This window comes from Streptomyces sp. R35 (assembly GCF_041053035.1).
Taxonomy (GTDB): Bacteria; Actinomycetota; Actinomycetes; order Streptomycetales; family Streptomycetaceae; genus Streptomyces; species Streptomyces lutosisoli.
This window is the reverse complement of the sequence record NZ_CP163440.1, coordinates 3,586,298-3,641,464: the sequence shown is the minus strand read 5'-3', so window position 1 is coordinate 3,641,464 and position 55,167 is coordinate 3,586,298. Positions and strand designations below refer to the sequence as shown.

58 protein-coding genes and 2 pseudogenes (2 of these 60 only partly in view) are annotated in these 55,167 nt (G+C 68.3%); 42 read left to right on the top strand and 18 right to left on the bottom strand.

From position 1 onward, the window contains the following. From AB5J50_RS16760 to AB5J50_RS16685, 16 genes are all read left to right on the top strand, one after another. A protein-coding gene (locus AB5J50_RS16760; protein WP_369258869.1) for a hypothetical protein crosses the window boundary here: on the top strand, nucleotides 1-279 show its 3' portion. 9 nt of this gene lie to the left of the window's left edge; the window shows 279 of its 288 coding nt (coding positions 10-288); its start codon lies beyond the left edge, outside the window; its stop codon occupies nucleotides 277-279. Between the two features lie 89 nt (nucleotides 280-368). Then, nucleotides 369-998: a hypothetical protein gene (locus AB5J50_RS16755; protein WP_369258867.1), complete on the top strand. Its 630-nt coding sequence runs from the start codon at nucleotides 369-371 to the stop codon at nucleotides 996-998. Next, nucleotides 995-1,387 (top strand): hypothetical protein, encoded by a 393-nt coding sequence (locus tag AB5J50_RS16750; RefSeq protein ID WP_369258865.1) that lies wholly within the window; start codon nucleotides 995-997, stop codon nucleotides 1,385-1,387. Before AB5J50_RS16755 ends, AB5J50_RS16750 begins: the two co-directional genes overlap by 4 nt. Nucleotides 1,388-1,562: 175 nt before the next feature. Continuing rightward, nucleotides 1,563-3,065 (top strand): DNA cytosine methyltransferase, encoded by a 1,503-nt coding sequence (locus AB5J50_RS16745; RefSeq protein ID WP_369258863.1) that lies wholly within the window; start codon nucleotides 1,563-1,565, stop codon nucleotides 3,063-3,065. Nucleotides 3,066-3,095: 30 nt separating this feature from the next. Then, nucleotides 3,096-3,830: a hypothetical protein gene (locus AB5J50_RS16740; protein ID WP_369258861.1), complete on the top strand. Its 735-nt coding sequence runs from the start codon at nucleotides 3,096-3,098 to the stop codon at nucleotides 3,828-3,830. Between the two features lie 19 nt (nucleotides 3,831-3,849). Then, nucleotides 3,850-4,305: a hypothetical protein gene (locus AB5J50_RS16735; protein WP_369258859.1), complete on the top strand. Its 456-nt coding sequence runs from the start codon at nucleotides 3,850-3,852 to the stop codon at nucleotides 4,303-4,305. Beyond that, the gene (locus AB5J50_RS16730) at nucleotides 4,274-4,453 is read left to right on the top strand and encodes a hypothetical protein (protein WP_369258857.1); all 180 of its coding nucleotides are present in this window, start codon (nucleotides 4,274-4,276) and stop codon (nucleotides 4,451-4,453) included. The genes AB5J50_RS16735 and AB5J50_RS16730 overlap by 32 nt, the downstream gene beginning before the upstream one ends. After that, nucleotides 4,450-4,806, top strand: a complete 357-nt coding sequence (locus tag AB5J50_RS16725; protein ID WP_369258855.1) for an HU family DNA-binding protein — start codon at nucleotides 4,450-4,452, stop codon at nucleotides 4,804-4,806. Before AB5J50_RS16730 ends, AB5J50_RS16725 begins: the two co-directional genes overlap by 4 nt. Before the next feature lie 64 nt (nucleotides 4,807-4,870). After that, a complete protein-coding gene (locus AB5J50_RS16720; protein ID WP_369258853.1) occupies nucleotides 4,871-5,464 on the top strand; it encodes a hypothetical protein in 594 nt (197 codons plus the stop codon). Nucleotides 5,465-6,351: 887 nt separating this feature from the next. After that, nucleotides 6,352-6,978, top strand: a complete 627-nt coding sequence (locus AB5J50_RS16715) for a hypothetical protein (protein ID WP_369258851.1) — start codon at nucleotides 6,352-6,354, stop codon at nucleotides 6,976-6,978. A 30-nt stretch (nucleotides 6,979-7,008) separates the two neighbouring features. Further along, nucleotides 7,009-7,344, top strand: a complete 336-nt coding sequence (locus AB5J50_RS16710; RefSeq protein ID WP_369258849.1) for a hypothetical protein — start codon at nucleotides 7,009-7,011, stop codon at nucleotides 7,342-7,344. Nucleotides 7,345-7,429: 85 nt separating this feature from the next. Continuing rightward, nucleotides 7,430-8,464: an N-6 DNA methylase gene (locus tag AB5J50_RS16705; protein WP_369258847.1), complete on the top strand. Its 1,035-nt coding sequence runs from the start codon at nucleotides 7,430-7,432 to the stop codon at nucleotides 8,462-8,464. Beyond that, on the top strand, nucleotides 8,461-9,003 hold the full coding sequence (locus AB5J50_RS16700; RefSeq protein WP_369258845.1) for a hypothetical protein: 543 nt from the start codon (nucleotides 8,461-8,463) through the stop codon (nucleotides 9,001-9,003). The genes AB5J50_RS16705 and AB5J50_RS16700 overlap by 4 nt, the downstream gene beginning before the upstream one ends. After that, nucleotides 9,000-10,106 carry a DUF4192 domain-containing protein gene (locus AB5J50_RS16695; protein WP_369258843.1) on the top strand — a complete coding sequence of 369 codons (1,107 nt, stop codon included), beginning with the start codon at nucleotides 9,000-9,002 and terminating at the stop codon, nucleotides 10,104-10,106. Before AB5J50_RS16700 ends, AB5J50_RS16695 begins: the two co-directional genes overlap by 4 nt. A gap of 411 nt (nucleotides 10,107-10,517) precedes the next feature. Continuing rightward, complete coding sequence (locus AB5J50_RS16690) at nucleotides 10,518-10,868, top strand: CU044_2847 family protein (protein WP_369258841.1); 351 nt, start codon at nucleotides 10,518-10,520, stop codon at nucleotides 10,866-10,868. Between the two features lie 39 nt (nucleotides 10,869-10,907). Then, the gene (locus tag AB5J50_RS16685) at nucleotides 10,908-15,023 is read left to right on the top strand and encodes a trypsin-like peptidase domain-containing protein (protein WP_369258839.1); all 4,116 of its coding nucleotides are present in this window, start codon (nucleotides 10,908-10,910) and stop codon (nucleotides 15,021-15,023) included. Nucleotides 15,024-15,198: 175 nt separating this feature from the next. On the opposite strand, the gene AB5J50_RS16680 is transcribed toward AB5J50_RS16685, so the two are convergent. Further along, nucleotides 15,199-15,321 carry a hypothetical protein gene (locus AB5J50_RS16680; protein WP_369258837.1) on the bottom strand — a complete coding sequence of 41 codons (123 nt, stop codon included), beginning with the start codon at nucleotides 15,319-15,321 and terminating at the stop codon, nucleotides 15,199-15,201. A gap of 194 nt (nucleotides 15,322-15,515) precedes the next feature. Between AB5J50_RS16680 and AB5J50_RS16675 the strand changes: the two genes are divergently transcribed. After that, nucleotides 15,516-19,256 carry a hypothetical protein gene (locus tag AB5J50_RS16675; RefSeq protein ID WP_369258835.1) on the top strand — a complete coding sequence of 1,247 codons (3,741 nt, stop codon included), beginning with the start codon at nucleotides 15,516-15,518 and terminating at the stop codon, nucleotides 19,254-19,256. An 89-nt stretch (nucleotides 19,257-19,345) separates the two neighbouring features. Here AB5J50_RS16675 and AB5J50_RS16670 read toward each other — a convergent pair whose 3' ends face one another. Next, the gene (locus AB5J50_RS16670) at nucleotides 19,346-20,644 is read right to left on the bottom strand and encodes a helix-turn-helix domain-containing protein (protein ID WP_369258833.1); all 1,299 of its coding nucleotides are present in this window, start codon (nucleotides 20,642-20,644) and stop codon (nucleotides 19,346-19,348) included. A gap of 411 nt (nucleotides 20,645-21,055) precedes the next feature. Between AB5J50_RS16670 and AB5J50_RS16665 the strand changes: the two genes are divergently transcribed. Then, the gene (locus AB5J50_RS16665) at nucleotides 21,056-21,457 is read left to right on the top strand and encodes a HEAT repeat domain-containing protein (protein ID WP_369258831.1); all 402 of its coding nucleotides are present in this window, start codon (nucleotides 21,056-21,058) and stop codon (nucleotides 21,455-21,457) included. An 85-nt stretch (nucleotides 21,458-21,542) separates the two neighbouring features. Here AB5J50_RS16665 and AB5J50_RS16660 read toward each other — a convergent pair whose 3' ends face one another. Continuing rightward, nucleotides 21,543-21,806 carry a hypothetical protein gene (locus tag AB5J50_RS16660; protein WP_369258829.1) on the bottom strand — a complete coding sequence of 88 codons (264 nt, stop codon included), beginning with the start codon at nucleotides 21,804-21,806 and terminating at the stop codon, nucleotides 21,543-21,545. A gap of 529 nt (nucleotides 21,807-22,335) precedes the next feature. On the opposite strand from AB5J50_RS16660, the gene AB5J50_RS16655 reads away from it, so the two are divergent. Beyond that, the gene (locus tag AB5J50_RS16655) at nucleotides 22,336-24,126 is read left to right on the top strand and encodes a tetratricopeptide repeat protein (protein WP_369258827.1); all 1,791 of its coding nucleotides are present in this window, start codon (nucleotides 22,336-22,338) and stop codon (nucleotides 24,124-24,126) included. A gap of 979 nt (nucleotides 24,127-25,105) precedes the next feature. Here AB5J50_RS16655 and AB5J50_RS16650 read toward each other — a convergent pair. The 3 genes from AB5J50_RS16650 to AB5J50_RS16640 form a co-directional block, all read right to left on the bottom strand. After that, nucleotides 25,106-25,333 carry a hypothetical protein gene (locus AB5J50_RS16650; protein WP_369258825.1) on the bottom strand — a complete coding sequence of 76 codons (228 nt, stop codon included), beginning with the start codon at nucleotides 25,331-25,333 and terminating at the stop codon, nucleotides 25,106-25,108. Nucleotides 25,334-25,893: 560 nt separating this feature from the next. Continuing rightward, nucleotides 25,894-26,517 (bottom strand): NADPH-dependent F420 reductase, encoded by a 624-nt coding sequence (locus AB5J50_RS16645; RefSeq protein ID WP_369258823.1) that lies wholly within the window; start codon nucleotides 26,515-26,517, stop codon nucleotides 25,894-25,896. A gap of 32 nt (nucleotides 26,518-26,549) precedes the next feature. Further along, nucleotides 26,550-27,284 (bottom strand): SDR family NAD(P)-dependent oxidoreductase, encoded by a 735-nt coding sequence (locus AB5J50_RS16640; RefSeq protein WP_369258821.1) that lies wholly within the window; start codon nucleotides 27,282-27,284, stop codon nucleotides 26,550-26,552. A 144-nt stretch (nucleotides 27,285-27,428) separates the two neighbouring features. On the opposite strand from AB5J50_RS16640, the gene AB5J50_RS16635 reads away from it, so the two are divergent. Beyond that, the gene (locus AB5J50_RS16635; RefSeq protein WP_369258819.1) at nucleotides 27,429-28,040 is read left to right on the top strand and encodes a TetR/AcrR family transcriptional regulator; all 612 of its coding nucleotides are present in this window, start codon (nucleotides 27,429-27,431) and stop codon (nucleotides 28,038-28,040) included. Between the two features lie 728 nt (nucleotides 28,041-28,768). Here the strand turns inward: AB5J50_RS16635 and AB5J50_RS16630 are convergent. Next, nucleotides 28,769-29,680: a LysR family transcriptional regulator gene (locus AB5J50_RS16630; protein ID WP_369265420.1), complete on the bottom strand. Its 912-nt coding sequence runs from the start codon at nucleotides 29,678-29,680 to the stop codon at nucleotides 28,769-28,771. A 188-nt stretch (nucleotides 29,681-29,868) separates the two neighbouring features. Between AB5J50_RS16630 and AB5J50_RS16625 the strand changes: the two genes are divergently transcribed. From AB5J50_RS16625 to AB5J50_RS16615, 3 genes are all read left to right on the top strand, one after another. Next, the gene (locus AB5J50_RS16625; protein WP_369258817.1) at nucleotides 29,869-30,501 is read left to right on the top strand and encodes an NADPH-dependent F420 reductase; all 633 of its coding nucleotides are present in this window, start codon (nucleotides 29,869-29,871) and stop codon (nucleotides 30,499-30,501) included. A 91-nt stretch (nucleotides 30,502-30,592) separates the two neighbouring features. Further along, entirely contained in the window at nucleotides 30,593-31,528 is a 936-nt protein-coding gene (locus tag AB5J50_RS16620; protein WP_369258815.1) for an SDR family oxidoreductase, read from the top strand. A gap of 78 nt (nucleotides 31,529-31,606) precedes the next feature. Next, on the top strand, nucleotides 31,607-32,266 hold the full coding sequence (locus AB5J50_RS16615; RefSeq protein WP_369265419.1) for an NADPH-dependent F420 reductase: 660 nt from the start codon (nucleotides 31,607-31,609) through the stop codon (nucleotides 32,264-32,266). Nucleotides 32,267-32,402: 136 nt separating this feature from the next. Here AB5J50_RS16615 and AB5J50_RS16610 read toward each other — a convergent pair whose 3' ends face one another. After that, nucleotides 32,403-32,612, bottom strand: coding sequence for a hypothetical protein (locus tag AB5J50_RS16610; protein WP_369258813.1), 210 nt, complete (start codon nucleotides 32,610-32,612; stop codon nucleotides 32,403-32,405). A gap of 720 nt (nucleotides 32,613-33,332) precedes the next feature. Between AB5J50_RS16610 and AB5J50_RS16605 the strand changes: the two genes are divergently transcribed. Then, a complete protein-coding gene (locus tag AB5J50_RS16605) occupies nucleotides 33,333-34,178 on the top strand; it encodes a YhjD/YihY/BrkB family envelope integrity protein (RefSeq protein WP_369258811.1) in 846 nt (281 codons plus the stop codon). Between the two features lie 203 nt (nucleotides 34,179-34,381). Here the strand turns inward: AB5J50_RS16605 and AB5J50_RS16600 are convergent, their stop codons facing one another. Then, complete coding sequence (locus AB5J50_RS16600; RefSeq protein WP_369258809.1) at nucleotides 34,382-35,755, bottom strand: diacylglycerol kinase family protein; 1,374 nt, start codon at nucleotides 35,753-35,755, stop codon at nucleotides 34,382-34,384. 205 nt (nucleotides 35,756-35,960) lie between these two features. Between AB5J50_RS16600 and AB5J50_RS16595 the strand changes: the two genes are divergently transcribed. The 4 genes from AB5J50_RS16595 (at nucleotide 35,961) to AB5J50_RS16580 (ending at nucleotide 41,026) form a co-directional block, all read left to right on the top strand. Next, complete coding sequence (locus AB5J50_RS16595; RefSeq protein WP_369258807.1) at nucleotides 35,961-36,458, top strand: sigma-70 family RNA polymerase sigma factor; 498 nt, start codon at nucleotides 35,961-35,963, stop codon at nucleotides 36,456-36,458. Beyond that, nucleotides 36,458-37,291 (top strand): DUF1206 domain-containing protein, encoded by an 834-nt coding sequence (locus AB5J50_RS16590; RefSeq protein ID WP_369258805.1) that lies wholly within the window; start codon nucleotides 36,458-36,460, stop codon nucleotides 37,289-37,291. The genes AB5J50_RS16595 and AB5J50_RS16590 overlap by 1 nt, the downstream gene beginning before the upstream one ends. Nucleotides 37,292-37,688: 397 nt before the next feature. Then, nucleotides 37,689-39,278: an FMN-binding glutamate synthase family protein gene (locus AB5J50_RS16585; RefSeq protein WP_369265418.1), complete on the top strand. Its 1,590-nt coding sequence runs from the start codon at nucleotides 37,689-37,691 to the stop codon at nucleotides 39,276-39,278. Between the two features lie 14 nt (nucleotides 39,279-39,292). Further along, nucleotides 39,293-41,026, top strand: a complete 1,734-nt coding sequence (locus AB5J50_RS16580; RefSeq protein ID WP_369258803.1) for a thiamine pyrophosphate-dependent enzyme — start codon at nucleotides 39,293-39,295, stop codon at nucleotides 41,024-41,026. 272 nt (nucleotides 41,027-41,298) lie between these two features. On the opposite strand, the gene AB5J50_RS16575 is transcribed toward AB5J50_RS16580, so the two are convergent. After that, on the bottom strand, nucleotides 41,299-42,168 hold the full coding sequence (locus AB5J50_RS16575; protein WP_369258801.1) for a UbiA family prenyltransferase: 870 nt from the start codon (nucleotides 42,166-42,168) through the stop codon (nucleotides 41,299-41,301). Between the two features lie 150 nt (nucleotides 42,169-42,318). Between AB5J50_RS16575 and AB5J50_RS16570 the strand changes: the two genes are divergently transcribed. The 4 genes from AB5J50_RS16570 (at nucleotide 42,319) to AB5J50_RS16555 (ending at nucleotide 45,204) form a co-directional block, all read left to right on the top strand. Beyond that, nucleotides 42,319-43,377, top strand: coding sequence for a type III polyketide synthase (locus tag AB5J50_RS16570; RefSeq protein ID WP_369258799.1), 1,059 nt, complete (start codon nucleotides 42,319-42,321; stop codon nucleotides 43,375-43,377). A gap of 27 nt (nucleotides 43,378-43,404) precedes the next feature. Then, a complete protein-coding gene (locus tag AB5J50_RS16565) occupies nucleotides 43,405-43,944 on the top strand; it encodes an isoprenylcysteine carboxyl methyltransferase family protein (protein WP_369258798.1) in 540 nt (179 codons plus the stop codon). Further along, nucleotides 43,941-44,954, top strand: coding sequence for an NAD(P)/FAD-dependent oxidoreductase (locus tag AB5J50_RS16560; protein WP_369258796.1), 1,014 nt, complete (start codon nucleotides 43,941-43,943; stop codon nucleotides 44,952-44,954). The genes AB5J50_RS16565 and AB5J50_RS16560 overlap by 4 nt, the downstream gene beginning before the upstream one ends. A gap of 85 nt (nucleotides 44,955-45,039) precedes the next feature. Then, complete coding sequence (locus AB5J50_RS16555; RefSeq protein ID WP_369258794.1) at nucleotides 45,040-45,204, top strand: hypothetical protein; 165 nt, start codon at nucleotides 45,040-45,042, stop codon at nucleotides 45,202-45,204. A gap of 154 nt (nucleotides 45,205-45,358) precedes the next feature. On the opposite strand, the gene AB5J50_RS16550 is transcribed toward AB5J50_RS16555, so the two are convergent. From AB5J50_RS16550 to AB5J50_RS16535, 4 genes are all read right to left on the bottom strand, one after another. Next, nucleotides 45,359-45,739: a hypothetical protein gene (locus tag AB5J50_RS16550; RefSeq protein ID WP_369258792.1), complete on the bottom strand. Its 381-nt coding sequence runs from the start codon at nucleotides 45,737-45,739 to the stop codon at nucleotides 45,359-45,361. Nucleotides 45,740-45,795: 56 nt separating this feature from the next. After that, on the bottom strand, nucleotides 45,796-46,422 hold the full coding sequence (locus tag AB5J50_RS16545; RefSeq protein WP_369258789.1) for a hypothetical protein: 627 nt from the start codon (nucleotides 46,420-46,422) through the stop codon (nucleotides 45,796-45,798). Nucleotides 46,423-46,556: 134 nt separating this feature from the next. Then, nucleotides 46,557-46,730 carry a CsbD family protein gene (locus AB5J50_RS16540; RefSeq protein ID WP_369258787.1) on the bottom strand — a complete coding sequence of 58 codons (174 nt, stop codon included), beginning with the start codon at nucleotides 46,728-46,730 and terminating at the stop codon, nucleotides 46,557-46,559. A 91-nt stretch (nucleotides 46,731-46,821) separates the two neighbouring features. Next, nucleotides 46,822-47,007, bottom strand: coding sequence for a hydrophobic protein (locus AB5J50_RS16535; protein WP_369258785.1), 186 nt, complete (start codon nucleotides 47,005-47,007; stop codon nucleotides 46,822-46,824). Between the two features lie 714 nt (nucleotides 47,008-47,721). Between AB5J50_RS16535 and AB5J50_RS16530 the strand changes: the two genes are divergently transcribed. The 6 genes and pseudogenes from AB5J50_RS16530 to AB5J50_RS16505 form a co-directional block, all read left to right on the top strand. After that, nucleotides 47,722-48,000 carry a hypothetical protein gene (locus AB5J50_RS16530; RefSeq protein WP_369258783.1) on the top strand — a complete coding sequence of 93 codons (279 nt, stop codon included), beginning with the start codon at nucleotides 47,722-47,724 and terminating at the stop codon, nucleotides 47,998-48,000. An 83-nt stretch (nucleotides 48,001-48,083) separates the two neighbouring features. Next, nucleotides 48,084-48,500, top strand: coding sequence for an ANTAR domain-containing protein (locus AB5J50_RS16525; RefSeq protein WP_369258781.1), 417 nt, complete (start codon nucleotides 48,084-48,086; stop codon nucleotides 48,498-48,500). Beyond that, entirely contained in the window at nucleotides 48,497-48,853 is a 357-nt protein-coding gene (locus AB5J50_RS16520) for a PRC-barrel domain-containing protein (protein WP_369258779.1), read from the top strand. The genes AB5J50_RS16525 and AB5J50_RS16520 overlap by 4 nt, the downstream gene beginning before the upstream one ends. A gap of 54 nt (nucleotides 48,854-48,907) precedes the next feature. Continuing rightward, nucleotides 48,908-49,267, top strand: coding sequence for an ANTAR domain-containing protein (locus AB5J50_RS16515; RefSeq protein WP_369258777.1), 360 nt, complete (start codon nucleotides 48,908-48,910; stop codon nucleotides 49,265-49,267). A gap of 269 nt (nucleotides 49,268-49,536) precedes the next feature. Then, the gene (locus AB5J50_RS16510; RefSeq protein WP_369258775.1) at nucleotides 49,537-49,884 is read left to right on the top strand and encodes a PRC-barrel domain-containing protein; all 348 of its coding nucleotides are present in this window, start codon (nucleotides 49,537-49,539) and stop codon (nucleotides 49,882-49,884) included. Nucleotides 49,885-50,021: 137 nt separating this feature from the next. Next, nucleotides 50,022-50,238: pseudogene (locus AB5J50_RS16505) on the top strand (hypothetical protein); the annotation flags it as partial. On the opposite strand, the pseudogene AB5J50_RS16500 reads toward AB5J50_RS16505, so the two are convergent. From AB5J50_RS16500 to AB5J50_RS16485, 4 genes and pseudogenes are all read right to left on the bottom strand, one after another. Then, a pseudogene (locus AB5J50_RS16500) lies at nucleotides 50,201-50,650 on the bottom strand (Asp23/Gls24 family envelope stress response protein). The pseudogenes AB5J50_RS16505 and AB5J50_RS16500 sit on opposite strands and share 38 nt — an antisense overlap. Next, the gene (locus AB5J50_RS16495) at nucleotides 50,650-50,841 is read right to left on the bottom strand and encodes a hypothetical protein (RefSeq protein ID WP_369258773.1); all 192 of its coding nucleotides are present in this window, start codon (nucleotides 50,839-50,841) and stop codon (nucleotides 50,650-50,652) included. The pseudogene AB5J50_RS16500 and the gene AB5J50_RS16495 overlap by 1 nt, the downstream one beginning before the upstream one ends. A gap of 29 nt (nucleotides 50,842-50,870) precedes the next feature. After that, nucleotides 50,871-51,359: an Asp23/Gls24 family envelope stress response protein gene (locus tag AB5J50_RS16490; protein WP_369258771.1), complete on the bottom strand. Its 489-nt coding sequence runs from the start codon at nucleotides 51,357-51,359 to the stop codon at nucleotides 50,871-50,873. 526 nt (nucleotides 51,360-51,885) lie between these two features. After that, nucleotides 51,886-52,860, bottom strand: coding sequence for a YihY/virulence factor BrkB family protein (locus tag AB5J50_RS16485; RefSeq protein ID WP_369258769.1), 975 nt, complete (start codon nucleotides 52,858-52,860; stop codon nucleotides 51,886-51,888). A 320-nt stretch (nucleotides 52,861-53,180) separates the two neighbouring features. Between AB5J50_RS16485 and AB5J50_RS16480 the strand changes: the two genes are divergently transcribed. The 4 genes from AB5J50_RS16480 to AB5J50_RS16465 all read left to right on the top strand — a co-directional run. Beyond that, the gene (locus AB5J50_RS16480; RefSeq protein WP_369258767.1) at nucleotides 53,181-53,732 is read left to right on the top strand and encodes a hypothetical protein; all 552 of its coding nucleotides are present in this window, start codon (nucleotides 53,181-53,183) and stop codon (nucleotides 53,730-53,732) included. 49 nt (nucleotides 53,733-53,781) lie between these two features. Further along, on the top strand, nucleotides 53,782-54,288 hold the full coding sequence (locus AB5J50_RS16475; RefSeq protein ID WP_369258765.1) for a hypothetical protein: 507 nt from the start codon (nucleotides 53,782-53,784) through the stop codon (nucleotides 54,286-54,288). A gap of 467 nt (nucleotides 54,289-54,755) precedes the next feature. Then, entirely contained in the window at nucleotides 54,756-54,965 is a 210-nt protein-coding gene (locus tag AB5J50_RS16470) for a DUF6381 family protein (RefSeq protein WP_369258763.1), read from the top strand. A 163-nt stretch (nucleotides 54,966-55,128) separates the two neighbouring features. Then, nucleotides 55,129-55,167 carry the 5' end (the start) of a PRC-barrel domain-containing protein gene (locus AB5J50_RS16465; protein WP_369258761.1) on the top strand. 306 nt of this gene lie beyond the right edge of the window, so 39 of the gene's 345 nt are visible here — the first part of the coding sequence; its start codon is at nucleotides 55,129-55,131; the stop codon falls past the right edge of the window.

Genomic DNA, 55,167 nt, shown 5'->3' with positions numbered 1-55,167 from the left:
GCCGCAGACCGCGAACCCGCAGAGACGGCTTACCTCGTCGTCGCCGAGACCATCCACGGACGACCTGCCGCCCCCATCCTCGGTGAGGGGCTGTTCTGCTCCGTCGAGTGCGCCGGAGTCGGCGTGTACCAGCTGACGCGCTCGATCAGTGCCAGCGAACAGGGTGCGGCCGTCGTCCTGCGACGCCACAACCGCCCCGTCGGCTACGTCGTCACGGGCGACGGCCGGATGTGGCGAGTGGAGTCCCTCCCCGCCTCGGAGCCGCCCGTAGTCGGGTGAATTCATTTCCCCAGAGATAGGTGACATATCTGCATCGACGGCTCCCCTTTCGAGGGTTCCGCCCGCAACAACCCCTCTTGGAGACCTGCATGACCACCATCGCGGCACTGCCCGACCACCACGACCAGCCTCACCCGCTCTGGGGCCAGCTCTTCCGCAGCTACTGGCACGTCATCACGCCACTGCGCTACCTCGGCTGGATCACCGACGTCGACGTCAGCGACGAGTCCTTCATCCGCGCGGACCTGACGGACGGCACCGAACTGATCATCGCCTCCGAACACGGACTGCCCCTCGATCCGGCCGAAGTCACCGGCTGGCGGGTCCTGCGCCGGGACATCGACAACCCCGCACGGCACACCGTCCTGTACGACTCCGCGCCGGGCGGCCCGCAGCGCCACTGCCACACGGGCCTGCTGCCGATGTTCGCCCGCATCGACGCACTCAACGCCCCCAAGCTGGCATCCCGCCTGACCGCATCGGCCACCTACTGCGCCCCCTACGGCCTCAACACCAGCCAGGGCGGAGCGAGCGAGACGCCCGGGATGGCCGTCGCCCGCTACTTCGAGTGGTGCCATCACCTCGCGGCCGTCGACGGCTACCAGCGTGTCTGGGTGCGGCCCGAGCCCGACGGCTACCCGCTCACGGTGCTGGAGAAGGACGGCTACATCGCCACCGTCCGCGTCACCCGCAGCACCGACCCGGAGGGCGCGCAATGACGCTCCACTACCTCAGCGCCGTCGAGACTCTGCGCCGGGCCGACGAGGCCAAGGCCCGTGCCCTGTACGCCGACGTCATCGGCGCCCTCGAACAGCACTGCACAGAGGTCGGCGTGGACTGGCCCGGCAACGAGCTGAACATCATCGTCCCGCTCACCGCCGACGGCGAGCAGTACATCGCCATCGCGGGCCGCACGTCGCTGCCCTGGCACGACGACCGCACTGAGCTCGGCGGCTGGACGGCCCAGCATGTCGACAACACGCACGGCACCTCGAAGGTCATCTACGACACCACGACCGGCGAGGGCGAACCGCCCGGCGACCTGTCCATCGAACCTCTCGCCGAGGAGGTCGGTGCCTACGTGAACGGCTGGCGCGATGCCCGCTGAGGAGCGCCGCCGGTGATCTGGCTGCTGATCCTCCTGCTCCTCGGCCTCACGGCGTTCATCGCCCTCGGCATCGAGGACAGCCGCCACCACCGCGCTCCGCGCTCCTGACCAGTCCTGACCAATGGCCGCCCGGCCCCGCCGGACCGGGCGGCCCCACCCCTGGAGATCCATCCCGTTGCCCCGTGCCATATCCCTGCTCTGCGGAGCAGGCGGAGACGCCCTCGGCCTGAAGGAGGCCGGCTTCGACATCCTCCTCGGCATCAACCACTGGCAAACCGCCATCGACACCTTCGAGCTCAACCTCCCCGGCGCCACCGGGCGGGTGGCCGACCTGCGCAACTACCCCATGCGCTGGCTGCCGAGGGCGGAGATCCTGTGGGCCTCCGTCATCTGCACCGAGATCAGCCCCGCAGGCGGCCGCCGCCGCCCGCCCGACCCCGCTCAGGAAGCCCTCTTCGAGGAAGAGGAGCAGTGGCGGCAACTGCCGCCGGAAGCCTTCGAGATGACCCGCGCCACCGCCTGGTGCGTGCTGGGCGCGGCGGCGGTCAAGAAGTTCCCCTGCGTCGTGGTCGAGAACGTCGTGGAGTTCGTCACCGACTGGCCCTTCTTCCCGGAATGGATCAGGTCCATGAGGAAGCTGGGCTACCGCGTCCAGATCGTCTCCGCCTCCTCCGCACACATCGGCTCCGACACCAACCCCTACGCACCCCAGTGGCGCGACCGGGTGTACATCGTGTTCACGCTCAAGAGCGTGCGCCGCCCGGATCTGGCCCCGCGACCGCGGGCACACTGCTTCGCGTGCGGGCGGGACGTCAAGGCCCGCCAGAGCTGGCGCAATCCGAAGGTCAAGGTCGGCAAGTACGGCCAGCAGTACGACTACCGCTGCCCGAACACCAGCTGCGGCCACGCCCTGGTCGAGCCCTACGTGCGCCCCGCCTCCGACATCATCCAGTGGGACAACATCGGCACCCGCATCGGCGACCGGGAGCGGCCGCTGGTGGAGAACACGATGCGGCGCATCGAAGCCGGACGGGCCAAGTACCCCTTCGAGCCCAGCGTCATCACCCTCACCCACGGCAAGGACGGCACCGACCGGGCCTTCGGCCCGCACGAACGCCCCCTGCCAGCGAGGACGGGCAAGATCGGCGAAGCCCTGTTCGTACCGGTCGGAGGCTCCTGGAACGACACCCCGTACCCGGTGGAAGGGCCGATGCGCACCCGCACCACGCGGGAGAGCGAAGCCCTGGTGACCCTGGATCCCGCCCCGTTCATCGTGGAGTTCCGCAACAACTGCGACGCCGCACCGGTGTCCAATCCCATCAGCACCCTGGCCGGCGCCCGCCATCACGGACTCGTCATGTCGGAGACGGCTGTGCGCGAGCGGGAACGCAACACGCTCGTCATCCCCTACCGCAAGGGCAGCGCGCCGAAGACCGTCGGCGAGCCCCTGCACACCATGACCACCCGCGACTCGGCGGCCGTGGTACGCAACGCGCCCGCCATCGAGGACTGCCACTTCCGCATGATCCAGCCGCCCGAGCAGCTGGCGGCACAGCGGTTCCCCGACACCTTCGAGCCCGTCGGCAACAAGGCCGAAGTGACCATGCAGGCCGGCCAGGCCGTGAGCGTCAACGTCGCCCGTTACTTCGGCGAACGCCTCATGCCGGTCCTGGCCTGACCCCCACCCCGAAGAAAGGACACCCCTGCCATGACACCTGACCAGATCGCTGAACTCGCCCGCTTCGCCGAGCAGCGGGGCGCACTGGAGGCCGAACGCCGCCGCATCGACAAGGCCTACTGCCTCGCGGTGCTCGACCACATCAGTGCGAAGATCCGTGCCGCCTGCCCGGAGGCCGTCTACGTGACCTACGCCTACTACGGCTCACGCACCCTCGACCTCCACGGAGTGCTGGGCGCCCAGACCAGCCCGGTGGGGACGTGCCCCGAACTGTGGTCCAACCTTGAGGGCGAGGGCGGCGCCGAGCACCCGCTCGACGCCATCGCGGACGCCATCGAGTCCGACGTGCAGACGGCGCTCGCCCCCTACAGCTCCCCGGCGTGGGCGTCGGTCCACCGCAACTCAGCATCCGAGGGCAACTCGTGGCTGCTGGAGCTGCCCCCGGCCGACCGGGCCGCCCGCGTGGCCGAGCTGGTGCGCGAGCACCACCCGGACGCGACCGCGGTCGTCGTCGACGCCCGCAGCGCCGGAGGCCGGATCATCGAGATCCTCGCAGGCGAAGCAGACGACGGCACTGCGGTCCGTACGCCGCCGGGATGGCTGGCCGACTGCGACACCGTCCTCACCCGGCTGCTCAGCCAGATGTTCGCCCTCCCGGCCCTGGCCGACCGGCACCTGATGCCCCTGCCCCGTGACTACGTCCACCCGTACGGCATCAGCCCCAGCAGCCAGATACGGCTGATGCCGCTGCCCCCGACCGCGTAGCCGCCCGGAGAACCACCAGATGAGCAGCCCTTGGTGGGTCCGCGAGGCACCATGCGGCGGGGACGGGCGCTTCACCCCCGACGACGTTTCCGAGGACACGCTCAGGGCAGCGCAGACACAGCAGCTGCTGCAGGTCTGCCAGCAGTGCCCGTTCCGCTCCGCGTGCATCAGCCTCGTCCTGCCGCGCCGCTCGAAGTTCGACGGGATCTGCGGCGGACGGCTCTGGCTCAACGGCGAGATCCGCGCCACCTGCGAGAACGCCGACCCCGCCGAACTCGCAGAACCTACCTCGCCCATCACCCACGGCACCGAGGCCGGCGCCCGCGCCCACAACCGGCGCGGAGAGACGGCCTGCTCCCTGTGCCGGGAGGCCGCACGACTCGCCCAAGCCGCCAGACGCGCGAAGCGACGGGCCCCACACACCCAAAAGATAGGAGACATCATTGCAACAGATATTGAAGATCGCGGGAAGTGAGTACGCCGTGGACCACGTCGTCGCCGCCGTCGATCCGGGCTTCGGCCTCCACGCCCTCCCCGCCAGGTGGCGTGCCCTCCCCGGTGATCCCTGCCCACCGCCCCAACTGCCCAGCTCCGTCTACGAAGTGAAGGAAGAAGACCAGTGAACAAGGCCCAGCTCATCCAGGCCGTCGCCGACAAGGGCGGAAGCCACCTCACACCGACCGAGGCCGTGGAGACAGTCCTCGACGTCATGGTGCGCGCCGTCGCCGCCGACGATGCAGTGTCGGTCACCGGTTTCGGCACTCTCCTCGCGCGCCGCCGCCCCAAGCGCCGCGCGCGTAACCCGCAGACCGGCGAGACGGTCGTCGTCGACGCCTCGCGCGTCGTGAAGTTCCGCCCCGGCGTGCGCTTCCAGGACCTGGTGGATGGCCGCGCAGACATGCCCGAGTCCGGCAACTCCATCAAGAAGGCCCCCAAGACGCCCCGCAACAACGCCCTCACGGAGCCCCGCCCGTAACCCCCCACACCACGCCGCCACCCCGGTGTGCGCCGGGGGCGGCGGCCGCCCGAAGGAACCCTTGATGAACCACCCTGTGGGAACCGAGATAGAAGCCACCGCCCAGTGGCTTGAAGCCCATTCCGCCGCCGGCGCCGCCACCGTCCTGCGCCGCGTAGCAGGGCAGCGTGACCGGTCGAGCGATCAACTCGCCGTCGCACTCAACCGCCTGCACCGTTACCGCTCGGCGTGGCTCTCGGCGCGACAACGCGCCCAGAGTCCCGCCGACCAGCAGGCCGAGCGGTTGGACGACGCGGCTCAGCTCAACCACCGATTCAGCCAACGACCGGCAACATCAGCCCAGCCCGAGCAGGACGCTCTCCGCGACCACGCCCTGATGCGCGTCGACCTGGCACGCTTCCAGAACCTGGTCGAACGCGCGGGATGGCTGCCCGACGCCGAACCACGGCGCCTGTGGCGCTGGCGCAACGGCTGGTGGGAGCTGGTCCACCACAAGAGGAACCCGAAGGACGGCTACCACGACACCGGCTGGTACCTGTGGGGGCCGGTCGAAGGCTGCTTCGGCGAATGGACCGCCAGGCAAAAGGACGCCGCCCTCCGGGACGCCGACCGGCTGATCACCCAGCACCTGGCCGCCCGGGCGGAGGACGAGCGGTGAACACACGGCATCCATGCTGGGTGACTCGGATGCCTCGCCGTGCAGTTCGGCCGGTAGGCCGGTCCTACAACGTCAGCTCACCCGGCTTCGGGCGGGGCTTGGGGGCGGGAGGAGCCGGGGACTCCAGCAGGTCCGCAGGCGCCGGACGCGCCTCAGGTTCGGGCGGTGCCGGATTCCGCCGAACGCGCCGCGTGCGACCGGCCAGCCGACGACGCGCATGGGGCTGTGCCGGCGGCCAGCAAACGGGGCAAGGATCGGATGCCTCACGCAGCTCAATGGTCAGCACTTCGAACGTCAAACAGTTCGGTGGGCGGTGCCCCGCCCGCTCCGGCGACTGCTCGGACTGCTCCGTCACGGCGGGGGTGTACCCGATTGCACGCCTGATCACTCGTCAGGCCAACATGCATGCTCCTCGCTCCCGCATTCTCCGCGCCTCTAGCCAGTGAACGACGTGGGGCGAACACAGTCGGGGCCGTGATGGGCCTCGAATGGCTCGGCTACCCCACCGTGCCGGTCCCCGACACCCACCGCCGCGCCCTCGAAGCCGTGTAGTGGCCAGACCTCATTCCGGCATCCGCCAATCAAGGAAATTGAATTGCGGAAAATAAATGCGAATTCGAATTGGTGGATATTGCTTCTGGGGTATTTGCCATTAAGATATAAGTAAGCAATTCGGAAATGGCCGAATTGGAAAGGGGATTGGAAATGCGGATTCAGAACAGCGGCTGTCCGTGCGCGTGCAACCGAGGCGGCTTCTGCGGAGGCTGCGGCCACGCCGGATGCGGCGGACGCCGCTAGCAACCACCAAACCCCCAGATCACCCTGCGCCCCCGGCCCCACGGCCGGGGGCGCACTCATACGCGCAAGCGCCCTCTTGGAGACCCCCCATGACCTACACCCGAGGGATCCAGACCCTCGCCCAACACATCGGCACAGAACCCGAATACGTCGCCCGCGCCCTGCGCACGGCATCCCGCACCCACGCGGTCATACGCGCCAACCAATTCCAGGACCTGACCGACGAGCAGCTCCGGCGCCTCATGGGCGGCGACCGCCACGTGGTCGCCGTCGTCGCCAACCTCGCCCTGCGCTACGCCGGACGCATCGAAGACGCCCTGCTCCTCATGGACATCTACCACGCCAGCCAGGGCACCAAGCCGCCCCGACAGGCCATCCGCAAGGGCGTCGGGACCCTCCCCGAGCACCACGAACACGCCCACATCCAGCAGGCCATCCGCGTCCTCGACGCCGCCGGCCTGCCGCCCATTGTCACCGACGGCATCCACGAACTGCGCCCCGGCTTCCAGGTCCTGCCCTCCTGCGACGAGCTGCCCGGCTGGGTCTTCATCGCACCCGACCCCGACTGCGAGGCCCGCACCGGCTTCGCCGGCGGCAGCCTCGGCTACCTCGCCGTCATGCGCTGGGCCGGATGGGGCGTCATCACCGAACCCATGCCCGCCGGGCTGTGGGCCGTCGTCCACCCCGACCACCGGAGCAACCCCTTCCCCTCCTGACCGCCTACGTCGCCCACCCGCACTAGGCGGGTGGGCGACGCCCTCCAGAAAGGCCCCAGCACCGTGAAGCTCCCGGTCGACGACGAAACCCTCAACGCCTGGTCCTCTCTCCTCAACCTCACCGAAGAACAGGCCGCCGACGTCCTCAAGGAGATCGAGAAGACCCTGCGCACCGGCTACGCCCACCGCCCCGCCTGCCTGCGCCATCGCAGCTTCGAGGAACTCACCGCCGACATGGGCGTCGACGAACTGGCCCTGATGTTCCTGGCCACCGGCCTGCGCCACACCGGTCACCCCGAGGCGGCCGCCGCCGTCGAGATACGCGGCCTCGCAGCCCAGCTCCAGGCCCAACACAAGGCCGACTGAACCCCGGCATCGCATCCCCCTCACGCCGCCCCGGCCGCGCCCCGCGCACCGGGGCGGCCCCATGCGCGCACCCCAAGGAGCCCCCGTGCCCGACGACGACATATTCCTGCTGCGGGCGGCAGCACCTGCCGCGGCCCGCCCCGCACCGAGCTGGGCAAAGAAGGCCCCTCCGAAATCCAAGGCAGCCGTACGCCCCGCGAAGACCACCTGGCGCAAGATCCTCGCGCCGCGCGATCCGCACGAGCACGCTCGCAAGATCGCCGAGAACGTCATCGACGCCTGGTATCAGAGCCACGGCGGCAGCAGCATCGACGTCCCCCTCTGCACCGTCGCCGCGCTAGCACTCCTGCGCCAGCCCGAGGAGACCGGCAACGGACTGGCCGACTGGATCATGGCGCGCGAGCCGCACGAACTGCCCCAGCTCTTCAAGGAGATCTACCTCGGCTACTGGCTCAAGCGCCCCGACCTGATCGACCGCGCCGTACGCCTGCACGACTGGGCCTGGAACCCCGACCCCGACCCCCACCAGCTCCAAGCCGTGCAGGCCGTCACCCACCGGGCCCTCAACCAGGGCCTGTTGGACCTCACCGGTCACGACGACCCGTACATGCGCGCCGAGACCGACGTCCTCAGCCCGCTGCTGACCGGCCTGCGCCACAAGAGCGACAAGAAGTGGCGCGGCGAGTACCACACGCCGCCCGGCGTCACTGACCTGCTGGCCAACATGCTCGTCGACAAGGACTTCGCCCAACCAGACCTGGCTATCCGTGAACCTACCGTCGGCTCCGGCACCATGCTCCGCTCCGTCGCCCAACGACTGCGCGACATCGGCCTCAACCCACACGACTACCACTGGTACGGCAACGACATCGACGCCCTCGCCGCAGCATGCGCCGCCGTCAACGCGATCATCTGGGACCTCCGCCCCAACTGCTTCATCGGCTGCGCCGACAGCCTCGCCCTCGAGGACGGCGGCCACGCCAAGACCCTCGCCGAAGCCAAGGACTCCTTCGAGCAACGCGACCGCTACGTCGACACCGCAAACACCATCGTCGCCTCCCGCCGCGCCTTCCGTCTCGTGGCCGACCTCATCTCCGGGAAGGGGGCGACCTCCGCATGAGCGACGAGAACGACCTCGCACGACCACGTGCCACCCCCGCCCCACGCAGGCGCCTCCCCGCATTCGCCCAGCCTCCACCCACCGGCCTCGCCCACCCGCTCAACCAACTCGCGCCCGACCTCGAACCGCCCTGGACCAAGGAGGACACCGACACACCCGACCGCACCGCCAGCTACACCCACCCCGAAGGCCACCGCATCGGCCTGCGCCTCCAAGGAGGCGACCTGATCATCCAGACCTGGATCGCCGCAGGCCCCCACCTGCCAACCGTCCCCGACGGTACGGCGGCAGAACAGGCCGAGGCCCAGGCCGCCAACGACGCACGCCTTCAGCCCGGCCGCACCTGGCACCGCACCATCCCCATCCGGCACACCGACGACATCGCTGCAGCCATCGATGCCGTCCTGCGCGACGGGCTCATCCGCTCCCTCACCACCAAGCCCAAACGCATCCGCGCAACCACGTACGGGCCCGCCCCAGAAACCAGCAACCGGCCCCAGCAAGCCCACGCCACCCAGAAGGAAGGCACCCCGAAGTGAAAACGCCAGACCCTCGCATCAAGGTCGACGGCCCCGCCGACTTCGCCCAGCTCCTGCCCTTCCTCGTCGGCCACCAGCCCGAGGACTGCATCGCCCTCCACGGCCGCATCGCCACCCAGTCCGGCACCGGGCCGACCATGACCCTCTCGCTCCCCGACGACCCCGCCACCTGGCAGGCAACCGCCGCAGCCTTCGCGGCCAAGTTCATCCACATCACACACGAGCACGGAGCCCACGACATCTTGGACATCGTTGTCTTCCTCTGCCGCACCCCACGCCTCGGCCAGAGCGCCGAGGAGACCGCCGAGACCCTGCGCCCCCTGGCCGACTACTTCGTCGACGCCTTCACCAACCTCGGCCGAGCCCCCGTCACGTCGACCGTCGCCCTCGTGGACAACCGCTGGTGGGCATACGAGTGCCACCTCCCCGGATGCTGCGAGGGTGACCCGCTCCCCGACCCTGACGACCCCACCAGCGTCGCTGCACAACTCGCCCGCCACGGCTGGATTCCCGGCCGCCGCACCAGCGAGATCACCCAAGAGTTCCAGCCCACAGAACCGGAGGACGCCGCAGACCTGCGCCGCACCCTCGACAACGAAGGCGCAGCCTGGGCCCAGTACTGCGCTAACCCCTCCGCCGGCGACACGTACCTGCAAGCCACCCACGCGCTCCTGGAGACCGCGATACGCGACTTCCGCGTCGGCGCCACCGAACTCGCCCACGACATCACCGCCCGACTCATCTTCGGCCTCAACGACGAATGGGCCCGAGACCACGGCCTCGAAAATATCGAGGACGACGACCTACCCCACGCCCGCCGCCTGTGGGCCTTCCTCGCCCGCCGCGCCATCCCCCCGCACGAGGGCGCAGTCGTCGCCGCCCTCACCCTCCTCGCCGCCGTCGTCTGGCGGCAGGACGACATCCCGACCGCCCGCTACGCCCTCAAACGCGCCCTGACCCTCGACCCCGACGATGACTTCGCTGAAGCCCTCCACGAAGCCATCAACTACGGAGTCGATTCCACGGCCCTCCTCCCCATTGCCCGCAAGGCGAAGGCCGAGCGATTGGACCGGTCGCAGATGAACGGCCCTCTCACGAACTGAGGGAAGCAGCGGCGGCCCTGGACTCCAATCGCGGCCACCGCTTTCCAGCGCCGCGGGTTCTGTCGGCATGCCCCTCTCGCCCCTACGACGATGACTCGTGCGTCGGCGGACGCGCGATGGTTCGCTGGTAGTTACAGGGGCGTGCTACCAGGTCGACGCGGACGTCGAAGTATCCGGCTCCCGATAGCCACCACGCACGAGCCATCAGCGACCAACGGCCTCCGGTAAATCACCCTCACCTACTGTGGGCTAGGTCAAACAGAGCTTCGCGTGAAGCATGCCCTCCGCGAGACCACTCGACGTTCTCATGCACACGGCTTATTCCGGGCTGCCACATGTGTCCCGTCGGGTAAAGCTGGTCGAGACGAGGGAGCAAGCCTGTCCACGTTCGTCAACGTCGAAGGAAGCGGTATGGCAACCCTGGCTCGAATACGGCTGGAAAACGGGGGCTGCATTCTGCTCGAGGAGTCGGCGTCTGCGGTGGAGGGGCCGGTGAAGGCCGGTCGCATTGGCGATGCCGTCCATGAGCTGCCGCGGACCTTGCAAGGGGCTCTGGAGCCGATCACGGAGGCGGCTCGTGCCACGCTCGACCAGCTGCGCAAGGCTCGCCCGGAAGAGATCTCGGTCGAGTTCGGTGTCGACCTCGCGGCCGAGGCTGGCGCGGTGATCACCAGGAGTCAGGCCAGCTGCCATCTGCGGGTGACCTTGGCGTGGAAGAAGAACGACACCGGTCATCCTCACGCAGAAGAAAATCCGGTCTGAGTCGTGAACAGCCCCGGTAAGCAGCCAGGCGGGGGCGCGGTGACGGAGCTGCCCGCTGCTGTCGCTCAAATCCTTGCATCGGACGGGAGCGTGGCCGGGGCGGGTTTCCTGGTCGCCAAGGGCCTCCTGGTCACCTGTGCTCACGTCGTGCAGGCGGCGATCGGTGGCCCGGGGCAGACGGTGCAGCTTGCCTTCCCTCATCTGCAGGGCGAGCACCAGGCCGAGGGACACGTCCTGAATGAACGCTGGAGTGGTCCTGAGCATGACGACCTTGCTGTTATCCGTCTGAGTAGCACGTCGTCTGGCATGAGGCCGTTGCCGCTGGGTTCCGCAGCCGGTTCCCGCGGCCACCGTGTGCGTTCCTTCGGCTTCCCCGCCCAGGCACCGCCGCAGGGACACTTCGGCTTCGCGGTGGCCGGTGATCTACTGCCGGGCGTCGCGGGCGCGGGGGCACATCTGCAGCTGACCGCTGCTAATGACCTCACTACGGGCTTTAGCGGCGCACCGGTCGTTGACGAGGTGACCGGCCTGGTCATTGGCATGCTCACCGAGATTACGGCCCCCGACGCATACGAACGGGGACAGGGCATCGCCTACGTCACTCCGACCGAGGTGCTCCGTGGAACGCTGCCGGAACTTGCGGTGCAGAATGTGTGCCCCTACCGGGGGCTGGAGCCGTTCACGGCCGATCAGGCTCGATGGTTCGAAGGCCGCAAGGACGCAGTCCGGCAGGTCGTTGCGAATTTGGCTCGGCAGCGGCGTCTCACGTTGCTGCTCGGTCCCTCCGGCTCGGGAAAGTCGTCCTTGATCCAAGCGGGAGTCGTGGGTGCCGTGGCGGCGGGTGAGTTGCCCGGCAGTGATCGGTGGCTGCCAGTCCTGGTTCGGCCGCGACGGGACCTGCTGACGGAAATCGAGCGTGCCGGAATACCTGGGGTCACCACTCACGGGATTGCCGCAGCGGTGAGCCGCAAACTCGCAGCAGAACCCACTTATGAGCGCGTCCTGTTGATCATCGACCAGTTCGAAGAACTCATGGCTGAGATTGGGCAGCAGGATCCTCTGGCCGCCGCGGAGGAGATCACCACTGCGGTCGACTCGCTGGCTGAACTCAGCATGATCCTCGTCATGCGGGACGACTTCTACCCGCAGTTGGCTTCCCTCACCCCCAAGCTATTGGAAGCCGCTATGCCCGGCCTTCTCAATGTGCCGGCCACCCTCAGCCAGCAGGACTTGCACGACATCGTCACCCTGCCAGCCCGGGATGTGGGACTGCACTTTCAACCAGGGCTGCCGGAACAGATCGTCAACGACGTCATGGCGACCAGCCCCGAGACAGCAGTAGGATGCCAGGCGTCCGTCACCGTGCTGCCCCTGCTGGAACTGGCACTCAGTCAGTTGTGGGTTAGGCGCCGCGACGGATACCTCACCCATGAGGCCTACCGACGCATCGGAGCGGTCAGCGGGAGCCTCGCCACTTGGTGTGACACCGCCCTCAGTGGGTTGACCCCAGAGCAACTGCCCATCGCGCGGAGGATCCTGACCTCTCTGGTACATCCTGCTGACCCTGCCCGCAACGTACCCGCCGTACGGGCGCAGATCCCTCTTGATGAACTGCGCGACCTGGCTGCCGATCCTGATAATGCGAGCAGCGGAAGCACGGTAAACGACGTCATCGTTGGCCTTGCTCACCAACGCATCATCACCACTCAAACGCTGCATGCCCCGGAACGCCCCGACGCCCCTAGTGGCCAACCAGTGGCCGAACTGATCCATGACGCCCTCATTCGTGACTGGGGCACACTGCGCGAGTGGGTAAGCCAAGACCGCAGATTCCAAGGATGGCTCAACCGCACCCGCGATCGGTACGCTCGCTGGGCAGCAACGTCGGACCCAGGAGACCTACTTGGCGGTACGGCACTCGCAGAAGGCCTCGAGTGGTCACGCAGGCGCCCCCTGCCGGGCGAACTCACGGCCTTCCTCACTGCCAGCAAGCAGCGCCAACAGGCGGCCATCCGGAGTAGCAGGCGAATCAACATCATCCTCGCTACTTTGCTGGCTATTGCACTCGTCGCGGCAGCGGGGGCATTGTGGCAATGGCGTACAGCCGAAGCCGCACGACGAGCAGGTTTTTCCCGGCAACTCGCTGCGGAATCAAACACACTCATCGACAAGAATCCCGATCTGGCATCGCTACTGGCCATTTATGCGTACCGCGCAAGCCATACCCCCGAAGCCGTTGCGAGCCTGCAGGACGCCGCCGGGCTCCCCCTGAGCCGGCGTCTGGTCGGCCACAGGGCTGAGGTGTTCTCAGTGGCCTACAGCCCGGACGGTCACACCCTGGCCACCGCCAGCACGGACCGCACCGTACGGCTTTGGGATGTGGCCGCCGGGAAGACCCGGGCAATCCTCACTGGACACAAAGATGCCGTTTGGTCGGTAGCCTTCAGTCCCGACGGCCGCACCCTTGCCACTGGCAGCACCGACCATACGGTCCGGCTGTGGGATGCAGCGACTGGCGGAACCCGTAGCATCCTCACCGGTCACACAGATTGGGTGAGCTGGGTCGCTTTCAGCCCTGATGGGCGAACTCTGGCCACGGCGAGCAAGGACCATAAGGTCCGGCTGTGGGATGTAATGACCGGCAGGACCCGTAGCATCCTCATCGGTCACGCCGATTGGGTGTACTCGGTGGCTTTCAGCCCTGATGGGCGAACCCTGGCCACCGCGAGTAAGGACCACACGGCCCGGTTGTGGGACGTGGCCACCGGTAAGACTCGAACCGTACTCACAGGCCACACAGATGCTGTCTGGGCCGTAAAGTTCAGCCCGGACGGACGCACCCTTGCCACCGGCAGCTCTGATCGGACAGTCCGATTGTGGGATGTGGCCACTGGTAAGGGCCGTAAGACGCTGGTAGGCCACACCGATCAGGCGTGGGCGGTCGCTTTCAGCCCTGACGGCCGCACCCTTGCCACCGGCAGCGCCGACCAAACCGCTAGGTTGTGGGATGTGGCCACCGGCGACGTTCGAGCCACCTTCACCGGTCACACCGGCGCAGTTGAGGCGGTGGCGTTCAGCCCTGACGGGGCCACCCTTGCCACCGGCAGTGATGACCACACCGCGCGGCTGTGGAATGCAACCACCGGTAAGACCGGCGCCACGCTCACAGGCCACACCGGGCCAGTCGGCTCAGTGGCGTTCAGCCCTGACGGGGACACCCTTGCCACCGGCAGCGACGACCACACCGCCCGACTGTGGAACCCGAAGACGGGGAAGACGCGATCCGTCCTCACCGGCCACACGGATGCTGTGTGGGCCGTGAGGTTCAGCCCAGATGGACACACGCTCGCCACCGCCAGCTCTGACAAGACCGTACGCTTGTGGGACCCGGTCACTGGGAAGACTCGCCTCACGCTAACGGGCCACACAGCTGCAGTGACTTCGGTGGCGTTTAGTCCCAACGGACGCACCCTCGCCACGTGCGCTAACGACGAGACAGTACGACTGTGGGACCTCTCATCCGGACATATCCGCACCACACTCATCGTCAGTCATGGGGCGGGCTTCTCGGCGAGTTCCGTCGCTTTCAGCCCTGACGGTCGCATCCTCGCCATCGGCAGCTCCGATAACACCGTGCGGTTGTGGGACGCGGCTACCGGGAAGACCAGATCAACGCTTACGGGTCACACGGACGCTGTGACATCGGTGGCGTTTAGCTCCGACGGGCACACCCTTGCCTCCGGCAGCTCTGACAAGACCGTGCGGTTGTGGGACGCGGCTACCGGGAAGACCAGATCAACGCTTACGGGTCACACGGACGCTGTGACATCCGTGGCGTTTAGCCCAGATGGACGCACCCTCGCCACCGGCAGTAAAGACCGCACTGCACGGCTGTGGGACATGACCACAAGCAGGGCGCTCACCACCTTCGCTGGCCATACGGACTCGGTCTGGGCAGTCGCGTTCAGCCCCGACAGGCGCATCCTCGCCACCGGCAGCTCAGACCAGACTGCACGGCTGTGGGACTCAGTCCTACCTGAGCCCGACGCCGCAATCCGATCCATCTGCCAAAACGTAAACCGGGATCTCACTGCGGACGAACGAACGGCATTTCTGCCGGAACAATCAGCTGGCCGGGCATGTTCGGCAGGCTGATCGGCACCCATTTTCCAGTGGTTATCTGGGAGGCTTCGCGCTCCACGCCCTCTGACCGCCCTCGCGGCCCCGGCCAGCAGGCCACCGGGGCCGCCCCGCAGGGAAGCGAACCATGCCCACACGAACGAACCGCGCGGCGCCATCGCGCGGCCCAGGCGCCCCTCCTGCTGAACGGCTACTGGTTCTGGATCCACCACACAATGCCCGCCACGAGTGCTGAGCCCAGTGCCCAGCATGCGCCACGGACCAGACTGAAAAGCGCGGCACGGCCCAGCTTGCGGGCTACGGGCGTGGTCATGTTCATGCGTTCCTCTCCTCGGTTCCGCCGGCCGGTGGGCCGGACAGGGATGACCCTGCCGCGTGAGGGTGGTGGATGTCCCAAAGGGCGGGCAGGGCGGGCGAAGTGCCTCTACGCTCCTGGTCATTGCCGTGCCCGCTGTGCCCTGAGGCGGGCAGACGGGCGGCGGCGGGCGCTATGGGAAGGCGGCGTAGGTGGGGGAGTCATCCAAGGCTCGTGAGCTTTACGACGCGCTGCGGGCTCTGGAGGCCAAAGCCAAAGCCGCCCGCCGTCAGGCAGGGCAGGAGCATTCGCGTCGTGCTGTCGCCCGTGCGGTCGGCGGCCGTGATTCGAAGGTCGACCGGCGCCTGGCGGAGTGGCTGAACCCCGACTGGAACAGAGCCAAGACTCCGGATCTGAGCAGCAGTGAGCAACTGATCGCCGTGGTCCAGCAGTGGAGCACCTGGGCGAATGTGCTGTGTGACACGCGTTGGTGGCGCACCCTGTTGGATGACGCCCAGCCACTCCGTTCGTCTCTCGCGCCTGCGAAGCCGTCACCGCGGGGAGACGAGAGCCACGCCGCTTGGATCGAGCAGTACATCCTTCCCGTGCAGCTACTGGATAGGGATGCCGAGCTACGGGAACTGAGCGCGTTCTGTACCGCAGCGGATTCCCCTGACACATCCGCCTACGGGTGGTGGCAGGCGCCTGCGTGGGCGGGCAAATCCGCCCTGCTCTCCGACTTCGTTCTCCGGCACCGGCCGGACGGCGTGGAGATCGTGTCCTGCTTCGTCACCGATCGCCTGGGCCGCAACGACCGGCAGGGATTCCTCCAGACGGTGATGCGGCAACTGGCGGCGGTCGCCCAGCGGGACGCCGTAACCGTGGGAAGCAGTCCCGAGGACTTCCCCGACCTCTGCCGAGCCGCAGCGGAGGCATGCCAGGGCCGGGGTCAGCGCCTGGTGCTGATCGTGGACGGCCTCGATGAAGACCAGGGACCCGCAACCGACGGGCTGAGCATCGCCGCCCTGCTGCCGAAGGTCCTGCCAGGCGGGATGCGGGTGCTAGTCACCGGCCGGCCGAGCCCGCCCGTTCCGGACGACGTTCCCCCTGACCATCCCCTGCGCACCCGGGGCATCGTCCGCACGCTTGATCCCTGGTCTCACGCTCCGGGCATCAGCGCCTTCGCCCGGCATGAGCTGCATCGGCTCTTGGACGATGAGGAGGTCGGAGTCCCCCTCCTCGGCTTGCTGGTCGCGGCCCGCGGCAGTCTCACGGCCGCCGACCTGGCCGATCTTGTCGGCGTTCGCCCCTACCGGGTGGACAGGCTCCTGCGGGGGATCACCGGCCGCAGTTTCATCCCCGGCAGCCACGGCCAGGTCCTCGTGTCCGACTCTCCGACCGTCTCGCACGCCCATGCGCTGGGCCACGAGGAGCTTCGTCGGGAGGCCCTGGCTGCCTTGGGCGACGTGACCGGGTTCGAGAGGCAGCTGCACGAGTGGGCGGATGGCTTTCGCGCCCGGGACTGGCCGTCCGATACTCCGTCCTACCTGCTCTACGACTACCCGCGCATGCTGCACAGCGTCGGTGACATCCAGCGGCTGACCGAGATCGCCCTCGACCCGCATCATCAACGTGCCCTGTTGGAGCGCGCCTCACTGGATACGGCGTTCTCCCACATCGAGCTGACCGCCCAGACGGTCCGAGGCCATCGTCCCGACGACTTGGTGGCGTTGACGGTGCTGGCGGCCTCCTCGGCCATGCTCGCCGAGCGGGCCAGGGCTCTGCCAGCAGATGTCCCGGTGGCGTTCGCCAGGCTGGGACACGCTCGGCGCGCCATGGATCTTGCGCTCGTCGCACCCTTTCCGGCAGAAAAGGCTGTCCGGCTGGCGAAGCTGGCCCATGTGCTGGTCGGAATCGACGACCGGCACGCCGTTGAGGCGGCGTCGGAGGCCGCACGATGGGCTGAGCGGGCTCGCCGGGAAAGTGCTCCGCCAAGCGGGGATGAGCAGGAGGCGGAGGAGGCCACCGGGGAGGCCGCCGTAGCACTCATGGCCGTCGGCGAGCTGCGACAGGGACGCGAACTGCTTGGCAAGCTCGGGGCGTCGGCAGCAGCCGGCGACGAAGCCGGGGCCACTGTGGGGGCCCGGGCCGCCCTCGCAGCCCAGTCTCACGACCCCGCTTTGGCTCAGGAGTTGCTGGAGCAGGCCGAGCGGTATGCCGAGGAGCTGGCCGACGGCTCTCCCGCCGATCCGAGCGCGCCCGTGTCGGCATGGGCCGCCGTCGCCGCGGCCGCCGAAGGTGAACAAGCCGACCGGATGTACGAACGGATCAGCCAGTACACCCAGGCGTTCCCCGCACGTCTCACCGCCTGCGCCGTCGACGCTTCCGCAGCCTCGGCCCTGGCCACCGCCCGCCCGCAACAGGCGAACACCCTGGCTGACCGGGCGGCACAACGCCTGGAGGCTGCGCTGGGAGACCCCGATGCCCTGTCGGCCGACGACGGACCCGATCTGACCATGCTCCTCAGCCCCATGCTGACCGCCGTCGTACGGGCCCTGGTGGACACCGGCTCGGTGGACCGCGCACACAGTCTCGTAGCTTGCGTGCCGGAGGAGAGGCACATCGGGCTAATGGGTATGGACACGCTCGCCGGGGCCCGGGCCACGCTCGCCGATGGCCTCGACGACCCGGGCGAGGAACCATCGGCACAAACGCTGGCTCAGCAGGCATACCGACTCGCGGAGCGTAACGAGCCCGACGAGGCGAGTCGGCTGCTGTCCCAGGCGCTGGAAGCACTCGGATCTCCCCAAGATCGAGGCACCCGGCGCAACCAGCCACGGGAGACCTGGCTCATCTCATTGTGCGCCGCACTTTCGGCCATCGGCCGGCAGCGTGACGGCGCGCAGTTGGCACGGAGTCTGCGGAACCCTGTCGAGCAAGTGCAGGCGCTCGCTGCGGCAGCCGCCACAGCCTCACCGGCCGGGCATCGCGAGGATGCTCGACGACTGGCGTGCGAGGCTGCCGACCATACCCGGACGCTGGAAGGCGCCGACAACTTCTCCTTCTTCGACGGCGCTCCGGGCCGGGAGGTGGCCGACGCAAAGGGCGCCGCTGCTCAGGCCCTGGCCTACGTCGGCGAACGTGACCGTGCCCTGGCCCTCGCCGAGGAGACCGGCCCGGCGGATCACGACAGAAGGCAGCGCGCGCTGGTGGCCGTCGCGGCCGGGCTGCGGTCCTACGACCCGGCCACCGCCGTGGACCTCATCGACCGTCAACGAGAACGTCTTCTGACCGCAGACTCATCACCGCGTGGTTGGAGCGGACGTATGGCCGAGCTCGGTGAGCTCTTCGCCGCCATCGCTGATGCTGACGCCAACTGCGCTGGCCGCCTTCACCAAGCCGCCGAACACGTGGCGCTAAAGCTCAAGGAATCCGAAACCTGGCTGGATACGGAGGACCTCCTCACGGTGCTCCTCCTGCATGCCCGGGAAGAACGCGACATCGCCCGCAACACGCTGACGTCGTGGGAGGAGAAGTCGACCGGCAACGCCCCATGGGGGCTGCCGACCGGGGCCATCGCCATCGCCCACGCGGCACTCGACAACCTCGATGCCGCACGCCATCGCGCAAGCCGACACAACGTCCCCTACGACCGTGCCGAGGCATTCGCGGCCGTGGCCGGCTATCTCACCCGGACACCGTCAGGCATCCGCGCCGTCTCGGCATCCACCAGCACAGCCTTCACCGATACGTTTCGAACACTCGCCATTGCCCAGATCCCGCCCGACATAACGGAAACGGCGCAGGAGGCCCGACAGTTCACGGCAAGCGCGCTCGCTGGCGACGGCTGGTACCACGCCTTGCCCGTACTGGCCCGCATCGCCCCAGCCGCTGTAGAACGCGTGAGGGACATAGTCTTCGCTCACCGCCGCCTTCCGCAGCAGCGCGACTGACCACGTGCGCTACTTCGTGAAGGTCCCTTGAAACCGGAACCCCACGCTCTCCGTGGACCTGGCGGTCACTCCCGTGCGTGCCGATGGCCTCACGTCGGCATGATTTCGAGTCCGAACTGGTGCAACAATCCTTCTGCGAGCTCGGTGGCACCGGCGGTGAGGGCTTGATCGTCGGCGAAGGGCGCCAGGTCGCTGTGGGCGGGCTGCACGGCGGAGGGCTGCCGTGCCCATTCGGCTACCTCGGGGCGACTGTGGCCGAGGACGACTGGAGTGAAGCGGAAGAGTCCAGTGCGCTGCGTCCCGAGAACGGCCCGAAGCTCGATGGGAGCGTCCATGCGCAGCGCCAGTCGGAGCTCGTGGACGAGTGCGACCGTCTCGAAGACAGCACTGGTGAGTACCGGCGTGGCCACTGGCAGTACGACTTCCGACTGCGGCGCCGGCAGGGCGTTGTGGGAGAGATCGACGGCAGTGACGACGGTACCGTCGTGATGGAGCTCCACCAGCACGCCGCGTCGGCGCGTAGCGCGGGATGGGACGAGCATGTTGGTGTCGACCCAGCGGCGCAGGCCCCTGCGCGGATTGTTGTCGAGGAGATCATGGAAGAGCTGGGGGACCCGTAGCCGGGGCATCGGTACGGCGTCAGCGAGTAGGGCCTCTGCGCGCTGCCCGCTCTGGTACATGACATGCTGCGCCTCCGAGCGGGACAGCGGTGGCACCATCCTGGGGATGGGACGTGTGGGCCGTGCGGCGACGACCAGCCATGCCGCAGGGGCTTCCGACTCTCCCAGGACGAGGTCCGTGACGTGCTGGACGTGCTGGTTCAAAGCGGCTTCGGCGGCCGCCTGGCGGGCGAAGCGTTCCCGGAACGCAAGCGCGATCTGGTGCTCGGCCATGTAGTCGGTGTCGTCACGGTGCCGGAAGGGGGCGTTGAAGGTGGTCTTGTCCTTGTCCTTCTGCTGCCATCCGTAGAGGAAGTGCGGCGCCATCTCACTGGCCGGGACGTCGACGACGAGGATGTCCTTGCCGGTGCCGTCGGTAGCCGGGAGCTTGAGGTAGCTCACTCCGCTCACTGTGGGTTGCAGATGGACGCGCAGCCACTGGCCCAGCTGCTTGTCGTTGACCTCGTCCAGGTCGATGCCGACCATCGCGATGTCGTCGCTGACGCCGTAGACGAGCAGGCCGCCGCGTGTGTTGGCCATAGCGGCGACGTCCTTGGCGAACTCGTTCCACTCGCCCTTGACTGGCGAGGTGGCTGGTAGGGCCTCCTTCCAGTCCAGGTCGTCGCTCTCGCCGAGCTTGCGCTGAACGGATTCGGCGACCATCTCGTATGTCACCGGTCCCGGCGGGTGGCCGAGGAATTCGTGCAGCCGGGTCCACGATCGTGCCATCCACGCAGCCTAGTTCCCGAACGGGCGAGCATGCTTGGGGTTTTGACAACGGATGAACCGGGCTACAGGGAGCTCTGCCGCCTGGCGCAGTAGCTCACCTGGTTGGGCACGTCGTACGCGTTGGGGAAGCAGCCATGCGTTGGTACGACTTCAGCGCCAGCAGCTGCGCGAGCTGGTGCTCGTTGAAGTCTGCGGCCTCCTCCGCTCATGCACGTTCCTCCTCTAACGACGTGAAGAACACATGCAACTCGCGCGCGGTGATAAGCCGCTTGAACCGCGGATACGCGGTCCGCTCGATCGAAGTCATCCCCACCCCACCGTGCGCCCCTCCGGTCCTTACGGACTACAACCATTGAGGTATGGCTTGAGGTCTTCAGGCTCGAACGCCAGCCCAGACGGCATAGTCGGTAGTTGTGTCAGCGGGTCCGGCGTCTCTACGTACTCGCGTGCCCACCGCAACCAGATACGAGCCGATTCGACGTCGGTATTTGTTCCCGTCGGTACGTCGAGCCTGCGTTCCAGGGCATCGAACCGGAAACCAAGGTCCGCGAGTCCGCCCTGAACTCGATCAGCGAGGACTTCAACCACCACCGCCTGCCCCTGGACCTCGGCGAACCGCTGGCGACCGCCATGCCGACGATGGAACACGAGCTCCTCGAATACGCCCTCTACGTCCTCGGCGCCACCCACGACCGGCGGGCCCGGCCGCTGATCGAGCCGTTCCTCCACCACCCCGACCCACGGGTGCGCGAAGACGCCCGGCTCGCAGCAGCCGAGATCACCGCGTCGGAAGGCCCCACCCAAAACTCTTGACTATTGCTCCTACCGGCGCACGCTGGTCGGAGAACACCCTCTCGAGGGTGCAGAAGCGCCTACTCGCTGCCTGAAGACGCCCGCCCTAGTCGTCGTTCGGCAGGTACCACCCGTGCTCGCGATGCCTGGGCTCTGGTGGGTTCGGGTTCTCGCGGGCATAGGCCTCGTTTGCACGGCGCGTCATCTCTTCGTCGTAGCGGTGCAGCTCGTCGTAGAGTTTCGACGCCTCGTTGTCATCCCCGCTAGATACGTAACGCTGTCGCAGCGCCTCGCGCTCCTCTTCGAGTTCCGCGTCGGACAGCGGGCGGAGGCTACCGAGGCCACGCGCGATGGAGTCGAAGATGCCCATGCGTTGATGTTGTCACACTGGGGGCTACCGCCGCGTCGTTGTCCGCCAATACCGCCTCGAAGGTGCGCGAAAACGCCCGGCTTACGGCCGCCGAGATCACCGCGCCGGAAGGCCTCATCCACAACTCTTGACTATTGCTCTCTGTTGCCTGCGACGCCTGGCTTACCACCAGCCACGTGCCCGGCCCAGCGCGGCCGCAGCGGCCGTTCCACCGACTGCCCACCGGCCTGCATAGCCACGGCGCTGCATTGCAAGACGCACCGCCAGGCCGCGGGCCAGCACAAGGGTCGCGATGCGCAACGTGGCGCCCCACCCTTGGGTTGCTGCGCGTTCGTTCTCAGTCTCGCCCCGTATCTCGCCTCCGCTGGGCATCTGGCCCCCCGACGGGCCTGGCGGACGCTCCCGTATGTCATCCATGCCCTCAGCGTCGCGTTTGGGGCGCCTATGAAAATAGTGGCTCCTTTATGAAACCCTTAATGGCAGAGCATCCGGGCAGGATGCGCGGTGCTGAGTCGGCAGGGGTGCGGCAGTGTCCGGAGAGATTCGGCCCTTCAGCCAGGACGTGTGGTTCAAAGAAGGTGGGTTTCTCGACGCCCTGTTGCTGGTGCGGGAGGTCATGCGAGCACGCGCCCAAGGTGATGCGGCACAAGAGCGCCGGGCACTGCGTGACGTCGCCGCGCATGCAGCGTTCGCCGGCGCCGGGCCTGCTGCCGAGGCGGTCGCCCGCGGGAAGTGGATCACTGAGCGCGTGCTGTCCGCGGTGGGTCGACTGCGCGATGGCCTGCCTGCACTGGCCACCGAGCCTGAGGGTGAATCGGCCGACAAGGTAGTCGTCCTGTGGGAACGCGCACTCTCAGAGGGAGGGTCGCCCGGCGAGCTGGTGGCGTGTTTCCCACGGATGTTCCCCGTCCGGGACAGCGGATCGCGGCGCTACGACCGTGGCAAGACCGCTGCCGCGATGCGAGTGCGCGGGACGATGTGGCTGCGAGGCAATCGTGAGCTGAAGCGTGCCTGGCCAGGCATCGAGCGCCTCTACTACGAGGTCATGAACGCCGTGCGGATCCTGGTCGCCAGCCAGACCCCGCTCGCAGAGCCGGCTTTCGCCTACGAGTGGGACCGCCTGTCCAGCCGCCCGTCTGAGGAGCGCCAGCTGCTGACAGTGCTCGGCTTCCTGGCGCCGCGCCCCCTACCGTTGGTCCTCCTGGTTACCGGTTGGGAGGGTCTGCCCTCACCGTTGCGCCGGGCGGTACGCGACCCCGCCGCCGTACGGCAAGCGGTCGATGACCTGGCCGTACGGGGCCTAGTGGTCGCTGACGTGGACGGCGTGACCTGCGCAGAAGCCGTCCAAGACGCCGTGCGTCGCACGCTCGACGACAGGTCCGCGCGGTCCGCAGTGGCCTTCACACTGCGTTTTCTGCGTGCGGCACTGCCACCCGACACGCACTTCCACGGTTCCTGGGCCCTGTGGCAGGAGGGACTGGCCCATCTGGAGGCAGCGATCGCGCACGCGGACGTGCTCGGCGTGCGACTGGAGGATGCCGCGTACCTACTGGACCGGGCCTCCGTCTACCGAAGAGAGGCAGAGTCCGACGCATCGACGGCCATCGAGACCTCTCAGCGGGCGCTCGCCTTGGCCGATCGAGCCGGCAGGCCCGATCCCATCGAGTACGCCATCTATTTGGGCAACCAAGCAATGGCCTTGCGTGCTGACCGCCAGTTTGGCCAGGCAGTCGCCGTGATGGGGCAATCGCTTGAGGTCACTCGCGCCAGCGTCGGCACCGACCATGAGGAATACGCGGGCAGCTTGAACATCCTGGGCAGCATGCTGGAGTCCTGGAAACGCTACGAGGAAGCTGAGGCCGCTCACCGCGAGGCACTGTCCATCATGCGTGGCCTGGCGTCCCGCAGCTCCGACTCGGCTGTGGTCCAAACGTTGGTGGAGGTGCTCAACGACTACGCGGCTTGCCTACTACGGGAGGACAATCCGGCCCGGCCGCCCGACGCCGACCAGCGTGCCGCCGACCTGCTGCAGGAGGCCTCCGCCCTGACACGCCCTGGCGAGCACGGCTGGCGGCAGATCACCGCCAACACCGGCCATGCCCTGGCCCGCGCCGGGCGACTGCAGCAGGCCGAGTCCCGGTTTCGGGAGGTTGTACGGTACTGCGAGGAACACCATGGCGATCCCTCGTACGAGCTCTACGCGGCGCTGCGAGACCTGGCTGATGTTCTCCATGAACGTGGCGACCCCGAGGCCGCGCAGGTGTATCTGCGGGCGCACGAAGTCGACGACGCGGTAGGCCCGCACACCCCACCACCTTGACCGACCCATACGCAGCCCCGGTGAGCAGCGCACTGGGACGCAGGAGTGCGAGGCGGCAGCCATCGCCCTCGGACGCGAGATCACGAAGCCAGGCTGGAGTTTCGGTCGCTGCAGTAAGGCGGATAGGCTGTGATCGCCGGTTGACCTGCGAGGAAGTTGTCAGGCTCCACCCTCGGGCGAAGAGGGCGGAGCCCTTTTTCATCGGTAAGGCACTCCGCTGCTCGCCCGTTCGGAACCTAGGCCGTTGCCTGCACCTTTGCCCTCGGTGAGGTCCGCGTGGCTATCGCAGAATGGCCCGTGGTCGAGTCGTAGTGGACGCGCAGTGGACGGAAGGATCTGGAAGGACCAGGAAGGCCATGGACAGGTCCGACGGGATGCGTCCCGCTGACCTGCGGAAATGGGAAGATGTGGGCAAGGCTCGGCCGTGATCGGAAGATCAGAAAAGGACTCATAATCCGTCGGCCGTGGGTTCGAGTCCCACCCGCCCCACCTGCGCAGGTCTCTGACCTGCGGAAACGTTTGTTTTTGGGTGTCGGAGTGTCAACTTTGCCTGAACGGACTGAATCCGCTGCTTGTGGGTTTGGGGCCGGGGTGGTCTGCGTCGACTGACACCCGTCTGACCTGCACGAATGGGAGCAGGTGCGTAGCTGGCGAGCCCCGTCTGGTCCGCTGTGCTGCGACAGAGTCATGATTTGAGGCCATCCTGAGGCCGCCGGTATCGGGAAAGTGTCCAGGAGGGTCTGCGCTCCGACCAGTCGTCTGCGTGTGTCTCCGGGTTCGATGTGGCGATCGTCTGGATCTGTGACCTCGCGAGTATCGCGTCTGACGATCACCGTAGGCAGCAAGGAACTGCCCCAAGAGGAAACGGCCCCGGGGGGACTCGCCCCCTCGTGTAGTGCCTCACGGTCCTGATGGGGCAGGTAGTCGGGCGGGGACCGGGATCCCTACCGCTTCAGAGTGGTGCCGGCGATGGAACGGCCTACGGCACTCCTTTCGCCACGGTAGTGAGGGCGGGTTCGATGCCCGGCGGCGCGCGGTCGAGATGCTGCCAGAGAAGGCGGCGAACGCCGTGATCGTGCTGGAAATCCTGACCAAGATGATCCTGTCCTCCCTCGCCAAGAAGATCGCCGAGGGTGGACAGGATGCTTTGCTGGCCGAACACGCCAACCTCGACGATCTGCTGATCGTTCAGCGGCTGCTCGGACACGCCAGCTCCACGATGCGGTCTCTGCGCTACATCCGGCGGACGAACCTGCTGGTTGCGAGGGCGATTACGGAGTGAAACGACCAGAACAAGACCTACGCCGACAACGCGAGCCGTCTGGCAGAACGGCAGGCGGTCTGATGCCCAGACGAGGAGAACGCAGGTCCCGGTAGGCGGGGAAGCCGTGTGAGCGGGGCAGCAGGTGTCCCGGATCGGGACGCGTGAGCTGATCTACATCAATCCCAAGGGCACAGCCATGCGGCGCGTGATCGGCCCGGGGAACTATCGGTGCTCGCAGTTGGTCGTCCAGCTGCGCACGCCACCGGGCTGCGGCCTTGACGAACAGCCAGACCCAAACGCGCGTGACCAGGCTGCTCGCCGAGTTCACCGACGGCTGCCCGGAGGCCCGGGGGCTGGAGGCGGCCGAAGCACGGCTGGACGGAGCGGTCATCGACCTGACGGAAGTGATCTTCGCCTTCGAGAAGGACGTGCGGGACGACTACCCCGCCGACTCGCCACGGCCTCACTTGGCGAGTCCTTTCGGCGATCCGTCAACCGTTAACTCAGGCGGGAAGTTCGGTGATGCTGAGGGCGAAGTCCAAGTTACCCACCCCGTGGTTGGCGAGGCCCACCGTGACCAGGCCCGCTCCTTCCAGCCAGTGCGCCATTTTCAGGCCGCCGACGTCCAGCGGGCGCAGCCCGAGGCTCTCGACGAACGCTTCCACACTTGCCTTGGCCTGCGCATCATCGCCGGCGATGAAGACGTCGGGCCGACCCTTCTCCAGGACGTGGCGGAAGATGGTGTTGAACGCCTTCACCACGCTGGCGCTTGCCGGGGCGGCCTTGGCGGCTTCCTGCGCGATCGAGGTCTCCTCGCGGTGGGCCAGCCCGTCGAACGTGGAGTTGAAGGGGTTGCTGATGTCGACGATGACCTTGCCCGCGAGAGCGTCGCCGTAGTGGGCGACGACCGGCACGACGCCGTCGTACAGCAGGGCCACGATGACGATGTCCCCGGCCGGGGCGGTGCCCCATTCTCCCGCCGTGGCGCCGCCGCCGAGAGCCTTGGCCAGGTCAGCGGCCTTGGACTGATCGCGGCCCATGACCTCGACGGTGTTGCCGCCCGCTATCGCCCGCGCGCCGATGGTGCGGGCCATGTTCCCGGTGCCGATGATGCTGATGTTGCTCATGAGAAGTCCTGCCCTGGTTGTGGTTGTTCGGTTCAGATGGCGGTGGTGCCGCCGTCGGCGACGAGTTCCATGCCGTTGACGTAGCTGGAGTCGTCGGAGGCGAGGAAGAGGGCGGCGGTGGCGATCTCGTCGGGTCGGCCCATCTGGCCGCGGGGGATGAGGGACTCGAACTGGCGCTTGGTGGCCTCGTCGAAGAGCTCTTCCTGCTTGGCGGTGGCGACCTGGCCGGGGGTCAGGACGTTGACGCGGATCCGGCGGTCCTTGAGCTCGTTGAGCCAGACGCGGGCCCAGGCCTGCTGGACGGCCTTGCTGCCGGCGTAGACGCTCCAGCCGGGGAAGGCGCCGAGGGAGGCGTTGGAGCCGGTCATGAGGATGGAGCCGCCGTCGTTGAAGAGCGGGAGGGCCTTCTGGACGGTGAACAGGGTGCCGCGGGCGTTGAGGTGGAACGCGGCGTCGAAGTGGGCCTCGGTGATCTCGCCGAGCGGGGCGGGCTCGCCCCCTCCGGCGCTGGCCCACAGCACGTCGAGGCTTCCCTTCTCCCGCTTGACGGTGTCGTACAGGCGGTCCAGGTCGTCCAGGTCGGCGGCGTCGCCCTGGACGCCGGTGACGTTGCGGCCGATCTGCTTCACGGCCTCGTCCAGGGCGTCCTGGCGGCGGCCGGTGATGAAGACGTGCGCTCCCTCGTCGACGAACAGCTTCGCGCCGGCCAGCGCCATGCCGGTGGTGCCGCCGGTGATGACCGCGACCTTGCCGTCAAGCTTTCCCATAGTCATTCCCTTGGGTCGGTGGTGCCGTGCGTACCTGGGGCGACGGTGTTATGTACACCGCCCTGTGTGCTTACGGTACGGGGTGAGCCGTCGGGGCGCAAACTATGTACACCGGTCGTTACCCGGCTGGGGTACCCTGGACCCATGACGGAGTTGGAGAAGGGCCCCACGGGCCGCCGCCGCGGCCGGGGCGCCCGCGAGCGCATCCTCAGCGCGTCCCAGCAGCTGTTCCGCGAGCAGGGCATCAACCGCACCGGCATGGACCAGCTTTGCGCGGCGGCCGAGGTGTCCAAGCGCACGGCCTATCAGCACTTCGCCGGCAAGGACGAACTCGTCGCCGAGTACCTGCGCCGGTTCGACCCCTCCGTTCTGTCCGGCGTGTTCGACCGCACCGACCTCACGCCCCGCGAACGGCTCCTCGCCGCCTTCGACATCCCCCCTACCACCCCTCTGTGCCCCTACATCGCGGCCGCCGTCGAACTCCACGACCCCGAGCACCCCGCGTCCCAGTACGCACGCGACTACAAGAAGGCCGTCGCCGCGCGGCTCGCCGACACCGCCCGCGAAGCCGGCGCCGCCGACCCTGAACAGCTCGGCGAGCAGCTCGCGTTGCTCATCGACGGCGCTGCGGCCCGCACCCGGGTCCTCAACGCCGACGCCTTCCCCACCGCCGCCGCCATCGCCGCCGTCCTCATTGACAACGCCATCCCCGCCACAGCCAGCGATGACCGGCGACGGGAGGAAGTGTCCAGTTGACTCGGCACTCCGCGGCCGGGCTGGACGCGCTACCGGTCACGCGGCTGCACCGGCCGGCACGCGACACCAGCCGCCCGGCACCTGGCATTGCAGGCTTTTGCGGAACTGGCCACCCCGCCCCGCCCGCCTGTTGAAGGCCGCAGCAGAAGCCGCCGGGGAGAATGGCGACCCTCGAAGGTTGCAGGAGTTCGAGGCCGTCGTCTCGGCCCAGGGCGCTGACGCGCCGCCGGTTCGAACAGACGGCTGATCACATACCTCTGCCAGCCGGAGACTTGCCAGCCGGAGACTGCAGCCCCCTCATCCACTCCACCGCGGCGCTCTCCCGCGGGGCAGCACGGCGTTGACTTCTCGACCGAGCCAGCTGAACCATTCACGCTGATCATCAGTGAGCGGCCCATCTCGGCCACGCCAGCCCGAAACAAAGGCCAACAGGCGGGCAGCCAACAGGTCCGGCTGGAACCCGCCGTCGGGTTCTGGATCCCAGGGACCGACTCCCGACGCTACGAACTGGCAGACCGTCGGTGAACGGCTCCGCTCCGACGACACGGCGATCAGCCGACTTGAGCCGCGTCCGCAGCACGTACTTCCAGTCGGTCTCAGGTGCTTCCGGGCCCCTCAGACAACTGCTGGCCGAAGAACGGAACCGTCTCAGAGGTCAGCCGCAACAGCACCACTCCGTCAGGCTGTTTCACTCTTCAGCGCATGATGAACGGGGTCAGTCGAACTGCTCAAGCGCGCCTTGCGGCGGCATCGCCTCCAAGCTGCCACATCTCATAGTTCCCACATTCTGCCGTGACCTCGGCCGTCGACTGAGCCGCAACGACGAAGTCATCCACTACCAGCGAGGTGTGCGATGCCGCCACCGCGAGGCACACCTGGTCGGGCGCCAGTTCCGGGATGGGGACATAGACGACGTCTGGATGCGAGTAGAACACGGACGCCGAACGGGCCAGGAAGGAGATGCCCCGTCCGGCCGCGACATGCTCGAGTGTCTCGTCCACCCCGCGCACCGGGTACCCGGCATTAGGGTGCGGGCGCTTGGTGGGCTGCGTGCTCGGGTCACCGTGCCAGACCAGCGGTTCGCCGGCCAGGTCGGCCTCGGTGACCTCCTCCTTGCCGGCCAACCGGTGTCCGGCGGGCAGTACCGCTACCCGCGGCTCGGTGTACAGCGGAGTGACGCGCAGGCCGGCCTCCTCGATGGGCAGCCGCACATAGCCGACGTCGATGCGGCCGTCGAGCAGCATCGCAGCCTGGTCGTCCCCTTCGATCCGCTGCACGTCCACGACCACGTCCGGGTGCCGGTCCTCGAACGCCCGCGCCGCCGGGATGACCGGGATGCCGGCCCGGAAACCGACCATCAGCCGCCGCTTGCCGCTGGCGGCCGCGGACACCCGGCGGCGGACCGCGTGGGTTGTGGCGAGCAGCGGACCGGCGTCGGCCAGCAGTTGCCGGCCCGCGTCCGTCAGCTCTACGCCGTGGCGATCCCTGGTGAACAGCGAGGCGCCGAGATCCTTCTCAAGCGCGCGGATCTGCCGGCTGAGCACCGGCTGCGCGATATGGAGCTCATCGGCGGCGCGGCCGAAATGCAGCCGGTCGGCCACGGCGACGAAGTAACGCAGTTTGCGCAGATCCAGATCCAGATCCATGACATCTCCCGGCCCGGTGATGCCTTCAGGGTATCACCACAGCTTCAAGAGGTCTTGGACACTCACGCAGACCCAATGGCAGCCTGAAAACAGGCGCTTAAGGGCGCCGAAATGAATTCGACCCAAGAAGTTCGACACTGAAAGTTGACGGCAGGGCCAAAGCCCGGAAAGCAGGAACACCGATGAGCAGCATCAGCATTATCGGACTGGGAAACATGGCCCGTGCTTTGGCCGGCCGGGCGCTCGCCGGCGGCAACGTCGTCGAGATCATCGGCCGTGACCAGGCCAAGGCCAAGGAATTGGCCGCCACGCTCGGCGGCGCCACGGCCGGGACGGCCGGGGCCGCTCCGGTCGGGGACATCGTTGTCCTCGCCGCGCCGTACGCCGGCGCGGAGGCGGTGGTGAGGGAGTACGGGGACGCACTGCGCGGCAAGATCATCGTCGACATCACCAACCCCGTAGCCCCCGACCTGCAGGGCTTCGTCGTCCCCGACGACAGTTCCGGCGCACAGGAGATCGCCAAGGCGGCTCCCGACGACGCGCATGTCGTCAAGGCGTTCAACACTGTGTTCTCCCACGTCCTGGCGGCCGGCCCGGCCGAGGACCGCCCTCTGGACGTGTTCATCGCCGGCGACGACGCGCAGGCGAAGGCACGCGTGTCGGCGTTCGTCGAGAGCCTGGGGCTGCGCCCCTGGGACACCGGGGAATTGTCCATGGCGCGGACACTGGAGAACGTCGGCCTGCTGGAGCTGGGCCTCATGAACCACTCCGTCAAGCACACCAATTTCTCCCTCGGCGTCACCCTTCTCGGCTGAGCGCACCCCTACCACCACTTCTCGTGCCGCATTACGCCAGTTCACTTACGGCACGAAAAGACCCTGCACCTACCCTCACAAGGACAGTCAGATGCGCGTATTCGTCGCTGGAGGGACCGGCCATTCCGGTTCGTACATCATCCCCGAGCTCATCGCCGCCGGGCACGAGGTCACCGGCCTGGCCCGGTCGGACGCTTCCGCGGCGGCCCTGTCCGCGCTCGGCGCGAAGGTGCGTCGCGGCGACCTCAAGGATCTCGACGGGCTCAAGGAGGCAGCCGCGGACTCGGACGGCGTCATCCACGTCGCCCACAGGCAGGATCTGCTGCCCTCCGGCGGGCTCGACGCCGTGGCCGCCGCAGAGCTCCCGATCATGCTCGCGTACGGCGAGGCACTCGCGGGAACCGGAAAGCCGCTGGTCACGGCGGGAAGTATCGGCTCGCCCGGGAACCTGGAGCGGCCGGCCACCGAGGAGGACCCGGCCCTCCCCGCCGGCGAGGAGCACAAGGGCACCCTGCGGGTCCGCAACGTCGTGGAAAGGGCCGTTGTCGACCTCGCCGAGCAGGGGGTGCGGTCTTCGGTCGTGCGGATCGCCAACATCGCGCACAGCACGACCGATCGTGCCGGCTTCCTCCCCACGCTGATCGCGCTCGCGAAGGAAAAGGGGTTCGTCGGCTACCCCGGCGACGGCGCGAACCTGTGGAACGCCGTGCACATCCGCGATGCCGCCACCTTGTTCCGCCTGGCGCTGGAGAAGGGGCCGGCCGGCAAATACTGGCACGCGGTCGAGGACGAGGGCATCCCGTTCCGCGACATCGCCGAGGCCATCGCCGGCCGCCTGGGCCTGCCCGCCGTGAGCGTTCCCAACGATGCCCTGATGACGCCGGGGTACTTCGGGTTCCTCACGAATATCGTCACGCAGAGCTACCCGGCGTCCAACCTCATCACCCGCCGGACCCTCGGCTGGGAACCCGCCCGGCCCGGCCTGCTCGCCGATCTGGACAACGGTCATTATTTCCCCGCCGGCTGACGGCGGGAACCCGGATCGTAACGAGCCCGGCAACCGGCAAGTTCGGCCCTTCTGGAGGACGTTGAGATTATGACGACTGTGGGATTCATCGGAAGCGGAAGCATCGGCAGGACCATCGCGCAACTCGCTGTCGGGGCCGGGCACCAGGTGGTGCTCAGCAACTCGCGCGGTCCCGAAACGCTCGTGGACACGGCCGCGGAACTGGGGCCGCGGGCGTCCGCGGCGACGAGCGAAGAGGCCGCAGCGGCCGGTGACATTGTCGTGGTCACGGTGCCGGTCAGCGCCTTCCCCCACGTGCCCGCCGGGCCACTGGCTGGGAAGACGGTCATCGACACCTGCAACTACGGCCCCGAGCGTGACGGGCACATCCCCGAGCTCGACAACAAGTCCCTCACCTCGAGCGAGCTGCTTCTGCGGTACGTCCCGGACGCCCTGCTCGTAAAGGCGTTCAACAACATCTTCTTCAAGCACCTGCTGTCACTCGCACGCCTGGCTGGGGCGGCCGACCGCTCCTACCTGCCGATCGCCGGTGACTCCGCACCGGCGAAGGCGGCGGTGACCGAATTCATCGACTCCATCGGCTACAGCGTGGTGTACGCGGGAACGCTGGCCGACAGCTGGCGGCAGGCGACGGGCACGCCGGTGTGGGGAACACCGTACGGGCCGTACTCCGACGAGAAGGGCCAGCCGGTCGGCGAGGACGCCATCCGCGCGGCACTGGCCACCGCAACGCGGTAACCGTCAATTATCGCGGACCGTGATGTGGTCCGGCCGTGCCATGCCCCCGCCCCGGGGATACCGGGCGGGGGCATATTTCGCACGCAAAGGCGTCGAATCCAGCGAAGGGTTTGCCCCTGCGTCTCGTAGCGCGGAGTCAGGTTCGACGTCGCCGGGTCAGGTCGCGGACTGCTCCCTGGGCGGCCAACTGCCTGCGCAGATTCGTGCTGGCCTCCTTGAGCTGGTGGTTCTCGATCCCCAGGACCTGGACGATCCGGGCCAAGAGCTGCGCCTGGCTACGAAGATCGTCGCGTTCGGCGCGGATGCGGGTCAGGTCCTGCTGCTGCTTTTCCGCGCGATCTCGCAACGGGGGTGCCAGTGGTCAACGGGGCCCGGTGTCCGACGGTGAGCTGGCGACCGGTAGTTTCCGATCTCGGCATCGAGGTGGCCGCGCCTGTTCAGGCTCGACGTAGTGCCTCCCGTGTGCACCGCCTCGCCGAGTTGCGGAAGCGGCAGCACACCACGCAGGTCCAGCTTGCCGAAGCCATTCCCGTCCTTGAGCCGGCGCGATCGTTCGCTGTCTCTTCAGTGCGATCCTGTCGGGTCTCATTGAGGCCGAGTTGAGGCCGCAAGGGGCATCGGTACCCGGAGAGGCCGCGAAGGGGCTGTGCCCCGGTCTCGCGTCTGCATGCGGGTGAGAAGGGTTCGATGCGGCGACCGTCTGGGGTTGTGGCCGGTAAAGACTGCGTCCTGGGGATGGCCGGTAGGCGCCAAGGAAACGGACCCGCGAGGAAACGGCTCTGACGGGTCACTCGACCCTCTCGTGAAGTGCCCCCACAGTTGATCAGGCGGTCGGGGCGGTCGCCGGAGGACCTCGTCCAGCTGATCGGGCCGTGGATCGCTGCAACGGGAACCGCGCCGTGCGCTGCAGCGCCTTCGTCCTGGCCGGCCGTCGGACGCTCCCCTCGGGTTGTCCGCCTCACGGATCGCAAACAACAGCCGCCCTGACTCCGACAGAGCCGGTTACACGCAGTACGGGACTTTTGCATGGCTGTTGGCGGTGTCGCCGCGGTGGTAGTCGACATGTATGTCTAAGAATTCTTCCGATGCCGCGGACCGCTCGTATCGGTTGACCCGGCTGCGCCGCGTGATCCGCGACTCGCCGGCCGGGCGCGGATGGAGACGGAGCAGCGATGTCGAACTGGGGCCGCGGTCCTTGGGATTCGCGGCGCTCGGATTCCTTACCCTGGTGCCCCTGCTGATCGTTGTTTCCGCCACTGACCCGGGGCATGGGCGGGGGTTCGCCCAGTGGCTGGGCGATGGGCTCGGTGTGTCGAGGGCCGCCAGGGAACACATTGAGGAGCTGTTCGCCCGGCCCGGCCAGGCGCTGCAGACCACGACCGCCTTCGGTCTCGCCACCCTCGCCGTGTTCGGTCTGTCCTTCGGGGCGGCGGTGCAGACCGGCTACGAGAAGGTCTGGGAGCTTCCCTCGGCCCGCTGGTATGCCAGGTGGCGGCAGGTGGTCTGGCTCGCCGTACTCATCGGCTCCCTCTATCTGTCCGCCACCACCACCCTGTGGCGTCACTCCGCGGCTGGACAACTGGTCGCAATGCTGAGCACCGTCCTGTTCTTCTGGTGGTCGCAACGGATGCTGCTCGGGGGGCGGATCGCCTGGAGCGCTCTGCTGCCCGGCGCGATAGCCACTGCCCTCGGGCTTCTCGGTCTGCGGGTCTTCTCCCGTCTCCTCTTCTCACCGCTGATCGCATCCAGCGCCGTCACCTACGGCCCCTTCGGAACCGTCCTGGTCATCCAGTCCTGGCTCGTCGGCGTGGGCGTCGTCGTCTTCGGCGGCGCCCTGGTCGGCCGGCTGCTGCACGAGGAACTCCCGCACATGACCCATGCCTTGAAACAGCGGACTCGCAGACAACCCTGATGTCGGGCAAACTGCGCCGGGCCCCGGCCCGCCACTGATCCACGGCACTCGAGCACATCGGCCGGGAATGGTCGAGGAGAGTGCCCGTACACCGCGTGCGGAGACGACGCTGAGGTGGGCGGACCACAGCTGTCGCGAGCTGCGTACGGAGTTGAGGGTCATCCAGACCGTGACAATGTTCAGGCCGTGGTGAGGCGGGCGGGTCACTCTGGCGCCGGCAGGTACACGGTGAGTGCCCGCCGGGACTTGTCGAGAATGAGTGTGTCGGCAGCCGGGCTGACCTCCCCGTCGCGGGTGTAGTCCCCAGTCCTTCCCACGCCGTCGATACGCAGCCGAGTCGCGGTGGTGGCCTGGTAGACGCGGGAGCGGGCGAGGGTTCCGGTGAGGAACGCGGTGATGAGCCGGGTGCGGGCAAAGGGGTGCCTTCCGTCGACGATGCGGATGTCGAGCAGGCCGTCGTCGAGGCTGCGGCGGTAGGAGGGGGCGAAACCGGCGGGTTCGTAGTGGCTGTTGCCGGCGAAGAGCAGCCACAGTCGACGGCGTCGCCCATCGATGGTGACCTCGCTGGATGTGCCGTCTGCGAGGACGCGCAGGAGGCCCACGCAGAGTGCGGGCCACTTGCCGAGACGTGTCTCGCGGGCTTCGCGGGCCCGGACGAGTTCGGGGTAGACGCCGATGCTGAAGGTGTTGAGGAAGTACGTGCCGAGGCCGTCGCCGGTGACCCGGCCGAGGTCGACGGCTCCGCCGAAGCCCGCCTCCACGGCATCCGCGGTGGACTTGAGCGTCGGCAGCCCGAGGTCGGTGGCGAAGTGGTTGAGCGTGCCGCCGGGGAACACGGCGAGCGGCAGTCCGTTCTCGGAGGCCAGGACCGCCGCCGCGTTGACCGTCCCGTCGCCGCCGACCACACCGAGCGCGCCACCCTCCTGGGCGAGCACGTCCTTGACGGCTCGCCCAAGCACCAGATGAAGATCGACGCTACTCTCACAGACTCGAATCTCCGCCTGTGGCAAGAGAGTTCGCAGCTCGGCCTCCGTCGGGGTGTCGCCGCCCGCGCCAGTGTTGACAACCGCGATCAGCCCGCGCCCTGCGGGGAGCGCGGGGACGGGGACGTTCGGCCGTGCGGAGTCGGCGGGCCGGTCTACATGCAGCGGCCACCAACGACAGGTGGCCACCGCCACGCCGACTCCGACCGCGACCCCCTCGAGAACGGCGCCTGGAGAGCGGGTGCCGGTACGGGCGGCCGTGGCTGCCGCGGCGAGGGGAGCGAGGGCGGTCCCCAGCCAGGGCGACTCCAGCATCGCGGCGGTCACGAAAGCGGCGGCGGAGGCTGTGTGCCCACAGGGCAGCGCCCTCGCGACGTACTGCCCGGAAGCCCGTCGGCCTGAAGTGGACTTGGCGGCGATGGCGGCGGCTGCCGAAGCCAGGGCCAGCGAGCCGGTGCCGCGCAGGGCGGCACGGCGTGCGCCGCGGTTGCCGGACAGACCCATGGCGGCCGCACCGGCCAGCCATGGCAGCCAGGGGTGGGCCGAGATGACATGTTCGACGAGCCCGGTGCCGGGTACGCGGGGGTCTGCCATGCCGACCGGGTACCCGCCACGGTGACGAACATGCGGTCGGCCGTGCGCCGGCTTCGGTCGGGGAAGGGTTGCGGAGCGCCCTCATCCAGCTGTCATGCGGATGCCGTAGGAGACATCCGCCGGGTCATTCCGTTTGGCGCCTTGGGCCACGGCTACCCGGCCGTGCACAGCCCGAAGTGCGGGCTCAGCCACCGGAAGGCACGCCATGTCCACCGGTTTCCTCATCGCCCTGCTCGTGGTGGTGGTCCTCATCGCCGGTCTGCTCGCCGTCAAGCTCCCCGTGGGTGAGGGCGCGAGCGGCCTGCGCCGTCGCTTCGGCCCGGAGATCGCCGCGTACACGGGCCTGACCGAGACAGAGGTACGCCTGGGCCAGGAGGCGTTGGAGAGCTTCACCCTGCTGTCAGTGGACGCCGGACCCGTCCGCCACGAGGACGGCCGAGCCCTGGCCGACACCCTCGGCGAGGTCGAGCCGGGCCTTGACTGGATCGTCAACCGTGAAGCACTTCGGCCGCTGCTGCAGGCAATGCCCGAGCGCGAACAGAAGATCCCCTACATGAGGTTCCTCCGTGAGATGACGCAGCGCACCATCGCCGAGCAGTTCGGCATCTCCCAGATGCACGTCTCCCGCCTGATCAGCGGTACTTGTGCGCGCCTGCGTGACCAGGGGATGGCCGAGGCCGACGGGCTGAGGAAGGCTTCGTGATGTCAACTCGAGCACACGGGCGGGGCCGGACCAAGGCGTCCTCAGTTCGCCGCACCGCAGAGCACGAGACGCTCTCCGCCGCGGGGCGGGCGGGTTTTGCCGCGCGCGGCGTGGTGTATGTCCTCATCGGTGCCCTGGCCATCCAGATGGCCCTCGGCAGCGGCGGGAAGTCGGCGGACCGGCAGGGCGCGCTGGCGAAGATCGCGGAGCAGCCCTTCGGGAAGATCATGCTGTGGGTGCTGGTCGTGGGCTTTGGCTCCATGGCCTTGTGGCGAGCCTCCCGAGCAGTCCTGACCAGGGGACCCGAGCGGAAGACTCCCTCGCGGCTCCTCGACGGTGGCCGGGCACTGTTCTATGGCTTCATCTGCTGGGCCACCGCCACATACGCAGCGGGAGGCGGCCAGGGCTCCAGCGGCAACGCGAAGTCCAAGGACTGGACAGCCTCCGTGCTGAAACTGGCCTACGGCCAGTTCCTGGTCGCTGCAGGGGGATGCCTCTTGATCGGCATCGGCGCGGTGCTCGCGACACGGGCGGCTATGCGCAAGTTCCTGCGACAGCTCGAGACCACCGCCATGACCTCCCGCACGAAACAGATCGTCACCGGCCTCGGCGTCGGCGGTGGTGTGGCACGCGGCATCGTGTTCGCCGCAGCCGGCATCTTCATTTTGATCGCTGCCATCCAGTTCGACGCCGACGAGGCAAAAGGCGTAGACGCCACGCTCCGCAGCTTCACCCAGACCCCGATCGGCCCGTGGCTGCTCGTCGCCGTCGCGATCGGGCTGATCCTCTTCGGCGTCTTCTCCTTCGCCTCGGCGCGCTGGCGCCGCCTGTGAGCACCAGGCTGGCAGGGGGCACTCGCCGTTTAATGCCGGTGGGACGGGTACTCGAACGGTGGGAATCGTGATCGAGCACGGTAGTGGGCTCGGGCGTGACCAGCCGGGCAGGCGCACGCCGATCTGGTCGGCAGATACGGGGAAACGAAAGAGGGGCTTGAAATGTACATAGGCATCGGAACTGTCGTCCTCATTGTGATCATTGTGCTCGTCGTCATGCTCATGCGCAGGCGCTGATCGTGCGTGATGCAGTGCTCCAACTCCTTCTCTCTCGTGTTCGGTCCGTCGCTTCTGGAGGCTGATGGTGACCGCCCAAGGCGAGGCCGGCCGCACGCCCTCCGGCCAGGAGGAGGGCAAGCGGCGTGGCTTTTCGCCGCGCCCCTTTCCGTATCGGCTGATGCCGGACCTGGTGGCAGTGGGTCTCGGCCTCGTCGCGGTGGGACTGGCGGTTCTGACGGTGTCGGCGGTGGTGTTCTCGTCCTGGTGGTGGCTTCCCGCGGCAGTGTTCACGGGGCTGGCCCTGCTCGGGGTGCGGGATGTGACGCAGCGTCGGCATTCCGTGCTGCGGAACTATCCGGTCGTCGGACATCTGCGGTTCCTGCTCGAAAGCATCCGCCCTGAGCTGCAGCAGTACTTCGTCGAGCGCAACTATGACGGCCGCCCGTTCGACCGCGACGTGCGCAGCACCGTCTACCAGCGGGCGAAGGGCATCGAGGCGGACGAGCCCTTCGGCACTGAGCGGGACGTGTACGCGGAAGGCTATGAGTTCTTCGTCCCGTCGATGGCCCCCAAGCCGGTGCCGGAAGAGCCGCCCACGGTCCGCATCGGCGGCCCGGACTGCACCAGGCCGTACGAGATGGCGCTCCTCAATGTGTCGGCCATGAGTTTCGGGGCGCTGTCGGCGAACGCGGTTCTGGCCCTCAACCGGGGTGCGCGGATGGGGGGATTCGCCCATGACACCGGCGAGGGCGGCCTGTCCGAGTACCACCTGCGGCACGGCGGCGACCTGGTATGGGAGATCGGCACCGGATACTTCGGCTGCCGCACCGCGGACGGCGCCTTCGAGGCGAAGGAGTTCGCGGACAAGGCGGCGCACGACCAGGTCAAGTGCGTGTCGTTGAAGCTGTCCCAAGGGGCCAAGCCGGGCATCGGCGGGGTGCTGCCCGGTGGCAAAGTCAGCGCGGAGATCGCCCAGGTGCGGGAGGTGCCCCAGGGGCGAACAGTGACCTCGCCGCCCTACCACCAGGTGTTCTCCACCCCGCGCGAACTGGTCACGTTCATCGCCGCCATGCGCACCCTGGCAGACGGCAAGCCCACCGGATTCAAACTCTGCGTCGGCTCGCGGCGGCAGTTCCTGGCGGTCTGCAAGGCGATGCTGGCGGAGGATGTCACTCCGGACTTCATCATCGTGGACGGCGCCGAGGGCGGCACCGGAGCGGCGCCCCTGGAGTTCGCGGATCATCTCGGAACCCCGCTGACGGAGGGCCTGATCACGGTGCACAACGCGCTGGTCGGCACCGGGCTGCGGGACCGTATCAAGATCGGCGCGAGCGGGAAGGTCGCCACCGGCGCCGACATGGTCAAGCGGATGCTGCAGGGGGCGGACTACACCAACGCGGCCCGGGCCATGATGTTTGCGGTCGGCTGTATCCAGGCCCAGCGATGCCACACCAACACCTGCCCGGTCGGCGTCACCACCCAGGACCCGCGCCGAGCCCGGGCGTTGGACGTGGGCGACAAGTCCGCGCGCGTGGACCGCTTCCAGCAGGCCACGGTGCGCAGCGCGCTGAAGATCATGGCGGCCATGGGCGTTCAGCATCCCGACGAGCTGCGCCCGCACATGCTGCACAGGCGCCTGGACGCGGCCACCATCCGCTCGTACGAGGAGCTTTACGACTGGTTCGAACCCGGTCAGCTCCTCGCCGAGCCACCGCAGCAGTGGGCGGCCGACTGGGCCGCTGCCGACCCCGACCGCTTCACCGTCTGACGAGGAGAAGACTCATGGCTCGTACGGTCGCACAGGTCATCGTGGACGGACTCGCCTCCCTGGGAGTGCGGCAGGTGTTCGGTGTGGTCGGAGACGCACTCAACCCGCTGACCGATGCCATCCGCCGCACCGAAGAGCTGACCTGGATCGGCTGCCGGCACGAGGAAGCGGCAGCCTTCGCGGCCGGCGCCCAGTCCCAGCTCACCGGGAACATAGGCGTGTGCATGGGCACGGTCGGGCCGGGCTCCGTACACCTGCTCAACGGCCTGTACGACGCGGCCAAGAGCCATGCGCCGGTGCTCGCCATCGCCGGCCAGGTTCCCCTCGCCGACATGGGCAGCGACTACTTCCAGGAGGTCGACAACGACCTGCTCTTCCGCGATGTCGCCGCCTTTTGCGCCACGATCACCACGCCCGCGCAGCTGCCCGGACTCCTTGAGACCGCCGTACGCACGGCCGTGGCCCGACGTGGCGTGGCAGTGCTGACGGTCCCTGGCGACCTGGGCGACCAGCAGCTCCCCGAGGACCGGCCGCTGCGCTTCTCCCTGGCCGGCCACGGCACTTGCCCCGAGGCCGCCGCGCTGGACGCGGCCGCCAGGCTGCTTGACGCCGCGGAGCGGATCACGCTACTGGTGGGCCGGGGCGCCCGGGAAGCACGCGAGGAAGTGCTGCAACTGGCCGGCCGGCTTGCGGCCCCGATGGTGCTGACACTGAAGGCCAAGGAGGGCTTCGAGCAGGACAACCCGTATGAGGTGGGCCAGACGGGCCTGATCGGCAACCCCGCGGCAGCCAAGGCGATGGACGACGCCGACGTTCTGGTGTTGCTGGGCACGGACTTCCCCTACCGGGACTGGTATCCGGACGGCAGGACGGTCGTCCAGATCGACGCGGTCGCCGAACACATCGGCCGCCGGGTGCCCGTCGACGCCGGCCTGGTGGGCGATGTCCGACCCACGGTGCACGGTCTCCTTGAGCGGCTGGCGCAACACAGCGGACGCGGCCATCTGGACAAGGCCCGTGAGCGTTTCCACGGCTGGCAGGAGTCCCAGTCGAAGCTGGCTTCGCCGCGCCACGACAAGGGCTTGCTCGGCAGGGTCCGTTCCGCGCTGGACAACCGGGACCATCTGATCCGGCCGGAGGCCCTGGCGGCCGCCGTGGACCGGGCCGCGGACCCGGATGCCGTGTTCACCTCCGACACCGGCATGGCCACCGTGTGGCTGTCCCGCTTCGTACGGATGCACGGAACCCGCAGGCTGCTCGGCTCGTACAACCTGGGCTCGATGGCGAACGCCATGCCGCAGGCGCTCGGTGCACAACTCCTCGACAGGAACCGGCAAGTGGTGGCCTTCTGCGGGGACGGCGGCCTGAGCATGCTCCTGGGCGACCTGATCACCATCCGCACCTACGACCTGCCGGTCAAACTCATCGTCTTCGACAACCGGCGCCTGGGGATGGTGAAGCTGGAACAGGAACAGGCCGGCCTTCCAGAGTTCGGCACGAAGCTGGACAACCCCGACTTCGCCGCCGTGGCCACGGCCATGGGCCTCACCGGCATCAGGGTGAGCGAGCCGGACCAGCTCCTCGATTCGGTCACCGCTGCCTTCGCCACCGACGGACCCGTATTGCTCGACGTACTGACCAACCCGGAGGAAATTTCGATCCCGCCCAAGCCGACGGTGGAACAGGGCTGGGGGTACGCCATCGCGAAGATGAAGGAACATCTGCGGAGCGAGGGCGACACGGACTGAGCCACCGGAAGCAGTTTCACGTCGAAGGGTGACTCGGGCGGTTCGAGTCGGGGTCTGTCGCACATCACGGCAGCCGACACGCGAGGCCAGCGATCTCGCTGCCGGGTCGGACGGTTGTCCTGGCCAACTGTAGATTGAGCAGTTGCGACCGTCGTATGCCATGAACACCGATATAGCATGTCGGACAGCATTCGCGAACTGACGGCAACCACAGCAGGGATCGGGAACTCCCGCTTCCGCCTGTGGGTTTCGTACGGTGCGAGGCGGCGCGGTCAGGCGATCCCGGTGCCGCGCAGCAGCAGCAAGACCACGTCCACCACCGCCACGGCGACCGCTGCCGCGAACGCAGCCCGCTCCCAGCGGCGTCCCAGTACCGTCCCCGCCACCGCGACCAGGCCGGCCAGCGCGAGCGCCGCCACTCCCCACCTGCCGGGTGGTCCGGCGGGCCCCAGCGCCAGCACCGCGGACGCGGCCACCAGCGGCACCGGCAGCAGCAACCGCGCGCTGTCCGGGCCCAGCCGGTGCGGCCATCCCCGTACGCCCGTCGCCAGATCCCCGCGGATGTCCGGCAGCGCATCGCCCAGATGGGCGCCGACCCCCAGGAACGCCCCGGCGGTGACAACCCACCAGGCCGGCCACGGCTGCCCCGGCAGCCCCAGCGCCACGAACGCCGGGAGCGCGGCGAAACCCACCGCGTACGGCGCCCAGGACCATGCCGTCGCCTTGAGCCGCAGGTCGTACGCCCACGCAGCCGCCACTCCGGCCAGGTGAACGGCGCCCGCCCACAGGCCGCAGGCGAACGACAACGGCACGCACAGCGCCAGCGCGGCATACGCGGCCACCCACACCTCCGTCACACCGACCGTGCCGTCGACGACGGGTTTGCCATGGCGGCCGGCGGCGATGTCCCGGCGCGCGTCGAACGCGTCGTTGCACCAGCCGACGGACAACTGCCCGGTCAGCACGGCGGCGGCGGTCAGGACACAACGCGCGGTGCCCTGGCCGGCGGTCACGGCCAGCGCGGCCATCAAGGCGGTGACCGCCACGACAGGCCCGGGGTGGCACGACCCGGCCAGGCCGCCCACCCGGCCGGCCCAACGCGCCTCCGGGCCGCCGGTCGTCGACTGCTCGGGAGTGCCCACCCGGCCGATGGTAGGGCGCACCGGCCCGACCCGGCTGGAGCACGCGCCCCCGGGACGAACGGCCGGACGGGCGATCCAAGGTGTCGAAGCCCCGGTCCGGGGAACACGTGGGGAGCAACTCACCCCAGTCGGTAACCGGACGGGAACCATATGACGCGGATCGCCGCAGTTCACGGTGCCCTCGCACCGCACCGTCACACCCAGGCCGAGATCACGGACATGGTGGCCCGCACCTGCCTGCCCGAGGGCACCGACCGCCGGGTCCTGGACCGGCTGCACCGCAGCGCGAAGGTCCGCTCACGCCACATGACGCTGCCACTCGAACGGTACGGGGAACTGGATGGATTCGGCGCCTCCAACGACGTCTTCATCGCCGCCGCCACCGACCTGGGCGCCAAGGCCGTCCGAGACGCCCTGCACATGGCCGGTCTGTCCGCGGCCGACGTGGACCTGCTGATCTTCACCTCCGTCACCGGCATCGCCACCCCCTCGATCGACGCACGGCTGGCCGGCCGCCTCGGACTGCGGCCGGACGTCAAACGGCTGCCCCTGTTCGGCCTGGGCTGTGCCGGTGGCGCCGCGGGCCTGGCCCGTATGCACGACTACCTGCTGGGCCGGCCCGGCCACGTGGCGGTGCTGCTGTCGGTCGAACTGTGCTCGCTCACCTTCCAGCGCAACGACGCCTCCATGGCCAACCTGGTGGCCACCGGACTGTTCGGCGACGGCGCCGCCGCGGTCGTCGCCTGCGGCGCAGAACGCCCGGACGAGACCGCCGGCCCGACGATCGTGGACACCCGCAGCCACCTGTACCCGGACACCGGGCGCGTCATGGGTTGGGACATCAAGGACTCCGGCTTCCAGATCGTCCTCGACCCGCAGGTCCCCGATGTCGTACGCCGTTACCTCGCCGATGACGTCGAGGGGTTCCTCGGCGACCACGGCCTGAAGCCGAAGGACGTGACCGCCTGGGTATGCCACCCCGGCGGCCCCAAGGTCCTTCAGGCCGTCACCGAGGCCCTCGACCTGCCCGACGACGCACTCGATGTGACCTGGCGTCACCTGGCCGACGTGGGCAACCTGTCCTCGTCGTCGGTGCTCCACGTGCTGCGCGACACCCTGGCCGAACGCCGCCCGCCGCCGGGCACCCCGGGTGTGCTGCTGGCGATGGGGCCGGGCTTCGCTTGCGAACTCGTTCTGCTGCGCTGGTAGTTCGGACCGTCGAAGGGAACAGGACACATGATCTGGTACGGACTGCTGGTGGCCGCCGTCGCCATCGAGCGCGTCGCCGAACTCGTCGTCGCCCGCCGCAACGGACGGTGGAGCACCGCCCGCGGCGCGACCGTGACCGGGCAGGGCCACTACCCGGCGATGGTCGCCCTCCACACCGGTCTGCTGGTCGCCTGCCCGGCCGAGGTGTGGCTGGCCGACCGGCCCTTCGTACCCGCCCTGGCCTGGCCGATGCTGGCCGTGCTGGCGGGCGCCCAGGCACTGCGGTGGTGGTGCATCCACACCCTGGGACCCCGTTGGAACACCCGGGTGATCGTCGTACCCGGCCTGCCGCTGGTGACGAGCGGCCCCTACCGGTGGCGGTGGCTACGGCATCCGAACTACGTGGCCGTCGTCGCCGAGGGCGTGGCCCTGCCACTCATCCACACCGCCTGGGTCACCGCCGCCGTGTTCGCGGTGCTCAACGCCGCCCTGCTCACTGTGCGCATCCGCTGCGAGAACCGGGCGCTGGCCGCCGCGACCATGCCGACCACGCCCGCTCCGGCGTGATCGACGTACTGGTGGCCGGCGGTGGGCCGGCAGGTCTGGCCGCCGCCATCCACGCCGCACTCGCCGGCCTGGAGGTCGTCGTCGTCGAACCCCGGACCGCGCCCGTGGACAAGGCCTGCGGAGAAGGAGTCATGCCCGGCGGTGTCGCCGCGCTGCGAGCACTGGGCGTCGAGGTCACCGGCCGCGAACTGCGCGGCATCCGCTACGTGGACGGCACCACCCGCGCCGAAGCGTCCTTCCGCGGCAGTAACGGGCTGGGAATCCGCCGTACGACGCTGCACTCCGCACTGCACCAGCGCGCTCTCGGCCTCGGCGTGCGGATGCTGACGGGCAAGGTCGGCGAGGTGCGCCAGAGCGCGGACACGGTCACCGCCGCCGGAACCACGGCCCGTTGGCTGATCGCCGCCGACGGCCTGCACTCCCCGGTGCGCCGCGGCCTGGGGCTGGAACTGCCGGGCCGTCCCCACGGCCGCTACGGACTGCGCCGGCACTACCGTGTCGAGCCGTGGACGGACTTCGTGGAGGTCCACTGGTCCAGGCATGGCGAGGCCTATGTGACGCCGGTCGGCGACGACCTGGTGGGCGTCGCGGTCCTCAGCCGCAGCCGTCGCGGGTACGACGAACACCTGGCCGGCTTCCCGGCCCTCACCGCGTCGCTGCGCGGCCCGGCCGCGACGGAGGTACGCGGCGCCGGACCACTGCGACAGCGGGTGCGGCACAGAGTCGCCGGCCGCGTGCTGCTCGTCGGCGACGCCGCCGGCTACCTGGATGCCCTCACCGGTGAGGGCATCGCCCTCGCGCTGGCGACGGCCGGGGCCGCCGTCCGCTGCCTGGCCGCCGGGCGACCCGACGAGTACGAGCGCGCCTGGGTCCTGCTGACCCGGCGCCACCGGCTGCTGACCGGGGCCCTGCTGGCCGCGAGTCGCCGTCCCAGCACCGCCCGCCTCATCGTTCCCGCAGCGTCCCGGATGCCCCCGGTGTTCTCAGCCGCGGTCCACGCACTGCAGTAGTGGCCGATTCCCCACCGTGATCGGACGCCTCCCGACGGCCGCCTCACCCGAGGACGCGAACCACCCGAGAGAACCACAACGGGGGATGGGCAGACTGTCGTTGTTCACCGCCCGCTTCCCCACGCTCGATACGGCGCAGCGCACCATGTACATCACCACGCTGCTGCTCCAGGCGGCACGGTCCGAGGCCCGAGTTGCCCTGGGACCGCCAACCGGAGCGAACCAGGTGGGCGCCACGCGCCACGAGTGATGCCCGTCGTGCCGAACCTCGTTGCCGACCGTGACGGCGATGCGGGCGACCGTTCGGATCCCCCTGATTCCAGAACACAGCCGCCGCAGTCCGACCGGTGTGGTCCAGACACCGGTTTCCTGTGGCGGCTGTGCTTCCTGCGGGGAGGGCGGTGTTACTGGCTGGCGGGTGCTGCCATGTGCAGCAGCCGTTCGGTGATCTCCCGGTACTGCCGGAACGCAAGCCGTAGTTCCTCGGTCTGCGCATCGGTGTCCTGGTCCTGCCAGCTTGCGCGCAGGACGCGGCGCCGTTCTGTGAGGCTGTTGCTGAACTGGGTGGCGACCTCGTCGAAAACGGTGTCGGCCTCTTCCACGGCCTGGCGTGGGCTGTCGACGAAGTCGTTCAGGGCCTGTTGGAGGCGCAGGGTGAGCTTGTCCCGGTCGCCCTGCGGGATCAGATCCGGGCCGGGCTTGTGATCGGGGCTGGCGGCGCTGGCGCCTGGCTCACGCAGTGCGCGACCGGGTTCGGTGCGGGGTTCCTGTGGGGCGCGCTGCATCGCGGGTCCCGGGGTCCCGGGCTGGGGTTGCCGTGCGTGTTCGGCGTTGTGCGACATCACGTGCTACTTCCCTTCGCGTGGCGTCGGGTCAGTGGCCACGGCGCATGGCCCTGGTTGTCGTCGGGGGACGGCGGACGGTGCCGGTCGAAGTCGCCGGCTTGTTCGGTGACCAACGTCTCGAAGAGGCTTCGGGCCTCGATCATGGCCTCCCGCATTTCCTCGGTGCCGCTCTGGCCGTGTGCCGCTGCGTGCACGCTGCGGTAGCCGTGGACATGGGCGGCGTGGTGGACGGAGAGGGCGGCGATCTGCTCCTCGAACTGCTCGCTGTCGGGGAAGCCGCGGTCCCTCGCCAGGCCTGCAAGGAGTGCGTCGGCCGCGGTGACGGCCTTCTGCGGCGAGTCGACGAACTGCTCCTGAATGTCGGCCCACTGAGCCCTGTATTGCGCGCGGTCCTCGGGCGACAACGGCTGCTCCACGAGGGAGCCGTGTTGCTTGACGCGCTCGCCGAGTTCCTGCTCGGCAGCCTTGGTGTCGCCGTTGTGGTCGGCGACAGTACGGTCGTACTCGGGTCCGAAGCGGTGCTTCAGCCCGCGCCCGCCGCCGTCGCGGATGCGTCCACGTCCGACGATGAGGACGGTGACCGCCGCGATGACGATCACGGCGATGATCACGATGGTGAGCATGGCGGCCTTCTCTGGCTCTCGGCTCGTAGGTTGTTCGGCTTCATTACCGTCTCCATCAATTCCTGTCGGCTGACTCCGCGTTGGCCGGCCGGGTGGTGTCCACGCGACGTGGGCACCACCCGGGGCGTTTGTGGTCAGTGCCTGAAGGCGTCCTTGGTCTTGTCGCCGGCCTGCTTCAGGTTTCCGGAGATCTGGTCGGTCCTGCCTTCACGCTGTAGTCGCCGATTGCGAGTGGTCCGGCCGATGCGTTCGGTGACCCGGCCCTTGAATGCCTGGGTCTTGTGCTTGATCGTCTGTCCGACGCTCATGGTTGTCCTCTGCTCATTCGCTGGATGGGCTCCCGCGCGTGATCGCCGTACAGGCCGCTATTTCTGCGGGCGGGAGAGCGGCTGGTGTGGACTACCCGCGACTGCGGCCGTATCGGCGGCCGCCACCGCCACGCCTGCCACCGCCGCGCCCGCGCATGGCGAAGCCGGCGATCCAGACGACCAGGAGTACGGCGGCGACCCACCAAAGGGCCTGCAGGGTGAAGCCGAACCCGAACACCACCAGGATCAGCAGAAAGAGAAGAATCCATAGGATCATTGCCGGGCCTCCAGATCGCGGGAAGTTCCTGAGTTCCGCGGGGTCCGGGCGAAGCGGGGAAGGTGGAATGCTGCCCGAACAATCCGGAGTGGCATAGCCCTACGCCGTGCTGTCAGTCAACGCCTGGAAACTTCCCTTGTCAACGCAGTGTCGACACGGGGGAGTTCTGCGAGTTGGGCAGAGGCCGCTGGGGCAAACGGATCCTCGGCGGGAGCGTCGACCGGCTCGGCCGGCGGCGCCGGCAGGACGCGGTCCTCCCACCAGGACAGGGCCATCACGGTGGCGAGGAGGACGAACGGGGTCGAAGCGGGAACGATCAGCACGTACATGTGTGTCGCCTGTCGTGAAATGTGTGCGACGCGGCGGGCAGCAGATGGGCGGTGCCCGCTTGGGGCGCATCGATGCTGCGTCAGGATCGCGTAGCGACCACGAGTGCGGGAGCGGCCCGTTGGTGGCGGGACGGGTTCCGGCACTGATGCGCGAGGTGCGCCCCCCGAAGGAGCGCGAGAGGTGATCGACGCTGCCGGGGGCTCGGGCCGCACCGCGCACGCTAGCCCTCGCCGCACTCCCTGAACAGATGCCAAGTGGCCATCTGGTCTCGGCGTAGGACGCTGACGTGGGTTGCTGTCCGTAACCTCTGGGCAGGACTAGGCTGTTCACACAGGCCCCGGCCCCCGGCAGTGATGTCTTGCTTCTGTTCCGGGGAGGCCCGCCGTGTTCGTTCTGCTTCTCATCCTGATCGTCGTTCTGTTCGGCCTCGGTTTTCTCCATCCCCTCTGGTGGGTGGCCGCAGCCGTGTTGGTCTTCGGTGCCACCCGCTACGGCCGTGATCGTGGGGGAGGCTGGATCCGTGGTGACGGTTCCGATGTCGGGGACTACCGGGACTACGAGAACCGCCGGGACCGTCAGGACCGCTGGGACCGTCGCTACAGCCGTCAGTATCGGGCGCGCTGGAGGCGCGAGGACCGTCGGGACCGCGAACACCGCGGGTGACCGGTGAACCGGCCTGGTATCGAGAGGTTCCGGTTCGGCTTCAGCCGCGCCGGACGTGCGGAAATCGTGGAGAGGCAGAAGCCATGCATCGCACAGCCATGCTTTCGAAGGACTGGTGGAATCTGCGGGCCGAGGCCTCGGCAGAGGACCCGGCGGGTCCGGATCCGGAGGGTCAGGATGTCGTGGCGCTGCGCGCCGAGATCGATCAGCTGCGGCGCGCGCTGGCCGGCCGTGCGGTCGTCGATCAGGCCTGCGGCATGGTGATGGTCCTGGCCCCCTGCCGCCGTGAGCCGGCAAGGAACCTGCTGGTGGACATCTCGCGGCAGTGCAACACCAAACTTCCGGACGTGGCAGCGGCTCTGGTCGCCACCTGGGAGGGTGAGCCGCTCTCGCGGCTGATGCAGCGGGGGCTGCGGCGTGCGCTGCGGCGGCTCTACGCGGAAGACCGAGGGTGCGACTCACCACCGGCGGACGAGCCGTCCGGAAGGGGAAGATCATGATTCACGCAGCCGATGTCCGCGAGTGGCGCAACCGTGACGTCGTCGATACCGAGGGCCACAAGATCGGTGTCCTCGAAGCGGTCTATGTGGACACCACCACGGACGAGCCGGCGATGGCCACGGTACGGACCGGACTGCCCACGCGGCACCGGCTGGTCTTCGTCCCCCTGGAGGACGCGATCGCCGGACCGGGCTACATCAGGGTCGGTTATGTCAGAACGCTGGTGAAGCAAGCTCCTTCGATCGGCACCGACGACGTGCTGCCCGCCGGGCAGGAGGACGCGATCTTCAAGCACTACGGCCTGCCCTACCAGCCCGGCGCAGCTGGCGAGAGGCAACTGGCGCGCCGCTGACCGCCCATGGACACGACGACTGCGTTGCGAGGACTGCCTTGTGAGGTACACACCATGCACCAGCTGACCACGCCCCGTGAAGAACCGCCTCTGTTGACGGCTGTGGCTTCGGTGAGGGATGCGGCTTTGCTGGCCGAGGTCGTCGAACTGCGCGCCAAGAACGAGCAGTTGGAGCAGGCGCTTGCAAGCCGTGCGGTGATCGACCAGGCCCGCGGCATGGTGATGGCCCTGGCACCGTGTTCCAGCAAGAGGGCATGGGACCTGCTGGTGGACGTGTCGCAGCACTGCAACGTCAAGCTCCGGGACGTGGCTGCGGCCCTGGTCACCACGACGAAGGACGAGCCACTCCCGGAACAGATACAGCGAGAGTTACGCAGGGCGCTGCGGCGCCTGCATTCGACAGACCGCCAGTGACGGCTCGCGCGATCACGGGGCGGCACCGGGGGCTGTGGGCTCAACCCTCCGGTGCCTTTGTCCAGGCCGGCCATGGGGCGCACTGTCGAGTAGCCCAACTCATGTGACGGCAAACCGTCTCCGTGCTCGTATCTCCCTCGGTCATCTGCCGATCTGCAGCAATCCGGCCCGAATGTTTGGCGACCTCCGATGGGGGGACCCAGTCGACGGCAGTTCGGCGGACAGAAGCCCTGCCATGTTTTCTTGGAGATTTCGAGGAGGACTATTTCATGAGTGACATCTGGGGTTACGACCCGACCGCCGGTCACAACGCGGGAATCAACCTGATCGGTTTCAAGGTGGAAGCCACTGACGGCACCATCGGGAAGATCGACAAGCATTCCGACGAAGCCGGCTCGGCCTATGTCGTGGTGGACACCGGTGGATGGATCTTCGGCAAGCAGGTACTGCTACCGGCCGGCACCATCAAGCGCGTGGACGTTCCCGAGCAGAAGGTCTACGTGTCCCGGACGAAGGAAGAGATCAAGGACGCGCCGGAGTTCGAGCAGGAAAAGCATCTGGGCGACCCGGACTATCACCGGCGTGTGAGCTCCTACTATCAGCGTCCGATGGCCTGACCCGGGGACCAGCAGCGTCTTCGGACCATAGATTGCACCGGGCGTCTTCCACGCGTGGATCGAGTACCGGAACGACTCTGCCGCGGCCGTCGCTTGACGGCGTGACCCAAATGTTCGCCATTCACCGGACGGTCGTGCGGCTGCTGGACGTGCTGACTGAGACCGTCCACAAGACGATGCTGACGATCACACCACCCCGGCTGCGATCTTCCGATCGATCACCGACGAGCTGCCCACCCTGCTTGTGGACGAGACGGACACCATCTTCGGCATGCCGAAGCAGGCGAAGAAGAACAACGAGATGTGCGCGGCCTGCTCAACGCCGGTCACCGGCACAACCGTTACCTATGCCGCGCGTGTGCGCCGAATACAGCCGTTCGACGGACAGCGCGACCTGCTGCACGTCCATGCCTGCCAAGCCGCTGACTTTCTCGGCGACTGGGCGGCGGGTCGTACCGCATTGCGCGCCGATGTCGGACGAGTAGCCCAGCTCCACCGCCATGTGCACCCGCGCCTGGCCGAGCACGGTTCTCCGCGCGGCGGCGTCCCGCGAAGCTCATTCGCGTTCAGGTGCGGGCCGCACAGGTACCGTCGCGTGCGGCTTCGAACGGCCGGGAGGGACGAGATGGGCGGACTCGCTGAATCCGAGCAGTGCCTCGCGAGCCGCCTGGGAGGCTATGTTCGCGACAACCCGATCGGCGACGCTGGTCGCACCGCAGCGCCTGCCGGCACCGCCTCGGCGGCGGCCTCGGTCGGGGGCACTGATCACCGTCGCCGGTCGACGCGCTCGCGGCTTCGGGAGAAGTCACCGAGCTTGAGGTCGCCGTCCAGGAACCGCCCGGCGACGAATCCGACGGCGCCCAGCGCCGCCACCAGGAGAAAGGCCCCGAAGCCGCCGAAGTACCCGGCGAAGGCGAGCGCCATCCCGGCAACCAAGCCCACCGCGGCCATGCTCATCGTGCCCTCCTTCTTGTACCGCCGGTCGGCTACCGCAGCCGTGGCGGCTCTTCCTCTTCGTCCTCTTCATCGGGAAGCTTCACGTCGCTGACCGCGACGTTGACTTCGACGACTTCCAGGCCCGTCATCCATTCGACGGCGGAGATCACACTCTCCCGTACGGCGCCCGCCACATCCCTGATGGAGACGCCGTAGTCGACAACGATCTCCAGATCGATGGCTGTCTGTGTCTCGCCGACTTCGACCTTGACTCCGCGCGAGACGGACTTGGTGGTGCCGGGCACGCGTTCCCGCGCGGCACCGAAGGCCCGGGATATTCCGCTGCCCAACGCATGGACACCGACCACATCACGGGCCGCCATCCCGGCGATCTTCTCGACCACACCATCGGCGATGGTCGTCCGGCCCCGGGCGCCGAGCTCGCCACCGCGCTTCGCGCCGACGTTCTTCCTGGAGGTGTCCCCCGTGAACTCAGCGCCGGAGTTCTCGGGCCGGTTCTGCTGTCCGGTATCGGTCATAGCCGGTCGTCCCTTCTTGAGAGAGGAACCTGCCGTCCGAACTTCCACATTAGGTCTGTTTCATCGGCGATGCCCCAGCTGCAGGGCAGGCGCGGGGCCCGGCCTGCCGAACGGGAGGCGTGAGCGGCCGGATCTGGCTGGTTCCGGAAGTCCCGCCGGGGCCATCCTCCAGCAGATCCGTCTGCGGCAGACGCAGCCCGCAGCGGCCGACGAGCGCCCCGGGCTGGTGACCGCCGAGGTCGACCTGCATCTGAGCCGGGGGCGTGCCGAAGCAGCCGACCCCAATGGCAGCCGCCGAGTCTGGAGCGTCCCACGTCGCGGTTTCGGGCCCCTGCGCCTGTCGCCGGGTCCGGTGCCTCGACGTCGCCCGCGCTGTCCGCACGACAGTGGCCGCAGCAGCGGAAGGGAACGCCCCCGGCCCGGTGACGCTCGCCGTTCTCGTGATGGCGGTGGAAACGCGCCACTTGTCGGCCTGCCGGACCGGCAAGACAAGTACGGAGTCGGGCGTCCTTGACCGCGCTCTGCACTACGGGCCGCGCGATGGAGTCGCCGTGCGGCGCGGTGCTGCTGGTGCGCCGCCGCCGTCGCTGGCTGCCGCCTCCTGTGAGGCGTCGCCGACTGCGGGGCTGGCCCCGGGATCCGGGCCCTCACCCTTGGCTGTCTCGCTGGACTGCTCCGCCGTCGCCGTCCAAGCGGCGCAGTACAGCAGCAGCCTGGCCATGAAGTTGATCCACAGCACGACGGCGACCGGCACAGCGAAGGCGCCGTACATGCTCTTCCCCGCGACGCCCTGCAGATAGCCGGTCAGCAGCAGCTTGAGCAGTTCGAAGCCGACCGCGCCGATCAAGCCTGCGACCACGACCGAGTGCCGGCCGGGATGCACCCGCGGCAGCCGGGTGAGCAGGTAGACCAGCAGCAGGAAGTCGACAAGCAGCGCGATGGCCAGGCCAGCGAGGAACAGCAGCGCCCGTCCCGCCCCGCCGTCGATCCCGACCTTGTCGGCGGCCCGGCCGAACGCACTGTTCGCGAAGACAGAACTGCCCATGGCGACCAGCCCGACCACGCCGAGACCGACCAGCACACCGGTGTCCTTGAGCCTGAGCAGGAGCGGGTTTCCCGGGTCCTGCTCCTTCTCCCACACCGCGCGCAGGCACCCGCGCAGGGCGCCGACCCAGTTGATGCCGATCACGAGCAGCAGGGCGCCCGCGATGAGCCCGACGCTTCCGGCGTGCGCGACCAGGCGGTTCAGGTCCAGCAGGTCGGAGAGGCCCGGCGCCTGGGCGGCGATCTTGTCCTGGAGCTTCCCGAGCTGGTTCTCACTCAGCAGCGCCGCGCCGATCGCCGCGCCTACGGTGATCAGGGGAAAGAGGGCGACGAAACTGGTGAAGGTGATGGCGGCGGCGAGCCGGGCCCAGTGGACCGCATCCAGCCGCTCGAACGCCCGCCACACGTGGGTATCCCTCAGCCGTGCGATCAGAGGCAGCCGCGTCAGTGATTCCATGAAGAACACCCACTCTCAGCGTACCCACGGCGGGGAGAAGAGGCATCCAGTGGCGAAGCCTCACCGAGGTCCGTGGCAAGGCGCGTGCCCTGTGAGTGCGGCCGGAGCGCCGGGTCGGTGGTCAGGAACTGGCGAGCGGTGAGCACCGAAGGTGTTGCGCGAGGCGGCGGCCTTCACCCCACCACTCACCCAATAGAACAATTGTGGGCAATTTGTGAAATCCTGGAATGTGGCACGCCAGGGACGGCATCCGTGGACGGTGGTCCTCGTTCGTCCCCCAATCTGGCTGTCGGCGTGGCTGTCGATGAGTGGAGGATGCGATGTCGACAATCGTCATCATCGTGGCTGCCGTGGTCGTCCTGGCCGTGGTCGCGCTGCTCCTGCGGACCATGATCCGACGTCGGCACCTGCGGGAGCGTTTCGGGCCGGAGTACGAGCGCACGGTCGAGGCGAAGCACAGCCGTGGAGCGGCCGGCCGCGATCTGCGCGCGCGCGAGGAGCGGCATGAGGCGCTGGAGATCAGGCCGCTGCCCTCGACGGTCCGGGACCGGTACGCCCGGGATTGGACCAGTGTGCAGGAGCACTTCGTCGACAGTCCCGACCGGGCCGTGGGTGAGGCGGACCGACTCGTGACCACACTCATGAGCGAGCGCGGCTACCCGACCGAGAATTACGAGCAACAGAAGCGAGACCTCTCAGTCGAACACTCGCAGACGCTGGAGCACTACCGCATCGCCCATGAGATCAAAGGGCGCGCCGGCGGCAGGGACACCTCGACGGAAGAACTGCGGAGCGCGATGGTCCACTACCGGGCCCTGTTCGAGGAGCTGCTGCACGACGGCACCCCTCCCTCGGATGCCGAACGCCGGTGAGCGCCCAGCAGCCGGGAGCGGCTACAACCACCCACGGAGGTGAAGGGACATGCCGAGAGAAGGACTATTCGGGAACGACGAGCATGCCGATCCGGTCGCAGAAAGTCTGTCCACTGAGGACATCGCCCGGCCCCGGACGGATACGTCACAGCAACCCCCGGACGATGACCTGACGGCAGCCTCAGATGCCGACCAGGCAGCACCGAGGAGCAGAATCACGGACGAGGCCGGAGGCGAGCCGGACGCCGTAGCCGGCGAACGCGACACGTCCACGAAGGAGCCCGAATCTGCCCCGCTTCTCGGGCCCCAGGAGACAGAGGGCCTCCGTACCAGGTGGCAGGAGATCCAGCAGGGATTCGTCGATGACCCACAGAAGTCGGTCATTGCAGCAGACGGGCTCGTCGCCGAGGTCATGCAACTGCTCGCCACGACATTCGCCGACCACAAACAGGGACTCGAAGGGCAATGGCACCGCGGCGAGGAGGTCGCCACCGAGGACCTGCGCCTGGCCCTGCGCCAATACCGGTCCTTCTTCGACCGCCTGCTCAGTACCTGACCACCAGCCCGGCCTTCACAGCCGTCCGGCAGGTCACTGCGGGCGCCTCGGTGAGGCGCATCACGACCGGATTCTCGCTCCCGGGATGCAGAGTTACCCGCTTCGCGCTCTCCCGGTGGGCTTTCTTCGCGCGCTCGGTGGTCCGGTGTTCTCCCAAGGGACTGTCCATGACCAGGTGCGCCCGGCCGCCGGGGCTGCGATCGTACTGACCGCTTCCGGGGCGACGGATGATGAATCCGCGGAGGTGATCATCGCGTGAGCTGCCCTCAGCCGGCCCGGCGTCTTCGTCGGTTTGTCCATCCCGGGCGCATGGGAACAGAAGTCGGTCGTCATGCGACCCTTCCAAGACCGTGCCGCGGAGCGGCGGGCCTGCGGTGATAGCGCACGGTGACGGTTCAGGATGCGAGGGTGATCGGGCACTGATTGGCTGATGGGGCCCGCTCTTCCCGACAGTCCAAGGAGTGACTATGAGCGCCGCAGGCGAATCCGGCAACCGAGCACAGCAGATGCGCGAGAAGGCCCAGAAGCTGACCGAAGCCGCGGAGCGTACGACCGACCTGCAGGAGCGTCAGAAGCTTCAGGAGCAGGCCCGGGGCCTGCAGGAGCAGATCAAGCAGCAGGGCAAGCCTGGTGAGAGCAGGTCGAAGGGCACTCCTGGCGGCGGACGGTACCAGTAGCCCCCTGGATGAGGCACGGCCACTCAATCGCAGATGGTCTCCAGCCCCGGCCGGGGCTGGAGACCATCTGTGCTCTCTCAGCCTCCCCGCACCCGGTTGCAGAAATGGATTCACCGATCGGTGCAGTCTTCTCTTCGTGTCATGCGAAGGAAGGGATTCTGTTGTGAGTGAAAGCATTTGGGGCTACCACCCAGCGTCGGGA

Excerpts from the sequence above, each read along its gene's own strand:
- AB5J50_RS16635 (WP_369258819.1), top strand. The coding sequence starts at position 27,429 with ATGACGGAGTTGGAGAAGGGCCCCACGGGCCGCCGCCGCGGCCGGGGC.
- AB5J50_RS16625 (WP_369258817.1), top strand. The coding sequence starts at position 29,869 with ATGAGCAGCATCAGCATTATCGGACTGGGAAACATGGCCCGTGCTTTG.
- AB5J50_RS16720 (WP_369258853.1), top strand. The coding sequence starts at position 4,871 with ATGAACCACCCTGTGGGAACCGAGATAGAAGCCACCGCCCAGTGGCTT.
- AB5J50_RS16475 (WP_369258765.1), top strand. The coding sequence starts at position 53,782 with ATGCCGAGAGAAGGACTATTCGGGAACGACGAGCATGCCGATCCGGTC.
- AB5J50_RS16550 (WP_369258792.1), bottom strand. The coding sequence starts at position 45,739 with ATGCAGCGCGCCCCACAGGAACCCCGCACCGAACCCGGTCGCGCACTG.
- AB5J50_RS16480 (WP_369258767.1), top strand. The coding sequence starts at position 53,181 with ATGTCGACAATCGTCATCATCGTGGCTGCCGTGGTCGTCCTGGCCGTG.
- AB5J50_RS16555 (WP_369258794.1), top strand. The coding sequence starts at position 45,040 with ATGGGCAGACTGTCGTTGTTCACCGCCCGCTTCCCCACGCTCGATACG.
- AB5J50_RS16670 (WP_369258833.1), bottom strand. The coding sequence starts at position 20,644 with ATGGCACGATCGTGGACCCGGCTGCACGAATTCCTCGGCCACCCGCCG.
- AB5J50_RS16580 (WP_369258803.1), top strand. The coding sequence starts at position 39,293 with ATGGCTCGTACGGTCGCACAGGTCATCGTGGACGGACTCGCCTCCCTG.
- AB5J50_RS16715 (WP_369258851.1), top strand. The coding sequence starts at position 6,352 with ATGACCTACACCCGAGGGATCCAGACCCTCGCCCAACACATCGGCACA.
- AB5J50_RS16495 (WP_369258773.1), bottom strand. The coding sequence starts at position 50,841 with ATGAGCATGGCCGCGGTGGGCTTGGTTGCCGGGATGGCGCTCGCCTTC.
- AB5J50_RS16585 (WP_369265418.1), top strand. The coding sequence starts at position 37,689 with ATGCCGGACCTGGTGGCAGTGGGTCTCGGCCTCGTCGCGGTGGGACTG.
- AB5J50_RS16470 (WP_369258763.1), top strand. The coding sequence starts at position 54,756 with ATGAGCGCCGCAGGCGAATCCGGCAACCGAGCACAGCAGATGCGCGAG.
- AB5J50_RS16515 (WP_369258777.1), top strand. The coding sequence starts at position 48,908 with ATGCACCAGCTGACCACGCCCCGTGAAGAACCGCCTCTGTTGACGGCT.
- AB5J50_RS16640 (WP_369258821.1), bottom strand. The coding sequence starts at position 27,284 with ATGGGAAAGCTTGACGGCAAGGTCGCGGTCATCACCGGCGGCACCACC.
- AB5J50_RS16660 (WP_369258829.1), bottom strand. The coding sequence starts at position 21,806 with ATGGGCATCTTCGACTCCATCGCGCGTGGCCTCGGTAGCCTCCGCCCG.
- AB5J50_RS16645 (WP_369258823.1), bottom strand. The coding sequence starts at position 26,517 with ATGAGCAACATCAGCATCATCGGCACCGGGAACATGGCCCGCACCATC.
- AB5J50_RS16565 (WP_369258798.1), top strand. The coding sequence starts at position 43,405 with ATGATCTGGTACGGACTGCTGGTGGCCGCCGTCGCCATCGAGCGCGTC.
- AB5J50_RS16595 (WP_369258807.1), top strand. The coding sequence starts at position 35,961 with ATGTCCACCGGTTTCCTCATCGCCCTGCTCGTGGTGGTGGTCCTCATC.
- AB5J50_RS16545 (WP_369258789.1), bottom strand. The coding sequence starts at position 46,422 with ATGCTCACCATCGTGATCATCGCCGTGATCGTCATCGCGGCGGTCACC.
- AB5J50_RS16540 (WP_369258787.1), bottom strand. The coding sequence starts at position 46,730 with ATGAGCGTCGGACAGACGATCAAGCACAAGACCCAGGCATTCAAGGGC.
- AB5J50_RS16680 (WP_369258837.1), bottom strand. The coding sequence starts at position 15,321 with ATGACCACGCCCGTAGCCCGCAAGCTGGGCCGTGCCGCGCTTTTCAGT.
- AB5J50_RS16620 (WP_369258815.1), top strand. The coding sequence starts at position 30,593 with ATGCGCGTATTCGTCGCTGGAGGGACCGGCCATTCCGGTTCGTACATC.
- AB5J50_RS16520 (WP_369258779.1), top strand. The coding sequence starts at position 48,497 with ATGATTCACGCAGCCGATGTCCGCGAGTGGCGCAACCGTGACGTCGTC.
- AB5J50_RS16510 (WP_369258775.1), top strand. The coding sequence starts at position 49,537 with ATGAGTGACATCTGGGGTTACGACCCGACCGCCGGTCACAACGCGGGA.
- AB5J50_RS16735 (WP_369258859.1), top strand. The coding sequence starts at position 3,850 with ATGAGCAGCCCTTGGTGGGTCCGCGAGGCACCATGCGGCGGGGACGGG.
- AB5J50_RS16485 (WP_369258769.1), bottom strand. The coding sequence starts at position 52,860 with ATGGAATCACTGACGCGGCTGCCTCTGATCGCACGGCTGAGGGATACC.
- AB5J50_RS16690 (WP_369258841.1), top strand. The coding sequence starts at position 10,518 with ATGGCAACCCTGGCTCGAATACGGCTGGAAAACGGGGGCTGCATTCTG.
- AB5J50_RS16525 (WP_369258781.1), top strand. The coding sequence starts at position 48,084 with ATGCATCGCACAGCCATGCTTTCGAAGGACTGGTGGAATCTGCGGGCC.
- AB5J50_RS16755 (WP_369258867.1), top strand. The coding sequence starts at position 369 with ATGACCACCATCGCGGCACTGCCCGACCACCACGACCAGCCTCACCCG.
- AB5J50_RS16605 (WP_369258811.1), top strand. The coding sequence starts at position 33,333 with ATGTCTAAGAATTCTTCCGATGCCGCGGACCGCTCGTATCGGTTGACC.
- AB5J50_RS16535 (WP_369258785.1), bottom strand. The coding sequence starts at position 47,007 with ATGATCCTATGGATTCTTCTCTTTCTGCTGATCCTGGTGGTGTTCGGG.
- AB5J50_RS16590 (WP_369258805.1), top strand. The coding sequence starts at position 36,458 with ATGTCAACTCGAGCACACGGGCGGGGCCGGACCAAGGCGTCCTCAGTT.
- AB5J50_RS16490 (WP_369258771.1), bottom strand. The coding sequence starts at position 51,359 with ATGACCGATACCGGACAGCAGAACCGGCCCGAGAACTCCGGCGCTGAG.
- AB5J50_RS16700 (WP_369258845.1), top strand. The coding sequence starts at position 8,461 with ATGAGCGACGAGAACGACCTCGCACGACCACGTGCCACCCCCGCCCCA.
- AB5J50_RS16600 (WP_369258809.1), bottom strand. The coding sequence starts at position 35,755 with ATGGCAGACCCCCGCGTACCCGGCACCGGGCTCGTCGAACATGTCATC.
- AB5J50_RS16740 (WP_369258861.1), top strand. The coding sequence starts at position 3,096 with ATGACACCTGACCAGATCGCTGAACTCGCCCGCTTCGCCGAGCAGCGG.
- AB5J50_RS16570 (WP_369258799.1), top strand. The coding sequence starts at position 42,319 with ATGACGCGGATCGCCGCAGTTCACGGTGCCCTCGCACCGCACCGTCAC.
- AB5J50_RS16750 (WP_369258865.1), top strand. The coding sequence starts at position 995 with ATGACGCTCCACTACCTCAGCGCCGTCGAGACTCTGCGCCGGGCCGAC.